Origin of the sequence: Aeromonas simiae, assembly GCF_000820125.1 — a bacterium.
In the GTDB taxonomy this organism is placed as follows: domain Bacteria; phylum Pseudomonadota; class Gammaproteobacteria; order Enterobacterales; family Aeromonadaceae; genus Aeromonas; species Aeromonas simiae.
Map to the genome: position 1 here is coordinate 1 of NZ_CDBY01000023.1, position 57,671 is coordinate 57,671.

46 protein-coding genes and 2 pseudogenes (1 of these 48 running past the window's edge) are annotated in these 57,671 nt (G+C 60.4%); 25 read left to right on the forward strand and 23 right to left on the reverse strand.

The window, feature by feature from the left end:
* The 7 genes from istB (BN1134_RS02950) to fabA form a co-directional block, all read left to right on the forward strand.
* Positions 1-567 (forward strand): IS21-like element ISAeme17 family helper ATPase IstB (gene istB / locus BN1134_RS02950; RefSeq protein WP_042045163.1); only part of this gene is annotated, 567 nt, incomplete at its 5' end.
* A 90-nt stretch (positions 568-657) separates the two neighbouring features.
* Complete coding sequence (locus tag BN1134_RS02955) at positions 658-1,575, forward strand: IS5-like element ISAs13 family transposase (RefSeq protein ID WP_005345606.1); 918 nt, start codon at positions 658-660, stop codon at positions 1,573-1,575.
* Positions 1,576-1,813: 238 nt separating this feature from the next.
* Positions 1,814-3,355 (forward strand): IS21-like element ISAs29 family transposase, encoded by a 1,542-nt coding sequence (gene istA / locus BN1134_RS02960; protein WP_010673729.1) that lies wholly within the window; start codon positions 1,814-1,816, stop codon positions 3,353-3,355.
* Between the two features lie 14 nt (positions 3,356-3,369).
* Positions 3,370-4,125, forward strand: coding sequence for an IS21-like element ISAs29 family helper ATPase IstB (gene istB / locus BN1134_RS02965; protein ID WP_000194037.1), 756 nt, complete (start codon positions 3,370-3,372; stop codon positions 4,123-4,125).
* A 312-nt stretch (positions 4,126-4,437) separates the two neighbouring features.
* Positions 4,438-4,779: a hypothetical protein gene (locus tag BN1134_RS02970; RefSeq protein WP_042045164.1), complete on the forward strand. Its 342-nt coding sequence runs from the start codon at positions 4,438-4,440 to the stop codon at positions 4,777-4,779.
* 246 nt (positions 4,780-5,025) lie between these two features.
* Positions 5,026-7,002 (forward strand): Lon protease family protein, encoded by a 1,977-nt coding sequence (locus BN1134_RS02975; protein ID WP_042045165.1) that lies wholly within the window; start codon positions 5,026-5,028, stop codon positions 7,000-7,002.
* 93 nt (positions 7,003-7,095) lie between these two features.
* Complete coding sequence (gene fabA / locus BN1134_RS02980) at positions 7,096-7,638, forward strand: 3-hydroxyacyl-[acyl-carrier-protein] dehydratase FabA (protein ID WP_042045284.1); 543 nt, start codon at positions 7,096-7,098, stop codon at positions 7,636-7,638.
* 52 nt (positions 7,639-7,690) lie between these two features.
* On the opposite strand, the gene rmf is transcribed toward fabA, so the two are convergent.
* The 12 genes from rmf to BN1134_RS03035 form a co-directional block, all read right to left on the reverse strand.
* Positions 7,691-7,867, reverse strand: coding sequence for a ribosome modulation factor (rmf, locus tag BN1134_RS19105; protein ID WP_084214688.1), 177 nt, complete (start codon positions 7,865-7,867; stop codon positions 7,691-7,693).
* 146 nt (positions 7,868-8,013) lie between these two features.
* Complete coding sequence (locus BN1134_RS02985; RefSeq protein WP_042045166.1) at positions 8,014-9,720, reverse strand: DUF3466 family protein; 1,707 nt, start codon at positions 9,718-9,720, stop codon at positions 8,014-8,016.
* Between the two features lie 6 nt (positions 9,721-9,726).
* The gene (uup, locus tag BN1134_RS02990; RefSeq protein WP_042045167.1) at positions 9,727-11,628 is read right to left on the reverse strand and encodes an ATP-binding cassette ATPase Uup; all 1,902 of its coding nucleotides are present in this window, start codon (positions 11,626-11,628) and stop codon (positions 9,727-9,729) included.
* Between the two features lie 9 nt (positions 11,629-11,637).
* Positions 11,638-11,868, reverse strand: coding sequence for a glutaredoxin family protein (locus BN1134_RS02995; RefSeq protein WP_042045168.1), 231 nt, complete (start codon positions 11,866-11,868; stop codon positions 11,638-11,640).
* A complete protein-coding gene (rlmKL, locus tag BN1134_RS03000; RefSeq protein ID WP_042045169.1) occupies positions 11,862-13,979 on the reverse strand; it encodes a bifunctional 23S rRNA (guanine(2069)-N(7))-methyltransferase RlmK/23S rRNA (guanine(2445)-N(2))-methyltransferase RlmL in 2,118 nt (705 codons plus the stop codon). The genes BN1134_RS02995 and rlmKL overlap by 7 nt, the downstream gene beginning before the upstream one ends.
* 92 nt (positions 13,980-14,071) lie before the next feature.
* Complete coding sequence (locus BN1134_RS03005) at positions 14,072-14,608, reverse strand: cell division protein ZapC (protein WP_042045170.1); 537 nt, start codon at positions 14,606-14,608, stop codon at positions 14,072-14,074.
* A gap of 83 nt (positions 14,609-14,691) precedes the next feature.
* Entirely contained in the window at positions 14,692-15,702 is a 1,011-nt protein-coding gene (gene pyrD, locus BN1134_RS03010; RefSeq protein WP_042045171.1) for a quinone-dependent dihydroorotate dehydrogenase, read from the reverse strand.
* A 46-nt stretch (positions 15,703-15,748) separates the two neighbouring features.
* Positions 15,749-20,587, reverse strand: coding sequence for an NAD-glutamate dehydrogenase (locus BN1134_RS03015; protein ID WP_042045172.1), 4,839 nt, complete (start codon positions 20,585-20,587; stop codon positions 15,749-15,751).
* Positions 20,588-20,843: 256 nt separating this feature from the next.
* Positions 20,844-21,065: a DUF2835 family protein gene (locus BN1134_RS03020; RefSeq protein ID WP_042045173.1), complete on the reverse strand. Its 222-nt coding sequence runs from the start codon at positions 21,063-21,065 to the stop codon at positions 20,844-20,846.
* 39 nt (positions 21,066-21,104) lie between these two features.
* A complete protein-coding gene (gene pepN, locus BN1134_RS03025) occupies positions 21,105-23,732 on the reverse strand; it encodes an aminopeptidase N (protein WP_042045174.1) in 2,628 nt (875 codons plus the stop codon).
* Between the two features lie 323 nt (positions 23,733-24,055).
* Complete coding sequence (locus BN1134_RS03030) at positions 24,056-24,799, reverse strand: DUF429 domain-containing protein (protein WP_042045175.1); 744 nt, start codon at positions 24,797-24,799, stop codon at positions 24,056-24,058.
* Positions 24,800-24,859: 60 nt separating this feature from the next.
* A complete protein-coding gene (locus BN1134_RS03035) occupies positions 24,860-25,417 on the reverse strand; it encodes a VC2662 family protein (protein ID WP_042045176.1) in 558 nt (185 codons plus the stop codon).
* 166 nt (positions 25,418-25,583) lie between these two features.
* On the opposite strand from BN1134_RS03035, the gene ybcJ reads away from it, so the two are divergent.
* Positions 25,584-25,796 (forward strand): ribosome-associated protein YbcJ, encoded by a 213-nt coding sequence (ybcJ, locus tag BN1134_RS03040; protein ID WP_042045177.1) that lies wholly within the window; start codon positions 25,584-25,586, stop codon positions 25,794-25,796.
* Positions 25,797-26,138: 342 nt separating this feature from the next.
* Here the strand turns inward: ybcJ and BN1134_RS03045 are convergent, their stop codons facing one another.
* Both BN1134_RS03045 and BN1134_RS03050 read right to left on the reverse strand, forming a co-directional pair.
* On the reverse strand, positions 26,139-27,905 hold the full coding sequence (locus BN1134_RS03045; protein WP_042045178.1) for an ABC transporter transmembrane domain-containing protein: 1,767 nt from the start codon (positions 27,903-27,905) through the stop codon (positions 26,139-26,141).
* Positions 27,902-29,635: an ABC transporter transmembrane domain-containing protein gene (locus tag BN1134_RS03050; RefSeq protein ID WP_042045179.1), complete on the reverse strand. Its 1,734-nt coding sequence runs from the start codon at positions 29,633-29,635 to the stop codon at positions 27,902-27,904. The genes BN1134_RS03045 and BN1134_RS03050 overlap by 4 nt, the downstream gene beginning before the upstream one ends.
* Positions 29,636-29,782: 147 nt before the next feature.
* Between BN1134_RS03050 and trxC the strand changes: the two genes are divergently transcribed.
* Together trxC and BN1134_RS03060 are read left to right on the forward strand one after the other, a co-directional pair.
* Positions 29,783-30,208, forward strand: coding sequence for a thioredoxin TrxC (gene trxC / locus BN1134_RS03055; RefSeq protein ID WP_232300585.1), 426 nt, complete (start codon positions 29,783-29,785; stop codon positions 30,206-30,208).
* 157 nt (positions 30,209-30,365) lie between these two features.
* Positions 30,366-31,772 carry an SLC13 family permease gene (locus BN1134_RS03060; RefSeq protein ID WP_232300586.1) on the forward strand — a complete coding sequence of 469 codons (1,407 nt, stop codon included), beginning with the start codon at positions 30,366-30,368 and terminating at the stop codon, positions 31,770-31,772.
* Between the two features lie 312 nt (positions 31,773-32,084).
* On the opposite strand, the gene BN1134_RS03065 is transcribed toward BN1134_RS03060, so the two are convergent.
* Together BN1134_RS03065 and BN1134_RS03070 are read right to left on the reverse strand one after the other, a co-directional pair.
* Positions 32,085-34,553 carry a glycogen/starch/alpha-glucan phosphorylase gene (locus tag BN1134_RS03065; RefSeq protein ID WP_042045182.1) on the reverse strand — a complete coding sequence of 823 codons (2,469 nt, stop codon included), beginning with the start codon at positions 34,551-34,553 and terminating at the stop codon, positions 32,085-32,087.
* Between the two features lie 332 nt (positions 34,554-34,885).
* A complete protein-coding gene (locus BN1134_RS03070) occupies positions 34,886-35,080 on the reverse strand; it encodes a DUF4250 domain-containing protein (RefSeq protein ID WP_042045183.1) in 195 nt (64 codons plus the stop codon).
* Positions 35,081-35,257: 177 nt separating this feature from the next.
* Between BN1134_RS03070 and BN1134_RS03075 the strand changes: the two genes are divergently transcribed.
* Together BN1134_RS03075 and BN1134_RS03080 are read left to right on the forward strand one after the other, a co-directional pair.
* Positions 35,258-35,677, forward strand: a complete 420-nt coding sequence (locus BN1134_RS03075; RefSeq protein WP_052449405.1) for a hypothetical protein — start codon at positions 35,258-35,260, stop codon at positions 35,675-35,677.
* 267 nt (positions 35,678-35,944) lie between these two features.
* Positions 35,945-37,219 (forward strand): outer membrane protein transport protein, encoded by a 1,275-nt coding sequence (locus BN1134_RS03080; protein WP_042045185.1) that lies wholly within the window; start codon positions 35,945-35,947, stop codon positions 37,217-37,219.
* 105 nt (positions 37,220-37,324) lie between these two features.
* On the opposite strand, the gene BN1134_RS03085 is transcribed toward BN1134_RS03080, so the two are convergent.
* Positions 37,325-38,488 carry a thiolase family protein gene (locus tag BN1134_RS03085; protein ID WP_042045186.1) on the reverse strand — a complete coding sequence of 388 codons (1,164 nt, stop codon included), beginning with the start codon at positions 38,486-38,488 and terminating at the stop codon, positions 37,325-37,327.
* A 122-nt stretch (positions 38,489-38,610) separates the two neighbouring features.
* On the opposite strand from BN1134_RS03085, the gene BN1134_RS03090 reads away from it, so the two are divergent.
* Positions 38,611-39,033: a MerR family transcriptional regulator gene (locus BN1134_RS03090; RefSeq protein WP_042045285.1), complete on the forward strand. Its 423-nt coding sequence runs from the start codon at positions 38,611-38,613 to the stop codon at positions 39,031-39,033.
* Positions 39,034-39,059: 26 nt separating this feature from the next.
* Here the strand turns inward: BN1134_RS03090 and BN1134_RS03095 are convergent.
* Positions 39,060-39,740 (reverse strand): annotated as a pseudogene (locus tag BN1134_RS03095) (dicarboxylate/amino acid:cation symporter); the annotation flags it as partial.
* Between the two features lie 86 nt (positions 39,741-39,826).
* Between BN1134_RS03095 and BN1134_RS19560 the strand changes: the two are divergent.
* Positions 39,827-40,249 (forward strand): hypothetical protein, encoded by a 423-nt coding sequence (locus BN1134_RS19560; RefSeq protein ID WP_045526735.1) that lies wholly within the window; start codon positions 39,827-39,829, stop codon positions 40,247-40,249.
* A gap of 26 nt (positions 40,250-40,275) precedes the next feature.
* On the opposite strand, the pseudogene BN1134_RS03100 reads toward BN1134_RS19560, so the two are convergent.
* Positions 40,276-40,866: pseudogene (locus BN1134_RS03100) on the reverse strand (dicarboxylate/amino acid:cation symporter); the annotation flags it as partial.
* Between the two features lie 267 nt (positions 40,867-41,133).
* On the opposite strand from BN1134_RS03100, the gene ppnP reads away from it, so the two are divergent.
* The gene (ppnP, locus tag BN1134_RS03105; protein ID WP_042045187.1) at positions 41,134-41,418 is read left to right on the forward strand and encodes a pyrimidine/purine nucleoside phosphorylase; all 285 of its coding nucleotides are present in this window, start codon (positions 41,134-41,136) and stop codon (positions 41,416-41,418) included.
* Positions 41,419-41,518: 100 nt separating this feature from the next.
* Entirely contained in the window at positions 41,519-42,022 is a 504-nt protein-coding gene (locus tag BN1134_RS03110; protein WP_042045188.1) for a GNAT family N-acetyltransferase, read from the forward strand.
* Between the two features lie 61 nt (positions 42,023-42,083).
* Here the strand turns inward: BN1134_RS03110 and fabB are convergent, their stop codons facing one another.
* The gene (gene fabB / locus BN1134_RS03115) at positions 42,084-43,295 is read right to left on the reverse strand and encodes a beta-ketoacyl-ACP synthase I (RefSeq protein WP_042045190.1); all 1,212 of its coding nucleotides are present in this window, start codon (positions 43,293-43,295) and stop codon (positions 42,084-42,086) included.
* A gap of 89 nt (positions 43,296-43,384) precedes the next feature.
* Between fabB and mnmC the strand changes: the two genes are divergently transcribed.
* Entirely contained in the window at positions 43,385-45,397 is a 2,013-nt protein-coding gene (gene mnmC, locus BN1134_RS03120; RefSeq protein ID WP_415857795.1) for a bifunctional tRNA (5-methylaminomethyl-2-thiouridine)(34)-methyltransferase MnmC2/FAD-dependent 5-carboxymethylaminomethyl-2-thiouridine(34) oxidoreductase MnmC1, read from the forward strand.
* Between the two features lie 54 nt (positions 45,398-45,451).
* Here the strand turns inward: mnmC and BN1134_RS03125 are convergent, their stop codons facing one another.
* Positions 45,452-46,012 carry a DUF922 domain-containing protein gene (locus tag BN1134_RS03125; RefSeq protein ID WP_198133132.1) on the reverse strand — a complete coding sequence of 187 codons (561 nt, stop codon included), beginning with the start codon at positions 46,010-46,012 and terminating at the stop codon, positions 45,452-45,454.
* Positions 46,013-46,215: 203 nt separating this feature from the next.
* Here BN1134_RS03125 and dcuC point away from each other — a divergent pair, with 203 nt between their 5' ends.
* The 5 genes from dcuC to BN1134_RS03150 all read left to right on the forward strand — a co-directional run bounded on the left by dcuC (position 46,216) and on the right by BN1134_RS03150 (position 52,368).
* A complete protein-coding gene (dcuC, locus tag BN1134_RS03130) occupies positions 46,216-47,568 on the forward strand; it encodes an anaerobic C4-dicarboxylate transporter DcuC (protein ID WP_042045193.1) in 1,353 nt (450 codons plus the stop codon).
* Between the two features lie 89 nt (positions 47,569-47,657).
* A complete protein-coding gene (locus BN1134_RS03135; protein WP_042045194.1) occupies positions 47,658-49,301 on the forward strand; it encodes a bifunctional metallophosphatase/5'-nucleotidase in 1,644 nt (547 codons plus the stop codon).
* A 91-nt stretch (positions 49,302-49,392) separates the two neighbouring features.
* Positions 49,393-51,042, forward strand: a complete 1,650-nt coding sequence (locus BN1134_RS03140; protein WP_042045289.1) for a hypothetical protein — start codon at positions 49,393-49,395, stop codon at positions 51,040-51,042.
* A gap of 48 nt (positions 51,043-51,090) precedes the next feature.
* Positions 51,091-51,585, forward strand: coding sequence for a M48 family metallopeptidase (locus BN1134_RS03145; protein WP_042045195.1), 495 nt, complete (start codon positions 51,091-51,093; stop codon positions 51,583-51,585).
* Between the two features lie 3 nt (positions 51,586-51,588).
* The gene (locus BN1134_RS03150) at positions 51,589-52,368 is read left to right on the forward strand and encodes a DUF2927 domain-containing protein (protein WP_042045196.1); all 780 of its coding nucleotides are present in this window, start codon (positions 51,589-51,591) and stop codon (positions 52,366-52,368) included.
* Positions 52,369-52,552: 184 nt separating this feature from the next.
* On the opposite strand, the gene BN1134_RS03155 is transcribed toward BN1134_RS03150, so the two are convergent.
* On the reverse strand, positions 52,553-52,804 hold the full coding sequence (locus tag BN1134_RS03155) for a DinI-like family protein (protein ID WP_042045197.1): 252 nt from the start codon (positions 52,802-52,804) through the stop codon (positions 52,553-52,555).
* A gap of 100 nt (positions 52,805-52,904) precedes the next feature.
* Here BN1134_RS03155 and BN1134_RS03160 point away from each other — a divergent pair, with 100 nt between their 5' ends.
* The 3 genes from BN1134_RS03160 to BN1134_RS03170 all read left to right on the forward strand — a co-directional run bounded on the left by BN1134_RS03160 (position 52,905) and on the right by BN1134_RS03170 (position 56,216).
* Positions 52,905-54,083, forward strand: coding sequence for a winged helix-turn-helix domain-containing protein (locus BN1134_RS03160; RefSeq protein ID WP_042045198.1), 1,179 nt, complete (start codon positions 52,905-52,907; stop codon positions 54,081-54,083).
* 111 nt (positions 54,084-54,194) lie between these two features.
* Positions 54,195-55,622 carry an exodeoxyribonuclease I gene (sbcB, locus tag BN1134_RS03165; RefSeq protein ID WP_042045199.1) on the forward strand — a complete coding sequence of 476 codons (1,428 nt, stop codon included), beginning with the start codon at positions 54,195-54,197 and terminating at the stop codon, positions 55,620-55,622.
* A 96-nt stretch (positions 55,623-55,718) separates the two neighbouring features.
* Positions 55,719-56,216, forward strand: a complete 498-nt coding sequence (locus BN1134_RS03170) for a hypothetical protein (RefSeq protein ID WP_156991637.1) — start codon at positions 55,719-55,721, stop codon at positions 56,214-56,216.
* A 55-nt stretch (positions 56,217-56,271) separates the two neighbouring features.
* On the opposite strand, the gene BN1134_RS03175 is transcribed toward BN1134_RS03170, so the two are convergent.
* Positions 56,272-57,671: the 3' portion of a glycoside hydrolase family 36 protein gene (locus tag BN1134_RS03175; RefSeq protein WP_042045290.1), read on the reverse strand. The gene runs 235 nt beyond the window's last position; 1,400 of the gene's 1,635 nt are visible here — the last part of the coding sequence; its start codon lies off the right edge, out of view; its stop codon occupies positions 56,272-56,274.

Here is a 57,671-nt window from a genome sequence, read left to right on the forward strand (position 1 = left end):
TTTTCGATGCTGATTGACAAGTACGACTTCGGCTTTGCCAGTGGCGCACCTCGCAGCCAGTTGCAGGAGTTGGCCAGCCTGGCTTTTATAGAGCGTAGCGAAAACATAGTGCTGCTGGGCCCAAGCGGAGTGGGCAAGACGCATCTTGCCATCGCACTGGCCTATCGGGCTCTGATGGCTGGCATCAAGACCAGATTTATCAGCGCAGCAGACCTGATGTTGCAGCTGCAAGCAGCTCAACGACAGGAGCGGCTTAATGCCTACTTCAGCCGTGTCGTGATGGGGCCGCGTTTACTGGTGATCGATGAGATAGGCTACTTGCCGTTTGGGCGTGAGGAAGCAAACCTGTTTTTCAATGTGATCGCCAAACGTTATGAGAAAGGGAGCCTGATCTTGACGAGCAATCTGCCCTTTAGCCAGTGGGCCAGCACCTTTGCCGATGATCAGACACTGACGGCAGCTATGCTCGATAGACTGTTACATCATGCACACATCGTTCAGATCAGCGGTGAAAGCTATCGTTTGAAAGAGAAACGCAAAGCGGGGGCCACACCCAAAACCAATTAACCGGCGTTGTTGCCCAAATCGATGCAGCTTGAATGGAACTAACTGAGGACTTGGTGATCTGATCACCACCATCTCCTTCAAGTCTGCATCATGAGCACGTCGCTTCACCCCATCACCAACTGGCCTACATACAACAAATCTTTGATTAACCGTGGTTCACTCACCTTCTGGGTTGATGCCGAGGCCATGAACAACTGGTTTCACCACGGCCATCATGGGCGGCGGGGCCGCAGCCAACTATACACTGACCAGACCATCTGCACCTTCCTGATGCTCAAGGGGATTTTCAACCTCACTCTGCGGGCCACCCAGGGACTACTCGACTCCCTGTTCGAGTTGATGAACGTACCGCTTTGTGCCCCCGATTACAGCTGTGTCAGCAAGCGAGCACGCACGGTGGCGGTGGCTTATCGACAGCCCTCTAAGGGGCGCATCACTGACTTGGTTATCGATTCGACGGGCCTGAAGGTATTTGGTGAAGGCGAGTGGAAGGTCAGAAAACACGGCGCCGAGAAGCGGCGAGTGTGGCGCAAGTTGCATCTGGCGGTAGACCCGGTGACCCACGATATCGTGGCGGCGGAAGTCTCGCTGGAAAATGTCCATGATGCCGAGGTGTTGCCGACCTTGCTCAACCCACTGCGGCGCAAGCTGGGACGTGTTTATGCGGATGGCGCCTATGACAGCAAAGCCAGCCATCAGCTAATCTCGCGCAAAGGGGCGACAGCCTGTATCCCGCCTCGCAAGAACGCTGGGCTATGGGAAAAAGGACATCCAAGAAATGAGGCTGTGCTGGTGATGCGCAAGGAAGGGCTGGCGCACTGGAAGAAGATATCGGGGTATCACCGTCGCTCGCTGGCGGAAACGGCGATGTATCGGTTCAAGCAGTTGCTGGCGGGGAGAATCAGTCTGCGTAACTACAATGGCCAAGTGGGAGAAGTCATGGCGTATGTCAGTGCCATAAACAAACTGAATACCCTTGGTCTGCCTGTCAGAAAGCCCCGAGTGTAACGGTCACTTGGGGCTGGTGCATATTCCGGCCGATCATGAACACCAATTCCGATTCAACGTGAACACCATTTCCGGACCAATGTGAACGCTCATTCCGGTTCAACCTGAACACTTCGCCCCTCCTTTCCGGAAACAGTGTTCAACATCCCGGAATCACTGTTCACATTCACCGGAATCATCCTTAACGCATTGATTTAAAAACCTTTGATACGCTCTCCCTTTTGCCAGGGAAGAGCCTATGTCTGCCAAGAGGATTGCAATGCGTAAAATTCGTGAAGTGCTGCGACTGCGGCTGGAAGCTGACCTCTCTGTTCGCCAAATCAGTATCTGTACCAAGGTCAGTGTCGGCTCCATCCAGAAACTCCTCAAAAGTGCCCAGGCGCTCGGCCTTACCTGGCCCTTACCTACCGAGCTTGATGATGGCCGACTGGCTGCCCTGTTCTATCCGCAGGCCGATACCACCATCTCGGCCCGCCATGTTGTGCCGGATTGGCCCTCTGTCCATCAGGAGCTCAAGCGCAAGGGGGTCTCCAAACAGCTGCTCTGGGAGGAGTACACCCAGCGCTATCCCAATAGCTGTTACAGCTACTCCCAGTTCTGTGACCGTTACAAGTCCTGGTGTCAGTTGCAAAAGCGCTCCATGCGCCAGATCCACAAGGCGGGGGAAAAGCTCTTTATCGACTACTGCGGGCCCACGGTGCCCATCGCCTCGCCCTCCACGGGTGAGGTCCGTCAGGCACAAGTCTTTGTCGCCGTGCTCGGTGCGTCCAACTACACCTTTGCCGAGGCCACCTGGTCCCAGTCACTGCCGGACTGGCTGCAAAGCCATGTCCGTGCCTTTGAGTTTTTCGGCGGGACACCGGTACTGCTGATCCCCGACAACCTCAAGAGCGGTGTCAGCAAGGCTTGCCGATACGATCCCGAGCTCAACCCCAGCTACCAGCAGTTGGCCGAGCACTATCAGGTGGCGGTGATGCCAGCTCGCCCTTACAAGCCTAAGGACAAAGCCAAGGCCGAGGTGGGTGTGCAGATCGTCGAGCGCTGGATCCTGGCCCGTCTACGCCATCAGACCTTCTTCTCGCTTGCCGAGCTAAACCAGTGCATCCGGGCTTTGTTGAATGAGCTCAACGAGCGCCCGTTCAAGCAGCTGCCCGGTAACCGACGCGAGGCGTTTGAGCAGTTGGACCGCCCGGCACTGGGGTCACTACCGGTGCATCCCTATCGCTATGTCGCCATCAAAACGGTCAAGGTCAACATCGACTATCACGTCAGCTATGAGCAGCACCATTACTCGGTGCCGCACCAGTATGTGGGTCAGCAACTGGAGCTCCATGCGGGCGATACCCTGCTTCAGGTCTATCACCAGCAACAGCTGGTCGCGAGCCATCCGCGTAAAACCATCCCGGGGATGAGCACACTCCCTGAGCACATGCCGGAACGTCACAGCAAGCAGCAACGCTGGACGCCAGGGCGTCTTAAGCAGTGGGCTGCCGACATCGGACCGGGCACCTTGTGCTGGGTTAGCGAACGGCTGGCAGAGAAAGCCCATGCCGAGCAGGCATACCGACTCTGCCTGGGACTGCTGAGTCTTAGCCGGGAGTATCCGCCATCACGAGTCGAAGCCTGTTGCCAGCTGGCCAACCGGGAAGGACTGGTGCGGCTCAAGCAGCTCAAGTCGGTGCTGACCAGTGGCCGCGACCAACTGTCCGCAAGTCCGCTCAGTTATCCAGAACTGCCGCAAGAGCACGAGAACATCCGCGGCCCCCAGAGCTTCCACTAAAGAGGATACGTCCCATGACCCAACAAACGCTGACCCGCTTGAGACACCTGAAACTGACCGGCATGGCGGATGCCGTGCAACAACAACTGGAACAGGCAAGTACCTACGAAGGGCTGCCCTTCATCGAGCGGCTAAGCCTGCTGGTCGAACACGAACAACTGAGCCGGGAGCAGCGTAAACAAGCTCGGCTGGTCAAGCAGGCGAGGCTCAAACTCCAGGCCACGGTGCAAGAGGTGGACTACCAGTCTGCACGCAACCTGGAGCGGTCACAGGTGGCAAACCTGGCCCAAGGAGAGTGGCTGCGCCGGGGCCAGAACCTGCTCATTACCGGCCCCTGTGGCTGCGGAAAAACCTACCTAGCCTGTGCGCTGGGCTACCAAGCCTGTCAGCAGGGGCACAGCACTCGTTACTACCGGCTGCCGCGTCTGCTACTTGAGCTGAGCCAGGCCAAGGTAGATGGCAGTTACGCCAGACTGCTGGGTCAACTGGCAAGGATAGAGCTGCTGATCCTGGATGACTGGGGACTGGAAGCGGTGAATGCCGAGCAGCGCAACGCCCTGCTGGAGATCATGGATGATCGGTACGGGAAATACTCGACGGTCGTGGTCAGTCAGCTGCCAACGGAAGAGTGGTACGCGAGCTTGGGGGACAACACTCTGGCAGATGCGATCCTGGACCGGCTGATGCACAACGCTCACCGGCTGTCACTGAAGGGAGAATCGATGAGAAAGAGGAGAAGTGAGTTGACCCAATCTGAACACTCGAGTTAGAAACGGGGTGACGTGAGCGCGTTAAGGATCAGGGTGTTCACGTTGGCCGGAATGGCTGTTCAACTTCGCCGGAATACGCAGCTGGGGCAGTTGTGGCTTGATGGTTGATTTGGGAAACAGCGCCCAATTAACCCCATGTCCGGGTGGATCACTTTTCAATCGGCGAAATTAGCCAGAGTGGATCAGTTTTCGGTCGGCGTTGACATGAAATCTCCAGAAAGTAATACGGGGAGATTATGCTCCTGAAAATAGTAGTCTTAAGCTCAATTCGGTGGCAGCGTGGGTATTCATTCTGTAATGGACGGTGTAACGATGAACGAGAAAGAACAGTTGGCGAACATTAACAAGGCTCTTAAGGATGCGTTTGGCAAAGAGGCAAATGCTTTCACTGTGGAGTTGAAGTCCATCCCTGAGATAGGAGCTGTCGGTATTGCTTACATCCATGGCGAGAAAGATTTCTATCTGCTGTTCTCCCATGGATCGGATGTTTATGAAAGGCACGATGGCTTTTCTTCCAAGCTGCATTTGGAGTTGCTAGACATTGCCAAGTTCCTGACTGTTGAGCTGCGGAAACTCGTTGTACCTCTTCAAGACTGCTCGACACTTTGGGACGGGGCATGTTCGTTCAAGTTCAAGTCATTTGTCTGCTTTTGATACCGATAACTTATAGCCCAGGGGCCTTTTGGCCCCTTTGTCCTGTCTGCACCCGCTATTGCGCATAATATATATTATGTTAAATGACGTGTAATTCTTCCCAAGACAATGCGTCTCCATGTCTTAGCGCTGGCGCTTCTGTTCAATTTTCCCCGCTGTATCGCCCCCTCTTGCTTGCAGACATTATCCATCAAGGTGAACGGTGTATAATGGCTGCATCTCCCGCCATCGTATGGATAAGAATAAGTGGCTGAATTAACGTTAGAAGAACTCAAGCCTGCCTTCTCACCAGAACAATTTTGCTCGCTTTCACAGTGTGAACCGCTCTCTTTTGCTGACTTGCAGCCCAGAGCCATCTCTGGCATCCATCGTCTGGCGAACTTCAGCGGTGATAGCCCCGTCATGCTGCTCAACGGCTTCCCTGGCGTCGATTACGAAGAAGCCTGCCGCCTACTGATTGAAGATGCCAAGGGTCAGGATGCCGATCTGTTTGACCTCTGCTTCACCGAAAATCTCAACAATCCGTTCAAGCCCATCTGGCTGCAACTACAGCCTGGCTCTGGATTCGAGTTCTGTGACATGGTGGCCGAGCTACTGAAACTGGCCAACCATCATCTGGATGCAGAGCGTCTCGTCACCCGCATCATGCGCAAGCAAAATGATGATCCCAAGATTGGCGACTTCCTCTCTGACTTAACGGCCCACGTCGCGCTGGGGCTGCAATTCCAGCATCCGGTGCTGATCAACCTGCTCATCCACCATGAAGACAAACAGGCGCCGGTTATCTTCGGTCGAGATCTCAACTGGGACACCCTGTTTGGCTCCATCAACTACCAGACTGAGCAAGGTTCTGTGTACGCCAACCATCACCTGCTCGAGCCCGGTTTGGTGCGTGAGGCCAACGGTGGCTACCTCATCTTGCCCTTAGATGAGTTGCTCGATCAGCCCCACCTCTGGTTCAAGCTCAAAAATGCTATGCAAACCGGCCTGCTGGACTGGAACGCCTATCAAGAAGGGAAAACCCTCACCCCTTTCTTCTCACCCGAACCGACGCCGGTGCGGCTCAAGTTGATCCTGGTAGGCGATCGCCTCGATGTAGCCGAATTCCAAATCCTGGATCGCGACATGAGCGAGCGGATTTTCCTGCGGGCCGAACTGGTTTCTGAGGTCAATGTGGCCGAGCAGCTGGAGGACTTTACCCGCTATCTGGCGGGCTTGATGAATCGCTGGGAGTTGCTCGATTTTAACGCCTCAGCGGTAGCGGCACTCTGTCGTCACGCCTCCCGCCTGTGTGATCACCAGGAGTGGCTCTCGCTGGCCGAGGTGCAGCTCAGTGCCCTGATGCGCCTTGCCGACAGCGTGGCGCGTGATGCTAATGCCGACATCATCACCGCCGAGCATATCCATGAAGCGTTGAACGAACAGGATTTTCGCCTCAACTACCTAGTCGAGCAGTCAGATCTCGGTGTCATCGATGGCCAGATCCTGCTGCAAAGCGACGGTGAAGAGATTGGCCAGATCAACGGCCTTTCGGTGATCCAGGTGGCCGGCCACCCCTATGACTTCGGTGAGCCGGTACGACTGACCGCCACCGTGCATCTGGGAGACGGTGATGTGGCCGACATCGAGCGCAAAGCCGAGCTCGCAGGTCATATCCATGCCAAGGCGATGATGATCATTCACGGTTATCTCTCCAATAAATTTGGCGCCGAAAACCCCTCGCCGCTCTCGGCCAATCTGGTGTTCGAGCAGTCTTATCATGAGATTGACGGTGACAGCGCCTCCCTGACCGGTCTGTGTGCCCTGCTCTCTGCCCTCGCCCGCCAACCCATCTATCAGCATTTTGCGGTCACCGGCGCGGTCGATCAGTTCGGTAACGTGCAGCCGGTGGGCGGCGTCAACGAGAAGATCGAGGGCTTTTTCCGGGTCTGCAAGATCCATGGCCTGACCGGGAAACAAGGGATCATCCTGCCCGCCACCAACCGCCTGCAGCTCAATCTCTCCGACGAGGTGCTAGAGGCCGTGCAGCAAGGGCTGTTCCATATCCATCCGGTCAGCCATGTGGAAGAAGCGATCGAGCTGCTGACCGGTTGCGTGGCCGGTGAGCCGGATATCGAAGACACCCTGTTTGGGCGGATCCAGGCCCGTCTTGACGAGCTCAATGGCACATTGCCTAAGCGCGGAGTGCTTCGCACCCTGCTGGGAAGGATTTTCAGCCTGTAAATGAGTGATCGGAGTTGTTTAGCGAACAACTGTACGCTAGATTGGCCCTGCATTGAGTTATCCAACGAGAAGGATTGATCCGTGACCGAAAACATGACCGCTCCCCGCCCCTCCCTCTGTGAGCAAGGCAAGCAGAGCTTTACCCGCGACGAACTGCTCGCGTGCAGCCGCGGCGAGCTGTTTGGTGAGGGTAACAGCCAGCTTCCTGCCCCTAACATGCTGATGATGGATCGCATCGTGACCATCACTGATGACGGCGGTGAGCATGGTAAGGGAGAGATCCTGGCCGAGTTGGACATTACCCCCGACCTCTGGTTTTTTGACTGCCACTTCCCTGGCGATCCGGTGATGCCGGGCTGCCTGGGGCTGGATGCCATGTGGCAGCTGGTTGGCTTCTTCCTGGGTTGGAAGGGTGGCCCCGGCAAGGGCCGGGCTCTGGGGGTGGGTGAAGTGAAGTTCACCGGGCAGATCCTGCCGACCGCCAAGAAGGTCACTTACAAGATCACCATGAAGCGGGTCATCAACCGCAAGCTGGTGATGGGCATTGCCGATGGCGTGGTCGAAGTGGATGGCCGTCCCATTTACTCTGCCACCGACCTGAAGGTGGGCCTGTTCAAGGACACCAGCAGTTTCTAAGCTCGAGTGCAATGATCAAGGGGCCCGCTGGGCCCCTTGTCGTTGTAACTGGCTACTTCATGAAGAGGCCTGAGCCCCGCCCTTCCATGGCGTCGCGCCATCCTCCCAGCCACTGGCCTCTCGCATCGAGGCATTGATACGGACACGACTCCCTGTTTTTGCCGGTGACCCCGGCTTGATACCCACGAGCTCGAGCTCTATCCAGACGGTCTCGTTTCTGTCTCTTCATCCTGTTGACCCTCTCATCGTGGAAAAAAAAGTCGACCGCTTTTTAACCGGTCGACTTCCATCATTATCCCAATCATCTGGCAGGGTCAAATCCATTCTTCCTCATCATGGGTCTTGATGACCCAAGATGTTGAAGTGGATTAACTTTTAGTGACGACGACGCCACCATGCAAAAGGTGCTGCCAGCAGCGTCAGCCAGAACAGGCTGCCACCACCACCGCCACTCTCACTCTCTTCCGCTGCGGTCTGCACGACAGGCGGGTTCGAGACCACGTACTTGCTGTCGATGCTGGTGAAATCGGCGACCGCCGGGCTCATCTTGATGCTCACCACAACACCGTTCTGCTTCTTGTTGAGATCGGTCTCGTTGTCGTAGCGATAGGCGGTGGCGGCGATGCTGCCGTCGGCACTGATCCCGTTGGCATAGGTGATGTGGTAGTACTTGCCGCCGCTTTGTACGGCGCAGTTCTTACTGCCACTGTCGCTCTTGCCACAGATGAGATCGTTGAGGTACCAGGCGCTGCCGCTGGCGGCATTGTAGAGGAAGGCCTCTTGCAGACGGTTGGTGCCGCTCACCACAGGGCTGGTGTAGTTGCGGGCATCACGCCAGCCGACCACCATGCTGTGCTCGTTGATGGCGGCCGCCTGGGAGTTGGCCCCCTCGGCCGGCGCATTCTCAAACGGAATGACCGCATTGCCGCTCTGACCGATCTTGTAGACGAACATTTCGGTCGGGCGGTTGCGGTTCTTGTTGGTGGTATAGAGCTGGTTGCCCACCACGTAGCCGGCGCTGTTGACCCCGACGGCCCAGGAGTGGCGCATCTTCTTGTCACCCCGACCCGGCTCACCCAGCGCCAACGGCACCTTGCTCAGCGCGCCGAAGCTCAGGGTGTCGCCACTGAGCGTCAGATCCCAGAACACCGCGACGTTGCGTCCGGAAAGCGTGCTAGAGCCCGCCTCACCGGTCGAAGAGTAACCGACGCCATAGAGCTTGCCGTTGTACTCGGCCAGGCCAGTGGCTGCCGCCGTCTCCAGCACGCTGTTATCGGCGCGGTAGTAGCTCGGGGCCACGGTCAGCTTTGGATTGTCACCCGAGCTGTCGAGCACCCAGAAGGCGGCCTGGGTATCAAAGCCAGGGCAGTAGGTGAAGTGGCCGCTCTTGTCGCTGTTACCGCCATAGCAGTTCTTAAACGAGCTGTCGGAGCCCGCGGTCACGGCCACGGTACCGGCCACGATGTAGCGGTCATCCAGCTTGGTCATGCTGTTGGGCAGCGAGAGGCTGTTGACGGCGCTGCCGCTGTCATTGGTCAGGGTGAACTTGGCGTTCAGATCGACCTGATTGCCGGCAACGCTGGCAAAGGCGGTGCGCACATGATAGTAACCGCCGCTCTTATAAGGAGAGGTCGCCATCTTGTAACCGACATAGTCATCGGACGTGTCGCCGAGCGCCGTCACGATGCCATCGTTCTCATCACCGCTGAAAGCGCCCGTATTCTCGCGCTGACTGCCACCGTTGAGGTTGTCAATGCGCCACTGGTAGGTGCGGTGCACCTGATCATCCCAATAGCTGTTACAGACCGAGCTGGCCAGCAGACAGCCCGGCTCGAAGTTGAAGCGATCGACCAGGAAATTGGCGAACGGCTCACGGGAGAAGTAAGAGCCGGCATCGTTGTCGGTGTGCAGGGTCAACAGGGCATCACCCTGCTTGCTGATCCCAATCGCCCACGGCCCTTCGTAGCCTTTGCTTGCGCTCCCTGCACTATCTTCCGTGATGGTAAAGAAAGGATCCTGAGCAGCCTGAGCCTGCAGGGATGCCCCAATGAGCAAGGCCAGCAGCGTAAATTGCTTGTTCATTCGTTATCAATCCTGTTGTTTTAGTGCTTCCAGCTCCTCCCAACGGGAGAATGCTTGGTCCAATGCAACCTCGGCCGCACTGAGCGCATCCAGCTTGGACTGGGTCTGCTCGGTGGACAAGGTGAAGAATCCGGGTTGGTTGATCTCCTCCTGCAGTGCAGCAATCTCCTGCTCGAGTTGTTCGAGTCTGGCCGGTAGATTATCCAGCTCCAGCTGCAACTTGTAAGAAAGTTTACGATTTTTTTTCACCGGCTCAGAGGGGGTTGCGACAGGCTCTGCCCGTTTGGCAGTGGCCTCAGGAGCCGGCGCCTGCTGGGCACGCGTGGCCATCATATCGGCGTAGCCACCCACATAGTCGTTGATCCGGCCATCCCCTTCAAAGAGCCAGCAACCGGTCACCGTATTGTCGATAAAGCGGCGATCGTGGCTGACCAGCAGCAGGGTGCCCGGGTAATCGGCCAGCAGCTCTTCGAGCAGCTCGAGCGTTTCGACATCGAGATCGTTGGTAGGTTCATCGAGGATCAGCAGGTTACTGGGCTTTAAGAACAGCTTGGCCAGCAGCAGGCGGTTCTTCTCCCCCCCTGACAGCGCCCGTACTGGCGTGCGCGAACGCTTGGGCTCAAACAGAAAGTCCTGCAGATAGCCGAGGATGTGGCGAGTTCGGCCACCCACTGTCACCTCCTGCTTGCCCTCCCCCACGTTCTCCATCACGGTCTGATCCGGATCGAGCTGCTCGCGGTACTGGTCGAAATAGGCCACCTCAAGGTTGGTGCCACGGCGCACCGAGCCGGCGTCCGGCACGAGGTCACCGAGCAGCAGCTTGATGAGGGTCGACTTGCCACAGCCGTTGGGACCGACCAGGGCAATCTTGTCGCCACGCTGCACCAGCAGCTCGAGATTGCTAAAGAGGGTCTTCTCGTCAAAGGCGAGGTTGACCCCTTCGGCTTCGAACACCAGCTTGCCGGAGCGGTTCGCCTCCTCCATCTTGAGGCGGGCCTTGCCTTGCAGCTCGCGCCGCTCGCGGCGCTCCATGCGCATCGCCTTGAGGGCGCGCACCCGCCCCTCGTTACGGGTGCGGCGGGCCTTGATCCCCTGACGCACCCACACCTCTTCCTGGGCCAGCTTGCGGTCAAACTCGGCGTTTTGCAGCTCTTCGACCCGCAGCGCCTCTTCCTTGCCGGTCAGGTACTGATCGTAATCCCCCGGCCAAGAGGTGATGTGGCCACGGTCGAGATCGATGATCCGGGTCGACAGGCGATGGATGAACTCCCGATCGTGGGAGATGAAGACGATGGCGCCGCGAAAATCCTTGAGGAAGTTCTCAAGCCATTGAATGGCGTCGATATCCAGGTGGTTAGTCGGCTCATCGAGCAGCAGCAGATCAGGATCCCCGGCCAGGGCTCGGGCCAGCGCCACCTTACGCAGCCAGCCGCCGGAGAGGCTGGAGAGGCGCGCATCGGGGTTGAGATCGAGCAGCTGCAACACCTGATTGATGCGGGTCTCAAACTGCCAGCCCTGGGAGTGATCGAGCTGCTCTTGCAGCCGGCTCATGGTACGGATGTGCTGATCGCTGGGGTCTTTGGCCACCAACAAGGAGGCGTGGTGGTAGTCCTTGAGCAGCTGGCCCACCTCGGCGAGCCCTTCGGCGGCGTAGTCGAACACGCTGTGCTCGCTGGAGGCCGGCGGGTCCTGCTCAAGACGGGCGATTTTCAAATCCTGCTGGATGATGAGGCGACCATCGTCGAGGGCCATCTCACCGGCCAGGATCTTCATCAGGGTGGACTTGCCCGCCCCGTTGCGGCCCACCAGACAGAGGCGCTCGCCACGCTCGATTTGCAGATCGGCGTGATCGAGCAAGGGGGCATCGCTAAACGAAAGGCAGGCGCCGTGCAGGGTCAACAGAGCCATCGTGATTCCTTAAGGGAGTAAAGCGGTAAAGCGGCGCAGCGCCGCCAGATCGAACGGCCAGCCGAGTTCGCACCCGGCCTCGTCACGCAGCACCGGAATGCGCACCCGGTAAGCCGCCAGCCATGCCGGATCATCGATGATGTCGCGCCGGCAGGTGCGCTCGGTGAGCCCTGCCGTCTCCAGCAGGGCCCAAGCCTCCTCACAGAGGTGGCAACCGTCGGTGTGAAACAGGGTCAGCATGCATCCTTCGCGTGATGGATGAGCCAGCAGTTATGGATCTGCGGGTTACGCTCAAAATCCTTGGGCAGGGTCTGCTTGCTGATGTTCTGCACCTTGAGCCCCAACTCGGCGACCCCCTCCATGTCCATCTTGAAGTGGCGCTTGTTGTTGGAAAAGACCAAGGTCCCCTCCGGCGCCAGCAGACGCTTGAGGTGACCGAGCAGGATCAGGTGATCGCGCTGCACGTCGAAGGTCGACTCCATCCGCTTGGAGTTGGAGAAGGTGGGCGGGTCGATGAAGATGAGATCGTACTGCCCCTGCGCCTCGCTCAGCCATTGCAGGCAATCTTCTTGCACAAACTGGTGCTGACGGCCGGTCAGGCCGTTGAGACGCATGTTGTCCTGTGCCCAGTTGAGGTAGGTGCGCGACATGTCGACCGTGGTGGTCTCGCGCGCGCCGCCCAGCGCCGCGTGCACGGTGGCACTGCCGGTATAGGCAAACAGGTTGAGGAAGCGAGCCCCCTTGGCCATCTCGCCGAGCTTGCGGCGGGTGGTGCGGTGATCGAGGAACAAGCCGGTATCGAGGTAGTCGTGCAGGTTGACCCAGAGCTTGGCACCGTACTCGCTCACCTCGAAGCGCTGCTTCTCTTCGGCCAGCTTTTGGTACTGCTGCTTGCCCTCCTGACGCTCGCGCACCTTGAGCACCACCTTCTCCCCGTCCACGCCGGTAACGGCGATGGCGGCCTGCACCATGTCGAGCAGGCGCTGGCGGGCCTTCTGGGCCGGGATGTCCTTGGGCGCCGCATACTCCTGCACCACCAGCCAGTCGCGATAGCGATCGATGGCGGCGTTGTATTCGGGCAGATCGGCGTCATAGAGGCGATAGCACTCGATCCCCTCCTTCTGGGCCCACTTCTCCAGCCCCTTGAGGTTCTTCTTCAAGCGGTTGGCAAAATCCTCTGCCACCTGCTTGTTGGAGGCGACCGAGTCGAGGGCGATCTGGTAGTTGCGCAGCTGGCACTCGATGCCGCCGTTAAACAGGCGGTACTGCTTGTCGGCGCGCAGGCGCAGGCAGCTGAGCAGCTCAGGCGAAGCGGAGAGGATTGAGGCCTTCCACCCCTGGAACTCGCGGCGCAAGGCATCGCCGAGGGCCTGATGCACCTCGATGAGGGCCGGGAACTCGCCCAGGCGCTCACCGTAGGGCGGGTTACAGATGAGCATGCCCACCTCTTCGCTGCCCTTGAGCGGGTTGGAGAGCTGCACCGCATCGCCCACGGCGAACTGGATGAGGTGCCCCACCCCGGCCGCCTTGGCGTTAGCGCGCGCCTTGGCCAGTACCCGCTCGTCGCTGTCGCGGCCCATGATCTTGCCACCGACACGGCCAAGACCACGCTTGGCGCGCACCTGGGCTTCCATCATCAGGCTCTGCCACAGCTCGGGATCGTGGCCGAGCCACTTCTCAAAACCCCAGCGCGGACGATTGAGGCCAGGCGCCACGTCAGCGGCCATGAAGGCCGCCTCGATCAGCAAGGTTCCCGAGCCACACATGGGGTCGAGCAAGGCCTCGCCAGCCCAGCCGCTGCGCAGCAGCATGGCGGCGGCCAGGTTCTCCTTGAGCGGCGCCTCGCCGGTACCCTGGCGGTAGGCGCGCTGGTGCAGCGCCGAGCCCGACAAGTCCAGGGTGATGTTCACCTTGCCCTTGCCGAGGTGGCCGAGGATGCGAATGTCTGGTTGCTTCTTGTCGACATCGGGACGCGCACTGCTGCGCTTTTGGAAACGGTCGACGATGGCATCCTTGACCTTGAGCGCGCCGTACTGGGTGTTACGAATGGTGGCGCTGGTGCCGGTAAAATCCACGGCGATAGACGCGCTGGCCGGGAAGTGCTGCTCCCACGGCAGGGTGTGAACGCCCAGATAGAGATCGAGATCGTCTTTAACCGAGAACTCGGCCAACACCAGTACGATACGGGAGGCAAGGCGGCTCCACAGACAGGCCTTGTAGGCCTGCTCGAGCTCGCCCTTGAAGTGAACACCGGCGACGGTTTCGCGAACCTCGCTCGCGCCAAGCCCACTGAGCTCATCGGCGAGCAGGCCCTCCAGCCCCTTGGGGCAGGTTGCAAAGAATTGTTTCATCACACTCACGGGGATGCCATAAAAAGGCCGGTATTATAACGCAAAGCGGGCGCAGATGCTGCGCCCACGCAAGCGGGAAACCGAGATTTTTGCTACCCGGCCTGCGCCAGCGAGATTTCGGGCGCTTCCCAGCCGCGCAGGCGATTGTTCATGACCTTGATAACGGCAAAACGGGGAAAGGATTTGTGGCCAGCCAGCATCAGCTCCTGCTCGAGGTTAATGCAGACACTGGCGTACTCCCCCTCCTCGACCACCATGAAGAGCGCCTCGCGTCCTTCACACTCCATGATCACCAACGCCCCCGCAGTGGAAGGATAGGATTGGTCATATTCACGGAAATACCAGCTTTGCGGCATCAAGGGTTTATAGAAACGGCGCACGGCCACGGCATTAAGAATGAGTTGTACTTTGGCGGGAGCACTCCAATCGAGCGCCTGTGCTTGGTCGAGCAGGGAATAATAGAGTGCGGCATCATCAACGCAAAATGCGCAACTGGTAAATGCAGCAGGCACCAGTTGCTTGCCCCGATATTCGGTGGCGAACAACATGTGATCGGATAAATCCAACATCAGGCGATCACTCTGGGCATCATAACTCCAGCGCCAGAGATCGTTAGGTTGAATGATCATGGGGTGCCCTTGAACTAAAACCAGCAATGGCTCTCATTTTATGCAGAGATGTCGACCAATTTCAATTCAAGGGCGCTCAGTTATTAAATATTCATCACGATTTCTTTCACTAAGTCTGGTCCTTTGTAAATAAAGCCACTGTATATTTGGACCAAACTGGCTCCGGCCGCCATCTTTTCACGGGCCGCCATGGCACTGTCGATGCCACCGACGCCAATGATCGGCATGGATCCTTTTAACTCGGCAGCGAGTTTACGGATCACCTCGGTGCTGCGAGGTTGCAACGGACGGCCAGAGAGCCCGCCGGCTTCGGCGGCATGAGGCATGTCGTAAATCATGTCCCGTTCGAGGGTGGTGTTGGTGGCAATCACCCCATCAATTTGATGACGAACAAAACAATCGGCAACTTGAACAATTTCTTCGTCGGAAAGATCCGGGGCAATTTTCACCGTGAGCGGAACATGCTTTTTATAACGTTCAGCCAACTCACCCTGACGGGTTTTGAGTGCAGAAAGCAGATCGTCGAGGGCATCGCCATATTGAAGTTGACGCAGCCCTGGGGTATTGGGTGAAGAGATATTCACCGCAATATAACCGGCATGGTCATACACCTTGTCCATACAGATAAGATAATCATCCTTACCCTGTTCGAGTGGCGTATCTTTATTTTTACCAATATTGATCCCGATGATCCCCTGATAACGCGCCTTTTTCACGTTTTCAACCAGGTGATCCACCCCCTTGTTATTGAATCCCATGCGGTTGATGATCCCCTCGCCAGGAATAACCCGGAACAGGCGCGGCTTATCGTTGCCGGGTTGCGGACGCGGCGTCACCGTGCCCACCTCCACGAAGCCAAACCCCATGGCCCCAAAGGCATCGATGCACTCCCCATCCTTGTCGAGTCCGGCCGCCAGCCCCACCGGATTGGCAAAATTAAGCCCCATGACGGTGACGGGGCGCGGTAACAAGGTCTGACGGAAGAAACGATCGAAGGGGGTGTTCTGAAGGCGGGAGAGCTGCTTGATGGAGAGTTCATGGGCCACTTCCGGATCGAGCTTGAACAGGAAGTGTCTGGCGAGGGGGTAAAACATGGTGGCTCCTTGAAAAAGCCCCGGCGAATGCCGGGGCTTGTTGTCTTTATGCCGATGCTCGGCAATTCAACTGGAGCAGGTTCAACTCCCGCAAGGCCACCGAGAACTTGGCGAACTCATGGGTATTGGTGGTCTTGAAGTCAGCCAGCATATGGGTCCAGCGGGACAGGAGTTGTTCATGCTCCGTGATCCAGTCGGCCAGTATGGTAGCGCATTCGCCCTGATTTTTGCACCCTTCGAACACCACCGACGTCAGCATTCGCTGCTGCCAGTCGAGATCCTCGCGAAACGCCGAGCGTGCCATCGCCTGCCAGTGGTTGGCCACCGGCTGGTGGTTGATCTGGGTCAAGAACCAGTGCAGCTCGAGCCGGGCGCCGAGACGATAGTAGACATCCGCCACCCGCAGCACCTCCACCTGCTGCTCGGCGGCCACCTGAGCCAGATCCAGGGCGGAGAAGAGGCTGCTCATGTGGGCCACCTGACGAGCCAGCGCCTCGGGTACCCCCTCCCCGACCAGACGGGTCACGCTCTCCTTGTGCTCGTCGACTTCACTCGGCTCCATGACCTCATAAAGGTGTTCGGCGAGCTGCTCGAAGGCGGGACGGAAGAAGGCCACCGTCTCCTCAATGCCCCAGTTGCGATTACGGGCGCGCAAGAACCAGCGCGTGGCGCGGCGCAAAATGCGGCGACTGTAGAACATCATCTCCCGCTGTATATCGGCGCTCACCCGGTTATCGAGCGCCTCAATGGCTCGCCACAGGGCATCGAAGCCGAACACCTCCCGCGCCATGGCGAAGCAGAGCGCCACCTCGGCCACGCTGGCGCCGGTTTCATCCTTCATGCGGCTGGCAAAGTTGAGCCCCATGTCGTTGACCAGGAGGTTGGCCACCCGGGTGGCGACAATCTCGCGGCGCAGCGGATGTTGTGCCATGGCGTCCGCAAAGCGCTGTTGCAGCAAGGTGGGGAAGCTTTTGATCAACATGCGGGCGAAGAAGGGATCTTCGGTGATCTCCGGCACATTGAGCTGCTCTTTGAGCACCATCTTGCCATAGGCGACCAGCACAGCCAGCTCGGGGCGGGTCAGCCCTTGCCCGGCGGCCATCCGCTCGGCCAGCTCCTCGTCGCTGGGGAGAAACTCCAGCGCCCGATCCAGCTTGCCTTCCCGCTCCAGGCTTTGAATAAAGCGCTGCTGCTCCTTGAGCTGCTCGTCACCGCGATAGGTGGTAACCGAGATGGACTGGGACTGGCGGTAGGCGTTGTTGATGACAATCTGCGCCACCTCTTCGGTCATCTCATAGAGCAACTGGTTGCGCTGCTTGAGGGTCAGCTCGCCGGCCGCCACCAGCTGGTTGAGCAGGATCTTGATGTTCACCTCGTTATCGGAGCAATCCACCCCGCCCACGTTGTCGGTGAAGTCGGTGTTGATGCGCCCCCCCTGCATGGCGTATTCGATGCGCCCGCGCTGGGTAAAGCCGAGGTTGCCCCCCTCGCCCACAATGCGGGCACGCAGCTCACCACCATTGACCCGCAGACCATCGTTGCTGCGATCCCCCACCTCGCCGTGGCTCTCCTTGCTGCTCTTGACATAGGTGCCGATGCCGCCGTTCCACAGCAGATCCACATCGAGGCAGAGCAGCGCCTTGATGAGATCGTTCGGGGCCATGCTGACCTTGTCGGTGTGCAGCAGAGCCTGCATCTCGGGCGAGAGCGTGATCGACTTGGCCGAGCGCGGGAAGACGCCACCCCCTTGGGAGATGAGGCGTTGGTCATAGTCATCCCAGGTCGAGCCGGGCAACTCGAACAGACGCTGGCGCTCAGTGAAGCTGTTGGCTGCATCCGGGTTGGGATCCACGAAGATATGCATGTGGTTGAAGGCGCCCACCAGGCGGATGTGCCGGGAGAGCAGCATGCCGTTGCCAAACACGTCGCCGGCCATGTCGCCAATCCCGACACAGGTAAAGTCCGTGCTCTGGCAGTCAACCCCCATCTCACGGAAGTGGCGCTTGACCGACTCCCAGGCGCCGCGCGCGGTGATCCCCATCTTCTTGTGGTCATAACCGACCGAGCCGCCGGAGGCGAACGCATCGCCGAGCCAATGGCCATATTCCTGGCTGATTTCATTGGCAATATCGGAGAAGGTGGCGGTGCCCTTGTCGGCAGCCACCACCAGGTAGTAGTCATCCTCATCGTGGCGCACCACCGCCTGGGGCGGGATCACCTCTCCTTGGATGATGTTGTCGGTCACATCGAGCAGGCCGCGGATAAACAGGCGGTAACAGGCCTTGCCCTCCTCCAGGATGGCGGCGCGGCTGGCTCCTGCCGGCATCTGCTTGCAGTAGAAGCCCCCCTTGGCGCCCACCGGCACGATGACGGTGTTCTTCACCTGCTGGGCCTTGACCAGCCCCAGCACCTCGGTGCGAAAGTCCTCCTTGCGATCGGACCAGCGCAGACCGCCGCGCGCCACCTTGCCCCAACGCAGGTGCACCCCCTCGACCCGGGGGGAGTAGACGAAGATCTCAAATTTGGGCAGCGGCAGCGGCATCTCGGAGATGGTGGCCGGCGCCAGCTTGAACGAAATGTAGGGCTTCTCCTGCCCTGTCCCCTCTTTTTGGTAGAAGTTGGTGCGCAACGTGGCCTCAATCATCTCCATGTAGCGGCGGATGATGCGATCGTCATCGAGGTTGGCCACCTGATCCAGGCAGGCGATGAGATCCCCATGGCACGCCTGCTCCGCCTTCTCGTCACGGGGGAGCGCCGGGTTCATGCGCAGCTCGAACAGGGTAAACAGGGCGCGGGCTATCTCGGGATAGCGGGTCAGGGTCTCCTCGATATAGGCCTGGCTGAAAGAGACGCCGGTCTGGCGCATGTACTTGGCATAGGCGCGCAGCACCGAGACCTGGCGCCCGCTGAGGCCGGCACCGAGCACCAGGCGGTTGAAGCCGTCATCTTCCAGACGCTGGTACCACACGGCGGCAAACGCCTCCTGGAAGCGAGACTGGCACTCCTCCAAATCGAGCGCCTTGCCGGTGAAGATCATGGCAAAGTCGAGGATCCAGAACCGCTCACCGGCGCCGTTGCGTATCTGGTAAGGGGTCTCGCCGATCACGCGCAGCCCCATGTTCTCCAGCATCGGCAACACGTCGGAGAGGTGGATAGGCTCATGCTGTTGGAACAGCTTGAGGCGCACCTTGCGCGCGTCGCTCTCCTCCTGCGGACGGTAAAACTGCATACCGAGCGGGCTCTGCTCATCGAGCGCCTCGAGCTGGATGATGTCGGCCACGGCGGAGCCCGGCAGCACCTCCTCTTTATACGCGCGCGGGAAGGCGGCGCTGAAACGGCGACGCAGGGTATTGCCACGGGCCTCGCCAAAATGGGAGAGCAGCACGGCATCGAGGCGATCGTCCCAACTGCGAGCCGCTTCGATCAGGTTGTTCTGGATCTCGTTCACATCCACATCCACGTTGTTGTTGTTGACGCGCACTATGTAGTGGGTGCGGGCCAGCACCCCTTCGGTGAAATAGACGTTGAACTCCACCTCCTCCTGGCTACCGAAGTAGTGCTGCAGGATCTGCTGGGTCTTGACCCGTAGCGCGGTGTTGTAACGCTCCTTGGTGACATAGACCATGCAGGAGAAGAAGCGGCCATACACATCGCGGCGCACAAACAGCCGCAGCATGTCGCGCTCTTGCATCTCCAGCACGCCGAGGCCGGTATCGAGCAGCTCGCTCTCGCTGGCCTGGATCAGCTCGTCACGGGGATAGGTCTCGAGCACGTTGAGCAGCGCCTTGTAGGCGTGGGAGCCTTTCTCAAAGCCCGAGGCCGCCATGATGCGCTCGACCTTGCGGTTGATAAGCGGGATCAGGGTGGCGCTGGTGTTGTAGATGGAGGAGGCATAGAGGCCGATGAAGCGATCTTCGCCGATCACCTTACCCTGTTCATCGAAGCGCTTGATGCCGATGTAGTCGATGTAGGCGGGGCGATGCACCCGTGACTTGCTGTTGGATTTGGTGAGGATCAAGAGATCCTGGCTCAGGGCCGCATGACGGGCGCTGGCCGGCATGGCCCCCAGACGCATCCCCCCCTCCTTGACCGAGTTCTTCATCAATCCCAGACTCGAGCCCGCCACCGGGGTGATCTCGTGATCCCCTTCCACCGTCTTGACGTCATAGCGGCGATACCCCATCAGGGTGAAGTTGTGCGCCGCCACCCACTTGAGAAACGCCACCGCCGAATCGATCTCCTCACGCGCATTCGGGCAGGCTCGGGTCGGTAGTTCGTCGATGATGGCTTGCAGCTTATCTTGCATCAAAAGCCAGTCCCCCACCGCCAGCGCCACCTCATCAGCGACCGAGTGCAGCTCGGTGGCAAGGGCCGCCATCTGGGCGTCGTCGGTGAGGCGATCGATCTCGATAAGGAAGATGGTCTCGACCGATGTCTGGCCATCGGTGTTGCCCATGCCGAGGATCTCGCTCACCTCCCCCTCTTTCCCACGCACCAGGTGCAGCGGCTGGTGCAGCATCATGTGCGCAGTGATGCCGAGGCGCTTGAGCGCCATGCGAAAGGAGTCCACCAGAAAGGGGCTGTCCGGCACTATCATCTCGACGATGGTGTGCGGCGATTGCCAGCCATGACGCGTCAGCTCCGGGTTGTAAACCCGGATCCAGGGGCCAGCGGATGTGCGCTCATTGAGCGCATTCCACAGGCTGATGGCCGCACCGTACAGGTCGCTGTTGTTGCGATCGACGAGATCGTCGCTGCCCATGTTGCCGTAAAGCTTGGCAACAAAGCGCTCCACCAAGGGGGCGCGGGTAGCAGACACTTTCTGGGAGATAAGCTGGATAACGTTTTCAAGCAGGACGGAAATGGGGGCGTCTTTTAATGCCATTGTGGTTTTCCTTAGCGGACTTCACACCGCACGACGACAGGATGTCGCTCTGGGTACTAGGGTCAGCGCGAGTGTAATCCCAAGCATGCAACATGGCGAGACGAGGTGATAACAAGGTGTTAAAAATACGGACAGGATCACAACCTGACTCGTGAGATATGCTACTTGATAAGCAAGATAACAGGTAAAGTCACTGCCTATGTGCGGGTTTTACCATATACACGTCGGCAGTGACGGGGGAAGTGTGACTGAGTTGTTAATCAATGCGCGACAGCGCCAGGAAGCGATGGTCATCCTGGGTCTTGAGCAAAAAGCGGCCGTAGATCCCCTCAGGGGTGACGAAAGGGCGCAGCCGCTCGGCGGCCAGCTCCAGCACTGGCCCCTGATCGCTGCGCACGATCAGTTTGCGCGCCTGCCCCTGGTAGATGCGCAGTACCTCGTCGGCGGGCAGGGTGAGTCGGAAGGTGTACTGTTTCATAGCTCACTCAAAAACCAGGGCGGCTCACGCCGCCCCTCTTCATGACTGTTGCAGAGCCTTGTCAATCTTCTCGAACAGATCGACCGCCAACCCTGGCAGGGCTGCCAGGCGCGCCAGCTCGGCACGGATCAGGGCCTTGCGCCCGGCATCGAGCCGCTTGAACTGGATCAGCGGCGTGATCATTCGCGAGGCGGTCTGCGGATTCACCTCATTGAGCACGATGAGCTGATCGGCCAAGAAGCGATAGCCGCTGCCATCCTTGGCGTGGAACTGCACCGGATTGCTGGCGGCAAAGCTGCCGATCAGCGCGCGCACCCGGTTTGGGTTGCGAATGCTGAAGGTCGGATGGGCCATCGCCGCCTTGATCTCATCTAGCACCTTGTCTGCCGGTTTGGTGCCAATCAGCCGCAGCCAGTTGTCGAGCACCAGCCCATCGTGGGCCCACTTGCGTTCAAACTCCGCCAGCAATGGCTCACGGCAAGGCAGCAGGAAGGCATTGGCCACCTGTAGCGCGGCCAGCAGGTCGGTCATGTTGTCACTTTCACGAGCCTGCACCGCCACCAAGTTATCGGCGCCGGCCCCATCGCGGGCCGCCAGATAGCCCAGCAGTACGTTGCGCAGCGCCCGTCTGGCCGCCGCAGCGTGGCTTATCTCGAAGCGTTCGGCCTTGAGGCGGGCATGCCAGCTGGCCAGACTCGGCCCAAAGGCCTCGGCCAGTGCCTGTTGCAAGGCTTGGCGCACCGCATGAATGGCATCGATGTCGGCCTGCTCGAACAGCTCGGCCAGGGTCCCCTCGCCCGGCAGGGTCAGCAGCTCGGCCTTGAAGGCCGGTTCGAGGCGCTCATCGTCCAGCACGCTGACAAAGCTGGCGAGCAGCGTCGGGGAGAAATGGATGGCTTCATTGCGCTGCGCCCGTGCCACGTTGGCGACCACCGCCTGGTTGAGCAGGATCTGCGCTGCATCCCAGCGGGCGAAGTCGTTGCGGGCATGGCGGATGAGAAAGGCCAGCTCTGCTTCGCGGTAGGGGTAATCGAGGCGCACCGGTGCGGAGAAGTCGCGCAGCAAAGAGATAACGGGCGGCTCACTGATCTGTTCAAAGACCAAGGTCTGCTCGTTTTCCAGAATATCCAGCACCTGGTGCTGCGTCTGACCGCCGATGATAAGCGGCAGCACTCGGCCATCGGCACCGTAGAGCTCGATATCAAGAGGAATGTGCAGGGGGAGCTTCTCGGCCTGATCCAGGGTCGGCGGCGTATGCTGGGTCACATGCAAGCGCAGCTCTTGGCGCGCCGCGTCGTAGTCACTGCGCACGGTCAGCTCGGGCGTCCCCGATTGACTGTACCAGCGGCGGAATCGACCGAGATCGATGGCGGAGGCCTCTTCCATCGCCGCCACAAAATCCTCGCAGGTGGCGGCCGTGCCGTCGTGACGAGCAACATACAGGCGCATACCGGCCTGGAACGTCTCCTCCCCGAGCAGGGTGTGCAGCATGCGGATCACCTCAGCCCCCTTCTCGTAGACGGTCAGGGTGTAGAAGTTGTTCATCTCGATCACCACATCCGGGCGGATCGGATGGGCCATGGGGCCGGCATCCTCGGCAAACTGGGGGCCGCGCATGGTGCGCACGTTGTTGATGCGATTGACCGGACGCGATCCCACGTCGGAGGAGAACTCCTGATCGCGAAACACGGTCAGCCCCTCTTTGAGGCTGAGCTGGAACCAGTCGCGGCAGGTGATGCGGTTGCCGGTCCAGTTGTGGAAGTATTCGTGGGCGATCACCCGCTCGATGCCGTGATAGTCGAGATCGGTGGCGGTGGCGGGGTTGGCCAGCACGAACTTGGAGTTGAAGATGTTGAGTCCCTTGTTCTCCATCGCCCCCATGTTGAAGAAATCGACCGCCACGATCATGTAGATGTCGAGATCATACTCGAGGCCAAAGCGCTCTTCGTCCCACTTCATCGCCTTCTTGAGGCTCTCCATGGCAAAACCGGCCCGATCCAGATTGCCTTTGTCGACGAAGAGCTCGAGGGCCACCGCGCGCCCGGATCGGGTGGTGAAGGTGTCGCGCAGCACGTCAAAGTCCCCGGCCACCAGCGCGAACAGGTAGCTGGGTTTGGGGAAGGGATCCTGCCATTGCACGAAGTGGCGACCACCGTCGAGATCGCCGCTCGCCACCTTGTTGCCGTTGGAGAGCAGATAAGGGTACTTGCTCTTGTCGGCGCTGATGCGGGTGCTGTAGCGGGCCAGGATATCCGGCCGGTCGAGGTAATAGGTGATGCGCCTGAAGCCTTCGGCCTCGCACTGGGTGCAGAAGGCATCCCCGGATTTGTAGAGCCCTTCGAGCGCTGTGTTGGCGGCAGGATTGATCTCGGTTTCGATGGTCAGTACAAATTCGGCCGGCAGATTGGCAAGCTCCAGCCCCCCCGAGACCTCCCGATAATCGGCAAACGGCCTGCCGTCGACGGCAATGGCGCGCAGGATTAACGCCTCCCCGTCGAGTCGCAGCGGCTCGTTGTGTTCACCATTGCGACGAACCCGCGAGATGGCGGTAATAAAGGTCTGCTCCTCCCCTAGCTGAATATCCAGATCCAGCGTGTCGATCAGATAGTGAGGAGCCTGATAATCGAGTCGATATTTGGCCGTCACGGCCTCGCTATGTTGCGCCATTATTATTTGCTTCCACGCTTGTATTGACGAAGACGAGGCTGGCATATGGCTGACAGAGGGTCAACCGCTTTCACCCCTTATGGCCCCACGCTCGACATGCTGGTGGAAAATGGATGGAGATTGGGTTGCAGAGGTGGCCCTCGTTTGTCCTTCGCTTTTTATAATAAATACTGGTGTGATGGCATATATTCTCTTCCGACGTCCCTCGCACTTCATGACAACGGTCGCTCTTTTGCCATAACAGCGTGAAGATCAGAGATCGCCACCGAGATATGGGCCGCAGAGAAATGGTCAGCACAGAGCCCCCATAACCAACCGGCTTATCACGAAGCGAAATGGTAGATCCATCCTTCCTCTTTTAGCATCTCGGGAGGCGCAAAGACCAGGCTTGGCAGCGCATCACACCTTCCCCCGGCCGCATGTTGCAGGGCCATCAGGGCGCAAAGCGCCGCGTCGTAAGGATCGCTTCCCGCTATCACGTCTTTCGGCAATAGGGCGTGCAGTGCGGATGTTGCTTGGCCTCTTCTGCCATTAGGCTTCGCCAGTGCCGGATAGGTCTCTATCGCAACCATCCCCTCCTGCTGCGGTTGTACCGGTAAGATGGGGATATTCCAGCTTCGTAGCAGTGTCATCGCCAGCGTGGCATTGTTGCCCAGCCGATCGAAGCTGGCTGAAAGCGGCTTCTTGCCGTAGTGCTGATGCAGCCAGCGCTCGCACTCCCGGTATGCATAGGGGTTGTCGATTTCACGTTCGGGAATGAGGGGGGGCGCCGTCTCCTGGCCTTGAAGCAGCGCGCATAACGCACGGGGAAAAGCCAGAGGCGCATCCACCCCAAGCGTCACCGCAGGGGCTGATAACACCCAGGAGAGGCGCTCTTCGCTACGCAGCGCCGGCATCAGCAAATGGGCAAGCGTCGGCGTGGAGCGTGAACTTAATCGAAATGCCGTGGAGATCCCCAACCACTGGAGGGGCTCGCCACGCCGCCATCCCACTGCGGCGATCGCTTGTGACTGTCCTTGCCAGCCACCGACATCCCAGCCCAACCCGATCGCATCAAACATCCTCATTACCCTACGCAGCACCATGGCTGCGCAGGGTAACGGATGGGATCTGGCAGGTGAAGAGGATCAGAAGGATTTCTTGAAGTTAACCAGCGGCAGCAGCGGGAAGATCCCGTTTTCCGCGTAGTTGGCCAGACCGATCTGCAAGCCATCAAGATGCTTGGTGGCATTGATGAAACCGAGCTGGAAGGTGGTGCGCTCGGCATAGTTGACCAGACCCACGTTGGCCAGCGCGTTCCCCTTGGCCACGTTGACCGCACCGAAGTTGAGCCCTTCGACATTGTTGGTCAGGTTCACCAGGCCCACGTTGACACCGGTGTCGTGCCCTTCGTGCCAGTTGGCCAGCCCCAGCGCAACCCCTTTGAATTGGCTGCGCACATGACCGGCGCCAAAGAAGACCCCCAGCTGAACACCGGTAAAGCTGTCGGTATCGGACAGGCCCAGTAAAGAGATATCAACACCGCTCACATCGCTGGTACGGCCATACAGAGCGGACAAACGCAATCCCTTGACTTGATTATCAGAGGGCAGGTTCACTCCAGGCAGGGAGAGCTGAACAGGGGTAGTCGCCCAGCTGGGCAGAGTGGCAAACAGCAGCGCCAGAGGAAGTACACATGCTTTCATCGTTATTATCTCCAAACCGTGACGATTCGGGATGCAGTCTACTCCCCTCCCCCAGAACGCCAAGCCACCAGGTGGTGAAGTGCGACAGGCTACGTCCGGCATTTGCCTCCAGGCGGCGCCAGCCCTAGAATGGCCCCTCGTTTTTCTCATTATCGGGAGATCCCCCATGGAAACCTTCAATCTGGAAGGACACCCTTTTGTCGAGCTGTGCGATCTGCTCAAGCACCAAGGGTGGGCCGACAGTGGCGGTCAGGCCAAGCAGTTGATCGCCGAAGGACTGGTTGAGGTGGATGGACAGGTCGACACCCGCAAGCGCGGCAAGATCAGAGCCGAGCAGGTCGTCAACTTCAACGGCATGAAGGTGGTCGTCAAGCCCTGAGGCGCGGCCTCAAGCACTCACCTCAGCGAAACGCGCGCCATCGGTTCGTCGCCATCACACGGCGAACCGGTTAGGCGGGCGCTTCCACTTCGCTCGCCCCGATCACTTATCCCTCCTCCCCGAATAAGAGCGCGCTCACCTCGGTGTCTCACCCTCTTGCAGGCAACACGCTCTTCCCCTCTCCGACTGCGCTCATCTTCCACCAGCCACGCCTCCACCCAACAGCTCCGCTCCTATCAGGACGGGGTATCAGCACGCGCATGTTCGCTCTGGGTGTGTTCGATAGAGGGCGTTGATGTTCCTTCTCAACAACAAGGGGGGCCTAAGCCCCCCTTGTCTATATCAGGCGCGCTGCCCGGCCTGCTCACCCGATTGCTCCAGCCAGGCCCCTTGGCTCTGCATCTCAAACAGACGGGCATAATGACCCTCTTGCGCCATCAGCGTCTCATGCCGGCCTCGCTCCTGCACCCGACCACGCGAGAGCAACAGGATCTCGTCGGCATCGACAATGGTCGACAGACGATGGGCCACCGCAATGGTGGCGCGTCCACGCCGGGCACAGGCTAACGCGGTGGTCAGCGCGGCCTCGGTCTGGGAATCCACACTGGCGGTCGCCTCGTCGAGGATGAGGATCTTCGGATCGCAGGCCAGCGCCCGGGCAAAGGAGAGCAGTTGCCGCTGACCGGCCGAGAGGTTTCGGCCCCCCTCGTCGAGGGCACTCTCCAGCCCCGCCGGCAATGCCCTGACAAACGCCGCCAACTGCACCTCCTCGAGCACCTGCCAGAGCCGCGCATCGTCGATACTGGTGCGCCCCAAACGCAGGTTATCAGCCAGGGAGCCGGCAAAGATGAAGGGATCTTGCTGCACCAATCCTATCTGCCTGCGCACGCTGGCCAGCCCCAACTGCGCTATGGGGTGACCATCGAAGCACAACTGCCCCTGCGCCAAGGGATAGAAACCCATCAGCAGGCTGATGATGGTGCTCTTGCCGCTGCCGGTATGGCCGACCAGTGCCAGCATCTGGCCGGGACGCACCGCAAAGCTGACGCCCTCCAGCACGGGGTGAACACCGTCATAGCTAAACCCCAGATCACGGCAACTGATCCGCCCCTCCAGTGCCAACGGGCTTCCCACCGTGCTCTCGCGCGGCTCGTCTAGCAGTGAGAAGACCCGCTCACCGGCCACCATGGACTGTTGCAACTGGCCCAGCTGGTTGGTCATCTCGATGATGGGCTCGATCATCCGCCCTAAATAGCTGATGAAGGCGTAGAGCACCCCCACCTGGATCGGGCTGCTCTGGCCACTTTCTCTGGCATAGATGGCCAGCAGGCCGATCAGCACCAGCATATAGAAGAGATCGATAAGCGGGCGCAGCAGCAGCCCGTTGATCTTGAGGCCGCGGATCCGGGTAGCCCAGTGCTCGCCATTAACGGCAGAGAACTCCTCGGCAAAGCGTCGCTCCTGCACCATGGCCTGGATCACCGCCATCCCCTGCAACGACTCGTTGAGACGGCTGTTGATCTCGGAAAGCAGGCTGCGGGTGGTGCGCACCACCGGCACACTCAATCGTTGATAGAGCCACATCACCGCCAGCACGGCCGGCAGCAACAGGGCACACACCAGCATCAGGTGCAGATCGAGCAGCGCCATCGAGCAGAGGATGCCAAGCAGCAGCACGCACTTTTGCACCAGTTGACCGATCACCTGCACGTAGAGGCTCATGATCGCCTCGGTGTCGTTGGTGATGCGCGAGATGAGCGCGCCGGAGCGGTGGCGATCGAAGTAACTGGCCGGCAGACGAATGGCGGTGGAGAAGACCTGCTCACGCAGCCGCTGCACCACGGACTGGGCAATTCGGTTAAACAGCAGCGACTGGCGGTAAAACCCCAAGGCTGAGAGCAGTTGCAGGCCGAGATAACCGGCGGCCAGAGCCAGCACGGCGCCCGGCACCATGTTGCGCACCGCCAGATGGTCGTCGATAAAGATCTTGATGAGCAGCGGCCCCGCCACCTCAGCCATGGTGGCCAGCAGCAGCCACCCCAGCCCGCGCAGCAGCCAGCTCCGATGCGCCATGGCATAGGTCAATAGACGTTGAACGGTCGGATTCACAGCCCCTCCTCCACATCCTGCTCGAGACGCTGGTAACGCACCATCTCTGAGTACCATCCCCCTTGCGCCATCAAGCTGTCGTGATCGCCTCGCTCGCGCACGCCGCCCCCCTCGAGCACCAGAATTTCACCGGCCTGCTCAACCGCCGTCATGCGGTGCGAGGCGACAATCAAGGTGCGCCGCTCTTGCCCCAGTGCGCGCAAGATGGCCTGCTCGGTGTGCGCATCCACAGCCGAGAGCGCATCGTCGAGCAGCAAAATCGGGGCATCGAGCAACAGGGCGCGGGCGATGGCGATGCGCTGCTTCTGCCCGCCGGAGAGGGTCACCCCCTTCTCGCCAACCTCGGTGGCATAACCGTTGGGAAAACGCTCGATGTCGTCGTGAACGCAGGCCACCCTGGCCACCCGTTCAATCTCAGCCTGGCTCGCCCGTGGCCGGCCCAGCGCGATGTTGGCGGCGATGGTCGTGGAGAAGAGAAACGGCTCCTGTGGCACATAGGCGTACTGACGGCGCAGCTCGCTCAGGGCCAGCCGCTGGAGCGGTAGCCCCCCCATGGTGATGCTCCCCTCATCCGGGTCGGTATAACGCATCAGCAGCTTGAGCAAGGCGCTCTTGCCCGCGCCGGTACGCCCGACAATCCCCAGCATCTCGCCGGCGGTGAGCGTAAACGAGATGTCATGCAACAGCCTTCGCCCCTCCAGTTGCCAGGCGATCTGCGCCAGTTGCAGTGGCAGCGGCGCCGAAAAGGGCAGCGGCGTGTCGGGCTCGCGGATGGCGCCTTGCTCTGCCAGCAACGACTCGATGCGCGAGTAGGCGGCGCTGCCGCGCTCGATGATGTTAAACAGCCAGGCGATGGCAAACATGGGCCAGATGAGCTGGCCAAGATACATGGTAAAGCTGGTGAGCTCCCCCAGGGTCAGTGCGCCGCGCAGCACCAGCACGCTGCCGCCGGCCACCGCCAGAAAGTAAGAGCCGCCGATACAGAGGTAGATGACAGGATCAAACTTGGCATCGATGCGGGCCACCGCCATGTTGCGCTCCCCCGCTTGGCGGGTCAGCTCGGCAAAGGCCTGATCCTCGAGCGTCTCCACCGCGTAGGATTTGAGCACCCGCACCCCGGAGAGGGCCTCTTGGGTCTTGTCATTGAGCCGCGAAAACGCCGCCTGCGCCTGCTTGAACTCCTTATAAATCTGCTTGCCGAAGCGATTCATGCACAGGGCCATGATGGGCAGTGGCAGCAGCGCCAGCAGGGTCAGTTGCCAGGAGTACTGGGTGCACATGATGGTCAGCACCAGCAGGCCCACGATGAAGGAGTCGACCAGGGTCAGCACCCCCTCGCCGGCCGTCATCTCGACCGCCTGAATATCGTTGGTCGCGTGGGCCATCAGATCGCCGGTGCGATGCCGGCGATAGAAGTCGGGGCTCATGACCGCAAAATGGCTAAACAACCGGTTGCGCAGCACGAAGGCCAGCCGATAGGAGGAGCCAAACAACATCACCCGCCAGACATAACGTAGCAGGTAGATAAGCAGCCCCAACACCAGCAGCAGACCGAGGGCGCCAGGCAGCCGCTCGGCCTGCTCGCCGCTGGCCACCCAGTCGACCACAGAGCCCACCACCTTGGGCGGAATGGCAGTCAGGCCAGCCACCGCCATCAACAACACGATGGCGGTCAGATAGCGTCGCCACTGTTCACGGAAAAACCAGCCGAGCCGGAAGAAGACAGACACGAGCACTCCTCGGGAGATGAAGGCGGTGGCGCCATTGTAACGAGGGATAAACAAAAAGCCGTCGCATTTATTGCATGGCCCCCGGCTGGGGGAGAACGCGGGTGCATGTTATGCTGCCGTCTCGTCAGTTCCATAGGAGCCTTCTTTATGATCACCTATTGCAGCCACTGCCTGGCCAAGAACCGCCTGCCGACCGGCAAGGCCCCCGATGAGGCGCGTTGCGGCCGCTGCCACCAGCCGCTGGCCAGCCATACCCCCCTTACCGTGACAGCCGAGAATATCGATACGCTGATCGCCTCTGACATTCCCGTGGTGATCGATTTTTGGGCCAGTTGGTGCGGCCCCTGCATGCAGTTTGCTCCCGTCTTCACTCAGATGGCCCACGAGCAGGAGCCCAAGATCCGCTTTGCCAAGCTCGATACCGAGCAGCAGCAAGCGCTGGCCGCCCGCTTCGCCATTCGCAGCATTCCGACCCTGATGGTGTTTCGTTCGGGACAAATGTTGGCCCAGCGCAGTGGCTCACTGCCCCCTTCACTGTTTAAGGAGTGGCTGCTGGAATTGACCGGCGTTTAAACAGATTATGCTGGCCGAGCCGGGTCGGCCAGCGGTAGAAAAGGGAGATTACTGTGAGTCGCGGCATGTTTTAAACGTAACAGGCTACCCCCGCGCCAGAACAATCACGTAGCATCGGTAACACAACTACAACCAAAAACCTACCGAGGCCATGAACGTGCAAAAACAACCTGAACTTCAGCCCGACCCGCTTGCACCGCGAGCTCCTCGCCAGTGGCTGGACATCAAGTCCGGCATACTGATTGCCGATCTCCTGCTATTGGCCGCCTTGCTGGCCTGGCTCCCTTCCGATGCCAACGTCAACAAGGGGCTGGCCATCCTCATCTTCATCGCCGTGCTCTGGCTGACCGAGGCGGTGCATATCACCATCACCGCCCTCGCCATTCCGGTGCTGGCCACCCTGCTCGGGGTGTTCGAGATGAGCAAGTCGCTCACCGACTTTGCCAACCCGGTCTTGTTCCTCTTCTTCGGTGGTTTTGCGCTGGCGGCCGCCCTCTCCAAACAAGGGCTCGATACCCAGATTGCCGCCAAGGTGATGCAACTGGCCAAGGGGCACCTCGGCTGGGGTGCCATCGTCCTTTTCACCATCACGGCGGCGCTCTCCATGTGGATCAGTAACACCGCCACCGCTGCCATGATGATGCCGCTGGCCCTGGGGATGCTCAAAGGGCTGGATGTCCACAAGGAGCGCCGCACCTTGGTCTTTGTCCTGCTCGGCGTCGCCTACAGCGCCAGCATCGGTGGCATCGGCACCTTGGTGGGCAGCCCGCCCAACGCCATTGCCGCCGCCCAGATGGGTCTTGGATTCACCGACTGGCTCAAGTTCGGTATTCCGGTTGTGCTGATCTTCATGCCGGTCGGCATTGGGTTACTCTATCTGGTCATGCGCCCCAACCTGTCCCACCAGGTCAAGAGTGAAGCGGTCTCCATCCGTTGGACCGGGCAGCGCAAGGTCACCCTGGCTATCTTCCTGACCACGGTACTGCTGTGGATTGGCTCGCAGCCTATCTCGCAAGCCTTAGGGGGGATAGCCCAGCTCGATACCCTGATCGCCATGGGCGCCATACTGGCCATTGCGGTGAGCCGGGTCGCCACCTGGGATGACATTAACCAAAACACCGACTGGGGTGTGCTGATGCTGTTTGGCGGTGGCCTGACCTTGAGCGCCATTCTCAAGCAGACCGGTGCCAACGCCTTCCTGGCTGAGCACCTCTCGGGCACCTTGTCGGGTATGCCGCTGTTTATCATCCTGCTTTGTCTCACGGCCTTCGTGGTCTTCCTGACCGAGCTGGTCTCCAACACCGCCACCGCCGCCCTGCTGGTGCCGCTGTTTGCCGGGGTTGCCGAGGCGCTGGGGGTCTCCCCGATCGTCATCTCGGTGCTGATCGCCGTTGGCGCCTCCTGCGCCTTCATGTTGCCGGTGGCCACCCCGCCGAACGCGATTGTCTTTGCCAGTGGCCACATCAAGCAGCGCGAGATGATGCGCGCAGGGCTGGTATTGAACCTGGTCTTTACCGTGATCCTGACCCTGCTCGCCTACTTCGTTGGTAACATACTGCTCTAACACCTTGCGGATCAGGGCCCTGCGGGGCCCTTTTTCTTTGCCCCCACCCAGCCCTGACGATAAGGGCCGGCCTAGCCAAGCCCCCCTGCACTCCCTATCCTTGCCATGGCCTCATCCTCTCTTCGTGCCCCATGCAGCTGCGATCGCCAGGCCACAGGCAGGCATCGATGAGGGCGGCGCAGCAACCCGTACAGGGATAAGGCTCGCGCCTTGAATAGCCTCGTTGGGCATGGCGGCGTGGCCCAGCCATCACACGAAAACGGCGCATAAAAAAACCCCGCCAGATGGCGGGGTTTGAATTTAGCGTTGCGCTCAGTCTACCTTGCAGCTCTTGAGGCTCCAGATCTGATCCACGTAATCCTGGATGGAGCGGTCAGAGTTGAACTTGCCCATGGTTGCCGAGTTGATGATAGCCTTCTTGGCCCACAGCACGGGGTCACGATACCAGGCATCCAGCTTCTTGTGCGCTTCGGAGTAAGAGTCGAAGTCAGCCAGAGCCAAGTAGGTGTCACCACCTTCAAGCAGTGCGCGCTTGATGGAGGAGAGCTCGCCCGGACGACCCGGCGTGAAGTAGTCGGTATCGAACCAGTCCAGCACCGCCTTGATCTCGGAGTTGCCGTAGTAGAAGTCGTACGGGTTGTAACCGCGCGCCTTCATGGCCTTCACCTCATCCACGGTCAGACCGAAGATGGCGCAGTGCTCTTCACCTGCCTCTTCCGCAATCTCGATGTTGGCACCATCCAGCGTCCCGATGGTCAGGGCACCGTTCAGGGCCAGCTTCATGTTGCCGGTACCGGAGGCCTCATAACCGGCAGTGGAGATCTGCTCGGAGACATCGGCGGCCGGGATCAGCTTCTCTGCCAGGCTGACGCGGTAGTTGGGCATGAACACCACCTTGAGCTTGTCCTTGATGCGCGCATCATTGTTGACTCGCTCAGCCACCTTGTTGATGGCGTAGATAATGTCCTTGGCTAGCTTGTAACCCGGCGCTGCCTTGGAGCCGAAGATGAACACACGCGGGTGCATGTCATAGTCCGGATCGGCCAGCAGACGGCGGTACAGGGCCATGATGTGCAGCAGGTTGAGCTGCTGACGCTTGTACTCGTGCAGGCGCTTGATCTGGATGTCGAAGATCGCCTCGGCGCTGACATCGATCCCGGTTTCGGCCTTGATAACCTTGACCAGCTTCTCCTTGTTGCGGCGCTTGATGCTCATGAACTGCTTCTGGAACGCCTTGTCGTCGGCCATCTTGAGAACGCCACGCAGCAGATCCAGCTTGAGCGGCCACTCCTTGCCCACGACTTCGTCATACAAAGAGGCGAGCTCAGGGTTACAGGCCAGCAGCCAGCGACGCGGAGTCACACCGTTGGTCACGTTGCAGAACTTGTTCGGCCAGATCTGGGCGAATTCGGGGAACAAGTCCTCTTGCACCAGGCGGGAGTGGACTTCGGCCACACCGTTGACCTTGTTGGAGCCGATCACGCACAGGTTACCCATGCGCACCTTGCGCTGATCACCCTCTTCGATGATGGAGAGCTTGGCCTTGATGGCGTCATCGCCCGGCCATACTGCCTCGACCTTCTCGGAGAGGAAGCGGCGGTTGATCTCATAGATGATCTCAAGGTGACGCGGCAGTACGCGCTCGAAGAGATACACAGCCCACTTCTCCAGCGCTTCCGGCAGCAGGGTGTGGTTGGTATAGGCGAAGACCTGATAGCAGATCTCCCAGGCCTGATCCCAGTTCAGCCCCTCTTCGTCCAGCAGCACACGCATCAGTTCGGGGATAGCCACGGTTGGGTGGGTATCGTTGAGCTGAATGGCGACCTGGCTGGCGAAGGTGCTGAAGTCACTGCCATGGGCACGCTTGTAGCGGCGCATGATGTCCTTGATCGAGCAGGCGCAGAAGAAATACTGCTGAATAAGGCGCAGTTCCTTACCGGCTTCGGTCTCATCGTTGGGGTAGAGCACCTTGGAGATGGTCTCTGCCTGCGCCTTTTCGGCTTGCGAGTCGACATAACCACCGGCGTTAAACACGTCCCAGTCAAAGAACTCGGAGGCACGCGATTCCCACAGACGCAGGATGTTGACGGTGGAGCCGCCAAAACCAACGACCGGGATATCCCAGGGCACACCCTTGATCTTGCGACCGGCGTGCCACACCTTCTTCATGGAGCCATCTTCGGTAAAGACGGTTTCAACGTAACCGTAGAGCGGGATCTCCTGCACCGACTCGGGGCGGCAGATTTCCCAGGGGTTACCATATTCGCGCCAGGAGTCCGGACGCTCGATCTGACGGCCATCCTTGATCTCTTGACGGAACAGGCCGTGCTCATAGTGGAGGCCATAACCGATGGCCGGATAGTTCAGGGTAGCCAGCGAGTCAATGAAGCAGGCAGCCAGACGGCCGAGGCCACCGTTACCCAGCGCCATGTCCGCTTCGCATTCGCACAGATCAGCCAGATCCAGGCCAAGCTCGCGCAGCGCCTCATCACACACCTTATAAAGAGAGAGGTTGTGCAGGTTGTTGGAAGTCAGCCGCCCCATCAGGAATTCGGCCGACAGGTAATGAATTGCGCGGGTGTCTTGCTTGCGGTGAGTCTGCTGGGTACGGGTCAGACGCTCGTACACCTGTTCATTGACCGCCGCAGCCGTCGCCTTCCACCAGGATTCTTGAGAAGCCTTTTCTTCGCAGGTGCCCAGGGTGGAGCGAAGGTGATGCACAATGCTCGCCTTCAGTTGCTCCTTATCCAGTGCAATGTCGGTCTTCTTCTTGCTTGCCATAACCTTATTCCTTCGTTACTGAAACTGAGTGGCCTGTCCCGCTGTGGGAAAACTGTAATTATCATGGATGCCACGCGTAGTGAGGATAGTATCGAAACAAAACACAATAAAAGTGAACCAAAGTCACACTTTGGCGGCTTAAAATGCCTTTTAAATAATGAAAACCCTTTCTTTTTCAGCGCAATGGATGGAATTTTTTATTGATATTTATCATACAGATAAATGCGTTCACGACCGTGCTGCGGGTGAATAGGTTTTCATGATTTTAACTTTTATGCCTTTTGCTAAATTAATAGTTCAAATCCCTCATTAAGAAAGCGATTTCACGTCGTTCACAGGCTCTTGAATTGATTGTTCAGAGGGTCATATCGATAGCCGCTGGCTAAGAGGCGCTCGGTGAGTTCCCCTTGATCCAGCCCGTAGTAAGCCTGCAACTCCGCCAAGGAATCGCATTCGAGCCGGAGCTTCTCATTGACAATACCGAGCAGGATGTTGACCTCGATACGTTGCAGTTGGCTGGCGTCCATGATGTCTCTCCCTTGCTGATGGTGACAGGTAAAGAGTGAGCACAAAGCATACCCCTGTCCACCTGGCCTCTCCCAGTACAGAACCTGTTGCACAAGCGAATACAGTCATATACTGTATACACATACAGTGCTTTTGCACCCATGATATCCCCCATGTCGAGCAAGGAGTCACCCGCGATGCATTCACAATGGCCGCTTCATCAATACTGCCTCTCCCAGCAACTGGAACAACCGAGCGGCACGGATGATCTTCTGCCCCGCCTTGCCGACATCAGCCATAAAAAGAAAGGGTGGGTTCTGCTGATCGCCCCGCCAGGAGGCGTCAGCGCCAAGACGCTGCATAGCAAGGGCATTGATCCACGCTATGTGCTGGTCATCGGCGAGTCCAGGGTTAAGGATTGGCAGCGCACCCTCGAAACCAGCTTAGGGAACGGTTGTTTCAGTGCGGTGATCAGCTGGTTACCGGCAGGCGTTTGTCTGGATCACCGTAAACTGGAGCAGGCCAGCCGCCGCTCGGGCGCGCTTGCCCACTTCGTGCAACCGGTACTGCCGATGCCACTCAATTTTGCTGACCAGCCGCTGTTTGGCTGTCACTGAGTCAAACAGCGGTTGGTGGCAGAGGAAAAAACATCTGTCATTTATTGGCCAACATGCTGAGATAACGCGCATTTCGCTCGTTAATAGCACAACATAAAACAAACCATTAACACTTGATTATCTTTTGTGTATTCTCTCACTACTGGTCTGATTTCTTACCTCTTACCAGATCCATAGAATCATGCCGGTAATTATGGAAGAAGCTGAAAAAACAGTGGATCAAGCCACCATCTGGCAGCGAAAGATCCCCAAATAAGAGAGAACACTATGACTACTGCCTTTTTCAAGAAGAGCATCCTCACCGTCGCCGTTGCACTGGCCAGCAGCCAGGCCCACTCTGCGGCCTTTCAGCTGAACGAACATTCGGCCTCCGGTCTGGGGCGTGCCTATGCTGGTGAGGCGGCCATTGCCGACAACGCATCGGTGCTGGCTCGCAACCCTGCCGCCATGACTCGCTTCGACAAGATGGCCCTCTCCATCGCGGGAACCTATATCCGCCCGGATGTCGATGTAGATGGTGATGTGACCTATGGTGGCATGCCGCTGGCTAAGGCCAGTCGCAGCAACATCGCCCCTGATGCCTTCGTCCCGGCAGCCTATTTTATCCAGCCGATCAAGGACGATCTGGTGTGGGGCCTGGCCATGTTCACCAACTATGGCCTCTCGACCGAGTACCCCAGCAGTTACAACGCCGGCACCGTTGGCGGCAGTACCGAACTGACCACCTTCAACATCAACCCGAACCTGGCTTATCGCGCCGCCCCTGGTTTCAGTCTGGGTGCTGGTCTGAACCTGGTTTATGCCGAAGCGGAACTCAACCGCTATGCTGGTGTTCTGCCGGCGCTGGCTGGCCAGCCCATCCCTGCCAATACCAACGTCAGCCATCTCAAGGGCGATGACTGGGGCTTCGGTTGGAACGCCGGCATGCTCTATGAGTTCAATCAAGACCACCGCGTCGCCTTGACCTACCGCTCCAAAGTCGACATCAAGTTCAAGGGTGACTACAAGGGCACCTCTTCCGGCATGCAGAAGGTGGATGGCTCCCTGAACCTTGAACTGCCCGCGATGGCTGAGTTTGCGGCCTACCACCGCATCGATCCTCGCTTTGCCGTGCACTACTCGGTCAACTGGACCGACTGGAGCGCCTTCAATGAGCTGCGCGCCACCAGCAACGACTGCGCCAATGGTGTCTGCCTGCTCAAGGAAGAGAACTTCAAAGACAGCTGGCGTTACTCCATCGGTGGAACCTGGTACGTCAATCCGAGCTGGGAGGCCCGCATCGGTCTTGCTTATGACACCACGCCGATCCGCTCCGAGTATCGCAGCCTGAGCATCCCTGATTCAGATCGGGTCTGGTACAGCGCCGGTGCCACCTATCATATCGACCAGAACATGAGCATCGATTTCGGTATGACGTACATCGATGGCAAAGAGGTCAAGGTCAACGAGGGCATGATCACTCACGAGGGCGAGCCGCGCTGGCAGGGCTCCTCTCATGGCGATGCGTTCCTCGCCTCGGCCCAATTCAACATGATGTTTTAATCTCATCATCGATAAGCAAAGGCGCCTACGGGCGCCTTTTGATTTGCTCGGTACCGCGAGCGCGGCATTCACACGAGCCGATTGATGTTTGACGGCCTCCCGATGTTATTCACACTCCACGGCAATCGCCGTCGCCTCTCCCCCACCGATGCAGAGCGTTGCCACTCCACGGCGCAACCCTCGAGCCCGCAGGGCGTGAGTCAACGTCACCAGAATGCGAGCCCCGCTGGCACCAAGCGGATGCCCGAGGGCACATGCTCCCCCATTCACATTAAGTTGCTCATGACGGATCCCGAGCCCCTGCATCGCCAGCATGGCAACCATGGCAAAGGCCTCATTGACCTCGAACAGATCCACCTCATCCACACGCCACTGGAGGCGCTCGAGCAGCATATTCACCGCCCCGATGGGCGCGGTGGTAAAATCGGCCGGTGCTGCCGCATGGCTGGCGTAACCACGGATAAGCGCAAGAGGTCTCAAGCCACGTCGCTGCGCCTCATCCCGACGCATCAGCAGCAGCCCTGCCGCCCCGTCTGAGATTGAACTGGCATTGGCTGCCGTGATGGTTCCCCCTTCGCCAAACGCCGGTTTCAGCTGGGCTATCTTGTCGATGCTGGCTCGCCCAGGCTGTTCGTCTACCGCGAGCAACCGCGGCTCTTTTGCCTTGACCGGCACCAGCTCTCGCTCGAACCCGCCACTGTCGATAGCCGCTCGGGCACGCTCCAGTGAGCGGATGGCATACTCATCCATGGCACTGCGAGTCAGACCATGCCGATCCGCCATGTGCTGGGCATAGTGGCCCATCAATTGCCCCTCGTAGGCATCTTGCAACCCGTCGAGAAACATGTGATCGAGCAGGCTATGGTGGCCCATACGCAGTCCCGAGCGAGCCTTATCGATGAGATAGGGAGCGCGGCTCATGCTCTCCATGCCCCCCGCTATCATCACCCGCCCCTCGCCCTGTCTCAGCTGACTGACAGCCAGCATGACACTCTTCATCCCCGAGCCACACACCTTGTTGATCGTGGTGCACGGCACGCGGTGATCAAGCCCTCCCAACAGCGCGGCCTGACGCGCCGGCGCCTGCCCCACGCCAGCTGGCAGCACATTTCCCATGTAGAGCTCGTCCACATCCGCCGGCGCGATGGCGCTGCGAGCCAGCAGCTCAGCCACCACACAAGCGCCGAGCTGCGGCGCACTGACCGTCGCCAGCGCCCCCATAAAGCTGCCCATCGGCGTGCGCAGCGCCTCGACAATCACCACGTCCATGACGGCCCCTCCTTGTTTACATTTTCACAACATTATCACTTCTCCCTTACAAGACAACCGGTTGCACCCCTGTAAGGGTTTGGGTAAGGTGCCATGCACGATGGACAGCGCGTGGAATGAGCATGGGAAACAAGGAAGATCAACACACCTACAGCATCAGCGATCTGGCGCGGGAGTTTGATGTCACCACCCGTAGCATCCGTTTCTACGAGGATCAGGGGCTGCTGCACCCCACTCGACGCGGGCAAACCCGCATCTACAGCCGTCAGGATCGGGTTCGCCTCAAGCTCACCCTGCGCGGTAAACGGCTGGGATTTAGCCTGGCGGAGATCCGCGAGCTGTTTGATCTCTATGATGCCGATCGCAGCAGTCGCTCCCAGCTCACCACCATGTTGGCGCTGATTGACGAGCGCCGCGATAGCCTCGAGCAGCAGATGGAAGATATCCGCATCGTGCTGCTGGAGCTGGAGGCCGCCGAGCAGCGCTGCCGTGAAGCGCTGGAGACGCTGGGCCGTGATGCCGAGGCAAAAAAGAAGGGGCCATAAGGCCCCTTCTCATTATCTGCGTCTTATCATGCCGACTTGGTCCAGCGCTCAGGATCGTAATCCGGGCTGTACTTATCGACGATGATGGCGCAGGCCGCATCACCGGTAATGTTAAGCGCAGTGCGCACCATGTCGAAGATACGATCGAGGGCGAACAGCAGCGGCAATCCCTCGATGGGAATGCCGGCCGCCAGCAGCACCGCCACCACCAGGAAGGTCGGCCCCGGCACCCCGGCCTGACCAATGGCCCCCAGGGTCGAGGTGATGATGATCGCAGCCCATGCCCCCATGCTCAGATCGATCTGGAAGACCTGGGCAAAGAAGATGGCAACCAGACCGTAATAGATGGCGTTACCGCTCATGTTGATAGTGGCGCCAAGGGGCAGCACGAAAGAGGCGGTAGCGTTGGAGACTTTCAGCTCTTTTTCCACCACTTCCATGTTAACGGGCAGCGTAGCCATGGAAGAGGCGGTCGAGAAGGCCACGACCTGCGCCTTCTTCATCGCACTCATGTAACGCAGCACCGGCGTGTTGGAAAACAGCATGACCAGCGCCGGGTAGACCACGAAGCCATAGATGAGAATGGCCGCCACGTAGACCACAAACAGCTTCATCACCACAGTCAACACATCAAAGCCATAGGTGCCGATGGCATCGGCCATCAGACCGAACACCCCGATAGGCGCAATCAGCATCACAATGCTTATTCCATTTTCACTACAAACTAACTCATTGATACCAATGAAAATTTGATGTTAGCATGGTCAATGGACAACCTTGAAAAGGAACTTAAATGGACTTACTTACTGCCATTCTTGCTGTATGGGGAGCACTTATATCGACGGGTTTGGCTTGCTTAAAAATTTGGGAGATTCGTCAAAATCACTTTAGGGTTGAGACGTCTTACAATCTGACAAGCTCAATAACTGAAGGGAATGAAATCTACATAAGAAATCTGAACAACAGACCGATCACAATTGAGCATTGGGTTTTAGAGTGGCATCAAGGCATTTGGCCATTTAAGAAAACAGATACGATATCTATGTCACAAGACTTGTCGGCAGGTAGAAAGATAGAAGCTTATGACAGCATGACTCTTCATTTTACTGACGAAAGCTATTTCTCTACTGGAAAACCGTTATCCGAAGGTAAACGTCTATACATCCAACTGCATTTCGTAGGTAAAAAACGGCCTAAGATAATAAAGGTTTATTAATTTGGATTCACTTGAAACCCCTTGTATGGAGTCCGAAACATCACCTTGTTGATCATCCACACGAAGGCATCGACCAGGGTATTGAGCCCATCGACCAGCGGCTTAGACTTCTCGCGCGGCTGCTTGGCAATCGCAATTCCGAGGAACAGGCAGAACACCAAGATCTGCAGGATGTTCGCCTCATTGAGCGACTGGAACACGTTGGTGGGGATCATGCCAAGCAGGGTCGTGACGGCATCAGGCAGCACCCCCTTGTCGGCATAATCACCGGAGAACATCCCCTCGACACTGCTGAGATCGACGCCGACCCCAGGCTGGAACAGCTTACCCATCACCAGCGCCAGCAGCACTGCCAGGGCTGAGGTGATGAGGAAGAAGGCCAGGGTGGTGACACCGATCTTGCCGGCTGCCGGACTGGCCCCCAAATTGGCGGCCCCCGAGATGATGGCAACCGCCACCAGTGGGATCACCAGCATCTTGATGAGTTGAATAAACAGGGTACCGAGCGGCGCAAAGACGCTGGCTTGCTCACCCATGAGCGCACCAACCGCCGCCCCCAGCACCATGGCAACCATGACCTGAAAGCCGATATTTTTCACCAATCCTTTTGTCAACACAGAGTTTCCTTATTAGTTTTGCATGCACATACGTGCAATATGTTTGACCAAACAGGGCCAACAATGCCTGTTCATAGCCCTGTGGGCACGTTTTATCTCATATTTAAATCTCGTTTTAAATGGAGGTTACAATCACCTCCACTATTGATAACCCACCTTATGCTGATAGTGCGACCGATGGGGACGCAGCCCCCAGCAAATTCCCCATGACAAGCGGCGGCATGGCATGCTAATTTGCCCACAGCACTCAGCTACAAGGACGAGAAGATGTTGAAAAGCAACGAGTATTTTGACGGAAACGTAAAATCTATCGGTTTCGAGCACAAGGGCGATAAAGCCACCGTCGGCGTGATGGCCGCAGGCCATTATGAGTTCAATACCGCCGCCCCCGAGCGCATGACGGTCGTTAAAGGTGCCTTGACCATCCAGCTCAAGGATGAAGATGAGTGGCACACCTATCAGGCCGGCCAGGCCTTCCAAGTGCCTGGTCACTCCTCCTTCAAGCTGGAGGTCAAACAGGCCACGGCGTACCTGTGTGAATTCCTCGACTAAGCATCGAGCGACAGGGGGCCTTCCGGCCCCTTATCTTTTCTGCCCTATTTTGTTAACATGCACCGACAACTGGTGTTTTTAACAGCAGAATTTAGGGAAAATGACTGTCTTGATACGGAATATCCAGCACGATGACTGGAGCGCCATCCTGCGCATTCAGGCGCAATGCTACCACGCCCTGACCCCGGAACCCCTCGATACCCTGCGCAACAAAGTGCAGCTCTCCCCCGCAACCTGCTGGGTGGCCGAGCATGCGCGGGAAGTGCTCGGCTACCTGCTCTGCCATCCCTGGCACGACGGCCCTCCCCCTTCACTCTCTACTGCGCTGACCCACCTCGAAGGGGATGAACTCTTCTATATGCACGATCTGGCCATCTCGCCGAGCGCGCGCGGCCTTGGCATCGGCCAACGTCTCATCGATACCGCGCTCAATTACGCCAGGCAGGATGGCTATGAAGAGGTGGCGTTGGTCGCGGTGCAGGATGCCCCCGCCTACTGGCAGCGCCAGGGATTTGCCCCCTCACCCACCAGCAAATGCCTGCGCGAATATGGCCCGGGAGCCCAGTTCATGAAGCGCTGGCTCGGCACAGCCGAACCAGCCTAACCCCCCCGCAGTGACAACAAAAAGGGCGCCCGAAGGCGCCCTTTTCTATTTCGACAGCTCATCAGCCTTTGAACTTGCTGAACACCAAAGAGGCGTTGGTGCCGCCAAAGCCGAAGCTGTTGGACATGACAGTATTGAGATCGGCGGCCTCGTACTCGCGCACGATGGGCAGACCCACGGCCTTCTCGTCCAGATTCTCGATGTTGATGCTGGGGGCGATGAAGCCGTGTTCCATCATCAGCAGGGAATAGACGGCCTCGTGCACACCGGCGGCGCCCAGGGCATGACCGGTCATCGCCTTGGTGGCGGAGAGCTTGGGTGCATTGCTGCCAAACAGGGTCTGGATGGCTTCCAGCTCCTTGGTGTCACCGACCGGGGTGGAGGTGCCGTGGGTGTTGATGTAATCCACCTTGCCAACCCCCTGCATCGCCATCTTCATGCAACGCACGGCGCCTTCACCGCTCGGGGCCACCATGTCATAGCCATCGGACGTGGCACCGTAACCGGTGATCTCGGCGTAGATGTGGGCACCACGGGCCAGGGCGTGTTCCAGCTCCTCGACCACCACGATGCCACCGCCACCGGAGATGACGAAACCATCGCGATCCGCGTCATAGGTACGGGAGGCTTTTTCCGGGTTGTCGTTGTACTTGGTGGAGAGCGCGCCCATGGCGTCGAACTGGATGGTGGAAGACCAGTCCAGCTCCTCGCCGCCGCCGGCAAAGATGATGTCCTGCTTGCCAAGCTGGATCAGTTCCAGAGCGTGACCGATGCAGTGGGCAGAGGTGGCGCAGGCGGAGCTGATGGTGTAGTTGACCCCCTTGATCTTGAACGGGGTGGCAAGGCAGGCGGAGGTGGTGGAGGACATGGTGCGCGGCACCATGTAAGGCCCCACGCGCTTGACGCCCTTCTCACGGGCGATGTCCGCAGACTCCGAGGTGTTCTTGCCGGAGGCGCCGCCGGAACCGGTGACGATACCGGTGCGCTCGTTGGAGACCATCTCCTCCGGCAGGCCGGCGTCTTCGATGGCCTGCTGCATGGAGAGGTAGGCGTAGGCCGCGGCGTCACCCATGAAACGCATGACTTTACGGTCGATCAGTTCAGACGGCTCGAGTTTGATGTTTCCCCAGACACGGCTGCGCAGGTTGTACTGCTCAAACTGCTCGGAATAGGTAATCCCGGACTTGCCTGCTTTCAGGGAGGCCAGTACTTCTTCCTTATTGTTGCCGATACTGGAGATGACGCCGATACCGGTGATCACTGCTCTTCTCATTAATCCATCTCGTCTGGTAATACTGGCACCGAGTCTACCCGCTTTCGGCTGCCAAACTGGTCTGCTTTCACGTAGAATGCCCGCGTTTTGTGACGGGAGTTGGAGTCAACGTGAGCCAAACATCACTACATCATGCCCAACTGGAGTGGAATGAGGCGGGCACGCCAGTCTCCAGCGAGTTCGGGGATGTTTACTTTTCCAATGATAATGGGCTGAACGAAACCCGCTACGTATTTTTGCAGCAAAATCGGTTACCTGAACGATTTTCGCACCACGATCGCGATCTTTTCGTCATCGCCGAGACAGGTTTTGGCACCGGACTCAATTTTCTCGCCAGTTGGCAGGCCTTTGCGACCCATCTCGCCGCCAGCCATGAAGGGGCGCGTCGGCTGCATTTCACCAGTTTCGAGAAATTCCCCCTCACCCGGCGCGATCTCAGCCAAGCATTGGCCGCCTGGCCCGAGCTGGCCGATTTCAGCGCATCCTTGGTGGCTCAGTGGCCGCAGGCTCTGCCCGGCTGCCATCGCCTGCAATTTGACGCAGGACGGATCACCTTGGATCTCTGGTTTGGTGACATTCAAGATTGCCTGCCCCAAGTGCCTCACGGGGCCGACGGCATGGTGGATGCCTGGTTTCTCGACGGTTTCGCGCCAGCCAAGAACCCGCAGATGTGGACGCCTGAGCTCTTTGCCGGGCTGGCTCGTCTGGCTCGGAGCAGCGCAACCCTCGCCACCTTCACCTGCGCCGGCTTTGTGCGTCGTGGCCTGATTGACGCCGGCTGGGCCATGCAAAAGGTAAAAGGCTATGGCAGCAAGCGCGAGATGCTAATTGGCCAGCGCCAAGATAAGCAGCCCGAATCAGGCATGCAGCGCGGTTATCCCCGCCCGGCGGGTCGTGCAGGTGAGATCATCATAGTGGGCGGCGGCATAGCATCGGCCATGACCGCCCTCGCCTTGGTTCGGCGCGGCAAAAATGTCACCTTGCTCTGCGCCGACGCGGCGCCGGCCGCAGGCGCCTCCGGCAACCGCCAGGGGGCGCTCTATCCCCTGCTTGGCGGCGAGCACGATACGCTGTCGCGCTTTTATGCCGCCGCCTTCCCGTTTGCCCGGGCCCGTCTGCATGATCTGGCCGAGCACCACGACATTGCCTTCGATCTCTGCGGCGTGACGCAACTTGGCTACGATGAGAAGTCCGCCCAGAAGCTGGCCAAGATGCTGACCGGCCCCTTCCCGCCGGAACTGGTGCAGCGAACAACGGCCGAGCAGATGCAGACTCTAGTGGGCCTTGCCACCGGCTGTGACGGGGTCAGCTACCCGCAAGGAGGCTGGCTCTGTCCGGCCGATCTGACCCGCGCCGCCCTGGCAGAGGCGGCCGCGACAGACCGCCTGACCTGTCATTACCAGGTCGCCGTCACGACCGTGCGCGAAGAGGGTGAACAATGGATTGCCGAGGGATCCGCTGGACGCTGGCAGGCGCCTAACCTGGTGATCGCCGCCGGCCACCGCCTGCCGGAGCTGCTGCCCTTTGCCGAGCTGCCGATCTATCTGGTGCGCGGCCAGGTCAGCCACGCCAGAAGCAACCCCGAGCTGGCCCCGCTCAAGCAAGTGCTCTGCTACGACGGCTACCTCACTCCGGCCCATGCAGGGCGCCACTGCATCGGTGCCAGCTATGGCCGCAACCAGACCGACCTCACCTACCGCGCCGAGGAGCAGGCCGACAACCGGGAGCGCCTGATCGCCTGCCTGCCTGATCAGATCTGGCCACAGCGGGTCGATCTCTCCGATGGCGATGCCCGCGTCGGGGTGCGCAGCGCCAGCCGCGATCACCTCCCGGTCGTGGGGCCGCTCGCACGGCTTGACCACCTCGAGGCGCAATGGCGCGAGCATGCCGACGAGCCAGCGTGGCCATTGCCGACCTGGCCCGGACTGTTCGTTATCGGGGCGCTGGGCTCGCGCGGCCTCTGCTCTGCCCCCCTGTGTGGTGAGCTGCTCGCCGCCGAGATCTGTGGCGAGCCGCTCGGGTTATCCCGCGATCTCCTTAACGCGCTGCACCCGGCTCGCTACTGGGTTCGCAAACTGATCAAGGGAAAACCCCTCTCCTGATCCCACCAAAAAGAGCGCCATCAGGCGCTCTTTTTTTATCCGGGCAGGAGGGCCTTACTGCGGCCAGCTCGCCCCGAAGCGGCGGCCATGGCCACTCTGCTCGGCCTGAACGTTCAGCGCCTTTTGCACTCGCTTGAGCTCCTGCTGGCCCTGTTGCCAGGCGGCCTCTTGCAGCGCCGGGCAACTGACGGCCGTTGGCAACGCCGCGATGGCGTAACCGATCTGCCAGGCCCCATCCTGCACCAGCCGCCGCTGCGTCCCCTCATAATCGGCCAGCGCTCCCAGCAGGGCATACCAGTCACGCCGCTCGTGGGCACTGGCCGCCTCCAGCTCATACCAGCGGGGCAGCGCAACCTCCCCTTTCAGACGAGTGGTCACCTGCCGCAGCCGGCACCCCTGCGCGCTGGGCTCAAGATCCAGCTGCCAGTCAAGCCGGTAAGAGGCTTTGCCCAGCACCCTGACCTCCCCCACCAAGGGGGCGCGGATCCCCAGAGCCGGTAGCCACTGCCGCGCCGTGGCCGCCGTAATGGGGTAGAAATTGACCTGAACGGAGGATTCACTCTGCACCATCGCGCCCTGAGCCGGCAGGGCTCCTAGCAGGAGCCATGCTCCCAACCAGCATCCTGTTCTGTTCATTCTTGGCCTCCGGCTTGGCAACATCTCAGCATCATGATAACCACCCTACGTCCCCCGCATTGTGAGCGCAATACGATGATTCCCAAGAAATTCTGCGCTGAATCAAAATAGACCCGCTTTATTCTCGCCGGATCGGCGACAGCGTCATAGAATCATCCGACTCCCTTCTGACAGGATTTCCTATGCTCTCACTGCTTATCGGCACCCTGATCACCCTGCTGGTGGGCCGGGCCATCTTCAAAGGCTACTCCGCCACCGGCGTGCTGCTCGGCGGGGGCCTGCTGCTGCTGGCCATCACCGCCCTGATGGGTCGTCCTATTCTGCCGGCCAAGGTGGCCAGCACCGGTTATCTCGCCACCGATATCTTCGAATACGTCCGTTTCCTGCTCAACGATCGGGGCGGTGGACTCGGTATGCTGATCATGGTGCTGTGCGGTTTTGCCGGCTACATGGGCCACATCGGCGCCAACGACATCCTGGTCAAGCTGGCCAGCCGGCCACTGCGCATCATTCGATCGCCCTACCTCCTGCTGGTGGCGGCCTACCTGGTCGCCTGTGCCATGTCGCTGGCCGTCAGCTCAGCCACCGGACTCGGCGTACTGCTGATGGCGACCCTGTTCCCGCTGATGGTCAACATGGGGATCTCGCGCGGCGCGGCCGCCGCCGTGTGTGCCTCACCAGCGGCCATCATCCTCGCCCCCACCTCGGGGGACGTGGTGATGGCCGCCCAGGCCGCCAACATGGAGCTGCTCGACTTTGCCTTTCGCCTGACCCTGCCCATCTCCCTGCTCGCCATCGCCTGCATGGCGGTGACCCACTTCTTCTGGCAGCGTTACCTGGATCGCCGCGCCGGTGAGCGCAATGAGCCGGTGGCACCGAGTGAGCTCAAGACCACGGCGCCCGCCTTCTACGCCATCCTCCCCTTCACCCCCATCATCGGGGTGCTGATCTTCGATGGCAAATGGGGCCCCCAGCTCGACATCGTCACCATCATCGTCATCTGCATGGTGCTGGTCTGCCTGCTTGAGCTGCTGCGCCTTCGCAGTGGCCGGTTACTGCTCGACGGCTTGCAGGTGTGCTGGCGCCACATGGCCGACGCCTTCGCCGGCGTGGTGATGCTACTGGTCGGCGCCGGCGTGTTTGCCCAGGGCCTGATGACCATCGGCTTTATCGATACCCTGCTGGCCCAGGCCCAGAACTTCGGCTCCGGCGCCATGATCATGATGCTGGCCCTGGTGGTGATCACCACCCTCGCCGCCTTCACCACAGGCTCGGGCAACGCCCCCTTCTACGCCTTCGTCGAGCTGATCCCGAGCCTGGCCACCAGCCTTGGCATCAACCCCGCCTACCTGGTGATCCCCATGTTGCAAGCCTCCAACCTGGGGCGCACCGTCTCGCCCGTTTCCGGCGTGGTGGTGGCCTGCTCAGGGATGGCCAACCTCTCCCCGTTCGAGGTGGTCAAGCGCACCTCGCTGCCGGTGGCGGTCGGCCTGCTGGTGGTGATCCTGGCGACCCAGATCATGGTGCCGCTCTGACCGTATGAGGGTCAGCCGAAGCTGGCCCTCCCCCCTGACCCTGCGTTAGACTTGCCTCCCTTTCCTGCTGCATCGACGAAGGAGGCGCCATGCCTGTAGCCCTTCATCTCGCCCACATGAGCGATTGCCACTCCCATTTCGACGGGGCGCCACTGCGCCTGCTGACGCCGGATGGCCAGAGTGTGATGCGCGAGTGCGGCGGCTATCCCAGAATAGCCACCCGCATCGCCCAGCTGCGGGCCGAGGCGCAGGCCTGCGCGACCCCCCACCTCTTCCTGCACGCCGGAGATACCTTCCAAGGGTCGCTCTATTTCAACCGGTTCAAGGAGCGGGCCAACGCCACCTTGCTCGGTCAGCTCGCCCCCGATGCCATGGTGATCGGCAACCACGAGTTTGATCTTGGCAACGAGGCGCTGCGCGACTTCATCCGCACCGTCCCCTTCCCGGTGCTGGCCGCCAACCTAGACAACCGCCACGAGCCGAGCGAGGCCCAGGCGCCGCTGCGCGGCCTGCCCAACCTGTTCGATGCCGAACGGCCATGGCTGGAAAAAAACCTGGGCGGAACCCGCTTCGCCCTGCTTGGCATCACCCTCTCCCAGATGGCCGACATCGCCAACCCCGATCCCCACACCCGCTTCCTACCGGTGGAGGAGACGCTGGCGCAGATCCTAGCGGCCATCCAAGGGGCCGGCATTCGCCACATCATTTTGTTGAGCCACCTGGGGATCGAGCAGGACAAGAAGCTGGCCGAGCGTTTTCCCCAGCTGAGCCTGATTGTCGGCGGCCACACCCACAGCCTGCTCGGGGATCTCTCCCATCTTGGGATCAGCCACAGCGAGCCCTATCCGTTATGGCACGCCGGCGTACCGCTGTTTCACGCCGGCCACAGCGCCCAGACCCTCGGCGTCTGCCGCCTGCGGTTTGACGACACGGGCCGGGTGATCGAGGTCGATGGCCGCACCGAATGGCTGCTCTGGGAAGCGGTGGCCGAGCTGCCGACCCTGACGGCCGTCGCCCCCGAGCCCACTCTGGAGCAGCACCTGGCGCACCACTATCGCCCCGTGCTGAGCCAGATGGCGAGCCACTCCATCGCCACCCTGCCCGCCCCGCTGCACCATCAGCGCCTGCCCGATGCCCAGCATCCCCATGGCAGCGAGCTGGCCCCGCTGGTGGCCGAAGCGATGCGCTGGAGTACCCGCGAGCAGGTCGGCCGGGTCGATTTCGCCTTGCACAACGCCGGCGGGGTGCGCTGCTCACTGGAGGCAGGCCCCATCACCGAGGCCGACATCGCCGGGCGCCTGCTCCCCTTCGCCATCCCGCTCATTCTCTACGAGGTGTACGGCCAGGAGCTGATCGATGCCCTTGAGGGGGCCATCAACAACGCCACCGACAACGGCGTGGTCGGCAACGGCAGCGGCAGCTTCCCCTATGTGGCCGGCCTCGACTACCGCTATGACGCCGATGCGCCGCTTGGCAAGCGCATCACCCGCCTGCGCTGGGAGGCCGCGCCCGGCCAGTGGGAGAGCGTGGCGCCCCAGGCGTGCTATCGCGGTGTGTCGAGCGCCTACACGGCGGCCGGCAAAGAGGGTTACATGGCGCTGCGACGCACCCTCTCGCACCCGCGCCGCGAGCTGGGGCTGACCCTGGCCGATGCGTTCGTGCGCTGGGCCCGCCATCAGGGCAGCCTGACCGCCCGCTCTCCGCTCGGACACTACCAACCCCGGCGCGCCTGAAAAGTGAAGAAATCATGGCGGCCCCATTGTCTCCCGGGGCCGGGATGGGCAAGATAGCGGCACCTTGTCCATCCGTACCGCCTTTTTGCCGATGAACCGTCCGATGCGCCTCGCGCCGCCCCGTCACTATCCTTTTCTGCCACCCTCGGTGATCATACTGACCGCCCTGCTGGCGCTGCTCTTCTGCCTGCGTAATCCGCTGGTCTATGCCATGGCACCGGGGTTTGATGCCTCCCTGTTCGCCGTCATGGGCAAGATGTGGGCCGACGGTGGCGTGCTCTATCGCGACATGATCGACATCAAGGGGCCGATGATCTTCGCCATCGACGCCCTCGGTTATCTGCTGGGCGGCTTTCGCGGCATCTGGGGGTTGGAGTGGCTCGCCTGCTGGCTCGGCCTGCTGGCCAGCTGGCATGCCTTAGAGCAGCTCGAGCTCTCGACCCGGACCCGCCTTGGTAGCCTGCTTGCCATCCTGGCGCTCTACGGCACCCGCTACTACTACGGCAACATGACCGAGGACTGGACCTTCCACCTCGCCCTCATCGGCCAGTGGGCCTTCATCACCCTGCTGCTCGACGGACGCTTTCGCCTCCTGCCGGCGCTGGTGGCCGGCCTCACCTTCGCCATCGTGGCCTGGATGCGGATGAACAACGGCGCCCTGTGGGGAGGCTGGTATCTGACCCTGTTTGTGCTGTGGATCATCCACAACCAGTGGCGCAGTGCCCTGCTGCTGCTGCTCTCGAGTCTGGGATGCCTGGCACTGGTGGGCGCTCCGCTGCTCGCCTACTTCCGCCACTACGGCGTGCTCGATGAGTTCGTTTACTACTCCTTCTCCATCTTCTTCGAGGGGAGCTACGGCAATGGCACCTCGCTGGCCGTCGGCGCCGTCGGGCTGTTTCGCACCGGCCTTGTCATGCTGCTGCCGGCCTTCGTGCTGGTATTGCTGGCGCGCAACTGGCACTGGAGCCTGCCGGTACTGTCCGCCACCCTGCTCGGGGTGCTGTTCACCCTGATCGCCAACTCGGTCTCGGGCCATGTGTTCGATCACTACGACGTGCTCTATCTGCAACTGGGCCTGCTGCCGCTCGCCTGCTTGCTGGATCGCAGCAAGGAGCAGGGGGATGCCCTGGCCCTGCTCTGTGTCGGCAGCGTGATCCTCACCGCCGCCTGGCTGCTGGCCCAGCAGCTCGGCTTTGGTTGGAGTACCAAGGAGTGGTCACTGGAGCGGGTGCGCGAAGTGCTGGGTACCAGCCTGCTGTGGGCCCTGCCGGTATTGGTGCTGGTGCCACTGTGGCGCGCCTGGGATGTGCGCAGCCTCACCCCCTGGCTGGCGACCCTGGCCATGCTGATCGTGATGATCGACAACGCCTGGGACGGCACCGAGATGGGGCGCCCGTTCAATCCGGCGGCCCAGCTGCGCGTCGATCGGGTGCTGGCCGAGAGTCAGCCCGGCGACACCCTCTGGGTCGATGGGATCTGGCCCCAGTACTACCTCTGGACCGATCGCACCCCGGCCTCGCCCTATCTCTTCTTTGCCAACGTCAATCCCCCCTATGACGTGCGCGAACGCACCCTGGAGAGCCTCAAGCGCCAGCAGCCGAAGTTCATCATCGGCAAGCAGGCGCGCTTTAACGAGATGATCGCCAGCTTGCAAAAGCAACCCCCCTCGACCCAGGCCTTCTATCTCTACCTGCTGGATCACTACGAGCAGGTCGCCGACGGCCTCTATCGTCGCCGCTAAATCCGCAGGGGCCACCATCCGGTGGCCCCTGGTGTTAAGGAAACCCTTATGCAGTTGCCCTATCTAAGCGGCTACCCCGATCACCTGCTCGAGCAGGTACGCACCCTGATCCGCGAGCAGCGCCTCGGCCCCCTGCTGGCCAAACGCTATCCCCAGCGCCACACCACCCAGAGCGACGCGGCCCTGCGCGACTACACCATGGATCTCAAGGCGCGCTACCTGAAAAGCTCCTCCCCCCTCTCCAAGGTGGTGTTCGACGGCAAGATCAACATCATCAAGGATGCCCTCGGGCTGCACAGCTATGTCAGCCGGGTGCAGGGAAACCGGCTCAAGGCCAAGAACGAGATCCGCATCGCCGCTCTGTTCAAGGAGGCGCCTCCTGAGTTTCTCGAGATGATCGTGGTGCACGAGCTGGCCCACCTGCGCGAAAAGGATCACAACAAGGCCTTCTACCAACTGTGCTGCCATATGTGTCCGCACTATCATCAGTGGGAATTTGACATGCGCCTGTCGCTCACTTGGCGCGATCTCGACAAGGAGTGATCCGTGCCCCTTTTGCGTTGGCTGCTGCTCTTTCCCCTGCTGGTGCAGGCACCGCTGGCCGCCGAGCGCTGGCAACGTGATGCCTATCTGACCGAGAGCTTCATCACCGTCGCCCTCGGCCGTGAATACCAGCCCGGCCAGGACACGACACTTACCCGCTGGGAGCAGCCGCTGCGTTATTTTCTGGTCAACCAGAGCGGAGATAAGGCGCAGCAGCGCGAGCTGGTAACGGTACAGATGGCTCATCTGGCACGCCTGACCGGCCTTTCAATACAACCGGTACAACACGAGGCAGCCGCTAATCTGGTGGTGGTGATGACGCGCCAGGCGCAGATGGGGGACTGGATTGAGCGGCGGATGGGCGATAGCGCCGATGTGCTGGCCGCACGTCAAAACGGGCTCTGCCTCGGCCATTTTAGCAGCCGAGGCCAGCTAGGGATCGTCCGCGCCACCGTGCTCATTCCGACCGATCGGGCCCGCGACAAGGGAAAATTGCTCGACTGCGTGGTCGAGGAGCTGACCCAGGTGATGGGGCTGCCCAACGATTCGGATCGGGTCTTCCTCTCCATCTTCAATGACCGCAGCATCGATCACTTCCTCAGCCCGCTCGACTACCTGCTTATCCGCATGCTCTACTCCCCAGGGATGCGCAGCGGCATGAACGAACGCGAGGTGCGGGCGGCCCTGCCCGCCATATTGGCCCGGCTGCGCCAGCAAGGTGAGCTGCGCAATGCGCCGCGCCGGGTCAACGAAGGGAGTCTGCGCCAGTGGGCCGGGCTGTGAGCAACCCGCCAGTCGCTGCAGACCCAGGATGGGGAGTGGCGTGCCGCCTAGGGATGAAGAGGCCGGCCAGTTGCCAACGCGTTTCATCAAGCGTTGCTTGCCCCGCGACCGCCCATGACGGGGCCGATCGCAGCACCACGCCGAGCATAAAACGGGGCCCAAGGCCCCGCTTTATGTGCTTGCCTCAGGCGGCGGACTCCTCTTCCGGCATCCAGCTGTCGGCATCCTCCCACACCGACTGCACCAGCGCCTCGACCTCCTCTTTCTCTTCACGGCTGGCACGGGTCACGTTCATGGCCATGGCACTGCCGGCCGCGACCCTGACCTGTACGTCGGGGTAGTGCTCTTCCAGCCGGGTGAGCAGCGCCTGATAAAGGGCATCCATGATGCTCTGGGATACCTGATGCTTGCGGTCGATGATGATTTCAACTTTCATCCGTGTGCGCCTCATGTTACGCATTGTGAAAACACCTGTATTTTTGTACAGTACATTGGCGTTGTAAAGCCCTTTCCTCTTTCCACGGCATGGAGGCCCCATGGATAACCCCTTCTCCCCGCTCGAATGGCGCCGTATCAACCTGAGCCGCCAGGGGCTGCTGACCCCACCGACCGACCTGGCCGAGGCCGTGGCGCGCCTCGGTTATGTGCAGATCGACGCCATCCACGTGGTCGAGCGGGCCCACCACCATGTGCTGCACAGCCGCCTACCCGGCTACCATGGCGCCATGCTGGGCGAGGCGCTCGAGCGAGGCGAGCTGTTTGAGTACTGGTCCCACGCCGCCGCCCTGCTGCCGATGCAGGATTACCGCTTCAGCCTGCCGCGCAAGCTGGCCCTGCGCGAAGGGCAGCGCCATTGGTTCGAGCGCGACGCCCCCGTCATGGGGGAGGTACTGGCCCGCATCAGTGCCGAGGGGCCGCTCAAGGCAAGCGACTTCCAGCATCCGGGCCATAAGGGGGGCTGGTGGGAGTGGAAGCCGGCCAAGCGCGCGCTTGAGCAGCTGTTCATGGAGGGGGCCTTGATGGTGCGCCGGCGCGAGCGCTTCCAGAAGGTGTTCGATCTGACCGAGCGGGTGCTGCCGGCCGGCGTCGACACCCGCCCCCCGAGCGACGAGGAGTTCGCCTTTCATCTTGTGCGCCGCTTCATCGAGGCCCATGGCTACGGCACCTTGAAGCAGATGGGCTATCTGCGGCGCAATGTGCAGCCACACCTCAAGGCCGCGCTGGCAGCGCTGCACGAATCAGGCGAGCTGGCCTGTTTCAGCGCCCATGGCCAGACCCACTGGTTCGATGCCGCCTTGCAGATGCCCCCTGCCCTGCCTGATCGGGTCTGGCTGCTCAATCCGTTTGATAACCTGCTGATCCAGCGCGAGCGGCTGCGCCACTGGTTCGATTTTGACTATCAGCTCGAGGTCTATCTGCCCGAAGAGAAGCGGCGCTTTGGCTACTACACCCTGGCGGTGCTGTGGCAGGAGCAGTTCATCGGCCGCCTCGATGTCAAAGCCGACAGGGCGCGCCACCTGCTACAACTGCGCCGCCTGACCCTGGAGCCCGCAGCCTATGACGCGGCGGGCGGACTGCGCCCCTTCCTGCCGGCACTGGAAGCGGCGCTGGCCGATTATGCCCGCTTTAACGGCTGCACCCGCTGGAAGCTCGAGGCATGCAGCGACCGCACCCTGCGCAGCCACTACCGCAAACAGCAGTGGCTGGCGGATTAACGCGGTGCAGGCCGAGCCATTTGCCGCGCTTTGGTTTACCATGGTCACACCTTGCTGCGGTGCCCGCCACCGCCCAACCTTGAGCGGCAACGCCGCCCCATCTTGGACACCATGAGCAAAACAGCACATTCCGGCTCCCAGCCCACCCTCTACTTCCACGATTACGAGACCTTCGGGATCAGTCCGGCCAGGGATCGGCCGGCCCAGTTTGCCGGAGTACGCACCGATCTCGACTTCAACCTCATCGGCGATCCGCTGGTCATCTACTGCAAGCCGCCGGCGGACTACCTGCCCGAGCCGGAAGCCTGCCTCATCACCGGTATCACACCGCAAAAAGCCCAGCGCGACGGGTTGTGCGAGGCCGACTTCATCCGTCAGATCCACGACGAATTCGCCGCGCCGGGCACCTGCGTGCTCGGCTACAACAGCATTCGCTTCGACGACGAGGTGACCCGCTACACCCTCTATCGCAACTTTTACGATCCGTACGCCTACAGCTGGCAGAACGGCAACTCGCGCTGGGACATCCTCGACATGGTGCGCGCCTGCTACGCCCTGCGCCCGGAGGGCATCCAATGGTGCTTCGATGACGAGGGCAAGCCGAGCTTCAAGCTCGAGAACCTGACCCGAGCCAACGGCATCGGCCACGAGCAGGCCCACGACGCCCTCTCGGACGTGCTGGCCACCATCGCCATGGCCAAGCTCATCAAGACCGCCCAGCCACGCCTGTTTGACTACCTGTTCGAGCTGCGCAGCAAGCACAAGGTGAAGGCGCTCATCGACGTGGTGAACATGAAGCCGCTGGTGCACGTCTCGGGCATGTTCTCCCCCTGGCAGGGGGGCGCCAGCTGGGTGTCGCCGCTCGCTTGGCATCCGACCAACCAGAACGCGGTGATCGTGGTCGATCTCACCCGCGATCCCCAGGTGCTGCTCGATTTAGACGCCGCCGCCCTGCGCGAGCGCCTCTACACCCGTAAAGAGGATCTCGGCGAGCTGGCCGCGGTGCCGGTCAAGCTGGTGCACATCAACAAGTGCCCTGTGCTGGCGCCCGCCGCCACCTTGACGGCAGAGCGCGCCGACGAGCTGGGCATCGATCGCGAGCAGTGCCGCAAGAGCCTGGATCTGCTGCGCCGTCACCCGGAGATCCGCGAAAAGCTGGTCGAGGTATTCAGCCAGGAGTGGCAAGGCCCGGCCGACAGCGACCCCGATACCCAGCTCTATGCCGGCTTCTTCGGTCAGGGCGACAAGGCGGCCATGGAGTTGGTGCGCGCCACCCCCCCTGAGCTGCTCGGGGAGCGGGCCTTCTCGTTTAGCGATGCGCGCCTGCCCGAGCTGCTGTTTCGCTACCGGGCCCGCAACTGGCCGCACACCTTAAACGACGACGAGACGCGCCGCTGGCGTAGCCACTGCGCCGACTACTTTGCCACCCGTCTGCCCGATTACGCTCCGCGCTTGGAGGCGCTGGCCAGCCAGTATCAGGACGACGAGAAGCGTTTTACCCTGCTGCGCCAGCTCTACCTTTACCTGGAAAATCTGTGACTTTGTGAGCCCGCTCTCGCCTTTTCTCTTTTCGGTCTGGGGGCAGAGCGGGCATACTGCAAGAGGATGACCTGCGTGCAACTGCCGAGGAAAAGGATGGGAAAAACGAGCTCTGGATTGCTGTTGACTGCGCTGCTGGTGACCCTGCCCGCGGCCGCAACACCGACAGATCCCTTCTATCTGCTGGAGCTACCCAGCCAGGCCTATGGGGCACTGGCCGGCACCTTTTCCCACCTCTACAACGCCACCGACTTCACCCCGACCATCACCAACAGCTACTTCAGCCGCTCCGATCTCTACAACTTCGCCGGGGTGCCGCTCGCCATCACGGCGCGCAACGGCTTTCAGTTCGAGCTGTTCGGTCAACTCTACAGCCAAGCTTCGCAGGGCTATGTGCACATGAGTGAGGATCAATCCCTCTACGGGGTGATCCGCGCCGACCTGATGGGCAGCCAGCGTAACCAGATTGCCGGGGGCGCGGGCCTCGGTGTGCCGCTCAGCCCCTCCCTCTCCCTCAAGGCCATCGCCTCGACCAACGAGATCCCGGGCTATGGGCCGGCCAACCTCGCCGTCGGCATGGAGTGGCACTTCTAGCCGTACCGGCGCACAGATGAAAACAAAAAGAGGCCCGCGGGCCTCTTTTTATTGATCAGGGCAGCCACACCACCTGCCCTTCGCCCGGTTGCAGCTCCAGCATCGTGCCAAGCGGGCGTTCATCCCAGAACGAACGGGCCCCGGCGGGCAGCGAAACACGCCGGCTCGCCTCACCCCAGTTGAACAGGCATTGCAAGCGGTGGCCATGCCACGCCAGCTCGCCACAGGCAAAGTCCAGGCTGGCAAAGTGTGCTGCCGGTGCCTTCGCTTGGCACAGCGCCAGCAAGCGGTGCAACCGCGCGGCCTGCTCGGGCGCCAGATCGCGCAACCGATCGCCGGCCAGCACCATGCCCCCGCCCGCCACCATGGCCGCCAGATGGAAGGCATACTCTGCGGCGCTGGCATGCTGGCCGGGGAGATCCCGCAAGCAGACGCAGTCAGGATCGAGCATCCAGAGCTGCTCCCCCTGCCAGGCTCGGCAGAAAAGCTCGCGGGCAATCTGGCGGATCCGCGGGCCATTTCGCTCCACGTCATCGCCCACCCTCATGCCATCGACCAGCCCGATACTCGGCCAGATGGGGGCATTGCAGCCAAGCAGGAAGGAGGCCTCCCCGGCACCGCGACGCACGGCCGCCATGCCACGCCGATACGCCTCGATGCGGGTGGCGCCTGCATCGAAGAAGCGTCCGCCGTGGATGGCGCCCCAGAAGTTGGCATCGAGCTTGAAGTAATCGATGCCCCACTGCTGGCGCAGCGTGCGAAACAGGCTCTCGAGGTGCTGCTGCACCTCGGGATGGGTGCCGTCGAGCACATACCAGGGGGTGCAACGCCAACCTCCGTAGGTGACCGCCTCGGCCGGCAAGGGGTGACCCTGCTCATCCTTGACGAACCAGTCGGGGTGGTCGCGAAACAACTGCGAGCCCGGCTCGGCGATGAAGGGGGCGACCCAGAGCGCACTCTTGCGCCCGGCGGCACGGATCTCGGCGGCCAGCCCCGGCACGCCCCCGGCAAAGCGCGCTGAGGGGGTCAGCCAATCTCCCATGAAGGCCTGATAGCCATCGTCGATCTGCACGTACTCGAGTTCAGGAAAACGCGCCTGCATCTGGGCCAGGTTCTCGCGGATATCCGCCTCGGTCACCTCGGCATAGTAGTGATACCAGGAGCACCAACCGCTCGGCCGGCGCCCTGCCCTGCCGCCGTGGCGCTCGGCCAGGCGGCGACCGAGCTCGCTCAAGAGCGCCGCGCGATCCGGCCCTTCCAGACAGAGCAGCGCCTCGCTGTGCCAGTGACCGCTCGGCGGCAGACGTTGACCCTCGCAGCGCATGACGATCTGTAACCGCCCGCTGGGATAGAGGCGAAACTCGCCACCAAAGCGCTCGGTACTGGCGAAGGCGAGCAGCAGCCAGCCGGTTGGCGTCTCGACCAGCAGCAGGTTGTGAACGGTGTGAAACCCTT

Excerpts from the sequence above, each read along its gene's own strand:
- BN1134_RS03005 (WP_042045170.1), bottom strand. The coding sequence starts at position 14,608 with ATGATCATTCAACCTAACGATCTCTGGCGCTGGAGTTATGATGCCCAG.
- BN1134_RS19560 (WP_045526735.1), top strand. The coding sequence starts at position 39,827 with ATGGACTTACTTACTGCCATTCTTGCTGTATGGGGAGCACTTATATCG.
- BN1134_RS03145 (WP_042045195.1), top strand. The coding sequence starts at position 51,091 with ATGCAGTTGCCCTATCTAAGCGGCTACCCCGATCACCTGCTCGAGCAG.
- BN1134_RS02995 (WP_042045168.1), bottom strand. The coding sequence starts at position 11,868 with ATGCTGACCCTGTTTCACACCGACGGTTGCCACCTCTGTGAGGAGGCT.
- ppnP (WP_042045187.1), top strand. The coding sequence starts at position 41,134 with ATGTTGAAAAGCAACGAGTATTTTGACGGAAACGTAAAATCTATCGGT.
- pyrD (WP_042045171.1), bottom strand. The coding sequence starts at position 15,702 with ATGTTTTACCCCCTCGCCAGACACTTCCTGTTCAAGCTCGATCCGGAA.
- pepN (WP_042045174.1), bottom strand. The coding sequence starts at position 23,732 with ATGGCGCAACATAGCGAGGCCGTGACGGCCAAATATCGACTCGATTAT.
- BN1134_RS02970 (WP_042045164.1), top strand. The coding sequence starts at position 4,438 with ATGAACGAGAAAGAACAGTTGGCGAACATTAACAAGGCTCTTAAGGAT.
- istB (WP_000194037.1), top strand. The coding sequence starts at position 3,370 with ATGACCCAACAAACGCTGACCCGCTTGAGACACCTGAAACTGACCGGC.
- BN1134_RS03035 (WP_042045176.1), bottom strand. The coding sequence starts at position 25,417 with ATGAAAGCATGTGTACTTCCTCTGGCGCTGCTGTTTGCCACTCTGCCC.
- BN1134_RS02955 (WP_005345606.1), top strand. The coding sequence starts at position 658 with ATGAGCACGTCGCTTCACCCCATCACCAACTGGCCTACATACAACAAA.
- trxC (WP_232300585.1), top strand. The coding sequence starts at position 29,783 with ATGATCACCTATTGCAGCCACTGCCTGGCCAAGAACCGCCTGCCGACC.
- BN1134_RS03160 (WP_042045198.1), top strand. The coding sequence starts at position 52,905 with ATGGATAACCCCTTCTCCCCGCTCGAATGGCGCCGTATCAACCTGAGC.
- fabB (WP_042045190.1), bottom strand. The coding sequence starts at position 43,295 with ATGAGAAGAGCAGTGATCACCGGTATCGGCGTCATCTCCAGTATCGGC.
- fabA (WP_042045284.1), top strand. The coding sequence starts at position 7,096 with ATGACCGCTCCCCGCCCCTCCCTCTGTGAGCAAGGCAAGCAGAGCTTT.
- BN1134_RS03065 (WP_042045182.1), bottom strand. The coding sequence starts at position 34,553 with ATGGCAAGCAAGAAGAAGACCGACATTGCACTGGATAAGGAGCAACTG.
- BN1134_RS03170 (WP_156991637.1), top strand. The coding sequence starts at position 55,719 with ATGGGAAAAACGAGCTCTGGATTGCTGTTGACTGCGCTGCTGGTGACC.
- BN1134_RS02985 (WP_042045166.1), bottom strand. The coding sequence starts at position 9,720 with ATGAACAAGCAATTTACGCTGCTGGCCTTGCTCATTGGGGCATCCCTG.
- BN1134_RS03090 (WP_042045285.1), top strand. The coding sequence starts at position 38,611 with ATGGGAAACAAGGAAGATCAACACACCTACAGCATCAGCGATCTGGCG.
- BN1134_RS03020 (WP_042045173.1), bottom strand. The coding sequence starts at position 21,065 with ATGAAACAGTACACCTTCCGACTCACCCTGCCCGCCGACGAGGTACTG.
- sbcB (WP_042045199.1), top strand. The coding sequence starts at position 54,195 with ATGAGCAAAACAGCACATTCCGGCTCCCAGCCCACCCTCTACTTCCAC.
- istA (WP_010673729.1), top strand. The coding sequence starts at position 1,814 with ATGTCTGCCAAGAGGATTGCAATGCGTAAAATTCGTGAAGTGCTGCGA.
- rlmKL (WP_042045169.1), bottom strand. The coding sequence starts at position 13,979 with ATGAAACAATTCTTTGCAACCTGCCCCAAGGGGCTGGAGGGCCTGCTC.
- uup (WP_042045167.1), bottom strand. The coding sequence starts at position 11,628 with ATGGCTCTGTTGACCCTGCACGGCGCCTGCCTTTCGTTTAGCGATGCC.
- BN1134_RS03070 (WP_042045183.1), bottom strand. The coding sequence starts at position 35,080 with ATGGACGCCAGCCAACTGCAACGTATCGAGGTCAACATCCTGCTCGGT.
- BN1134_RS03155 (WP_042045197.1), bottom strand. The coding sequence starts at position 52,804 with ATGAAAGTTGAAATCATCATCGACCGCAAGCATCAGGTATCCCAGAGC.
- BN1134_RS03135 (WP_042045194.1), top strand. The coding sequence starts at position 47,658 with ATGCCTGTAGCCCTTCATCTCGCCCACATGAGCGATTGCCACTCCCAT.
- BN1134_RS03085 (WP_042045186.1), bottom strand. The coding sequence starts at position 38,488 with ATGGACGTGGTGATTGTCGAGGCGCTGCGCACGCCGATGGGCAGCTTT.
- BN1134_RS03140 (WP_042045289.1), top strand. The coding sequence starts at position 49,393 with ATGAACCGTCCGATGCGCCTCGCGCCGCCCCGTCACTATCCTTTTCTG.
- BN1134_RS03030 (WP_042045175.1), bottom strand. The coding sequence starts at position 24,799 with ATGAGGATGTTTGATGCGATCGGGTTGGGCTGGGATGTCGGTGGCTGG.
- dcuC (WP_042045193.1), top strand. The coding sequence starts at position 46,216 with ATGCTCTCACTGCTTATCGGCACCCTGATCACCCTGCTGGTGGGCCGG.
- BN1134_RS03110 (WP_042045188.1), top strand. The coding sequence starts at position 41,519 with ATGACTGTCTTGATACGGAATATCCAGCACGATGACTGGAGCGCCATC.
- BN1134_RS03075 (WP_052449405.1), top strand. The coding sequence starts at position 35,258 with ATGCATTCACAATGGCCGCTTCATCAATACTGCCTCTCCCAGCAACTG.
- BN1134_RS03015 (WP_042045172.1), bottom strand. The coding sequence starts at position 20,587 with ATGGCATTAAAAGACGCCCCCATTTCCGTCCTGCTTGAAAACGTTATC.
- rmf (WP_084214688.1), bottom strand. The coding sequence starts at position 7,867 with ATGAAGAGACAGAAACGAGACCGTCTGGATAGAGCTCGAGCTCGTGGG.
- BN1134_RS03080 (WP_042045185.1), top strand. The coding sequence starts at position 35,945 with ATGACTACTGCCTTTTTCAAGAAGAGCATCCTCACCGTCGCCGTTGCA.
- ybcJ (WP_042045177.1), top strand. The coding sequence starts at position 25,584 with ATGGAAACCTTCAATCTGGAAGGACACCCTTTTGTCGAGCTGTGCGAT.